51 protein-coding genes, 1 rRNA gene and 3 pseudogenes are annotated in these 57,117 nt (G+C 70.1%); 25 read left to right on the top strand and 30 right to left on the bottom strand.

Going from position 1 to position 57,117, the window contains the following annotated elements; all coding sequences use genetic code 11:
- The first annotated feature begins 33 nt into the window (after positions 1-33).
- Positions 34-618 carry a hypothetical protein gene (locus ACIRJT_RS11795; RefSeq protein ID WP_371624161.1) on the top strand — a complete coding sequence of 195 codons (585 nt, stop codon included), beginning with the start codon at positions 34-36 and terminating at the stop codon, positions 616-618.
- Positions 619-726: 108 nt separating this feature from the next.
- Here the strand turns inward: ACIRJT_RS11795 and ACIRJT_RS11790 are convergent, their stop codons facing one another.
- Positions 727-1,101 carry a hypothetical protein gene (locus tag ACIRJT_RS11790; protein WP_403907620.1) on the bottom strand — a complete coding sequence of 125 codons (375 nt, stop codon included), beginning with the start codon at positions 1,099-1,101 and terminating at the stop codon, positions 727-729.
- A 302-nt stretch (positions 1,102-1,403) separates the two neighbouring features.
- Positions 1,404-1,991, bottom strand: a complete 588-nt coding sequence (locus ACIRJT_RS11785) for a TIGR03086 family metal-binding protein (RefSeq protein WP_403907618.1) — start codon at positions 1,989-1,991, stop codon at positions 1,404-1,406.
- 83 nt (positions 1,992-2,074) lie between these two features.
- On the opposite strand from ACIRJT_RS11785, the gene ACIRJT_RS11780 reads away from it, so the two are divergent.
- The 3 genes from ACIRJT_RS11780 to ACIRJT_RS11770 all read left to right on the top strand — a co-directional run bounded on the left by ACIRJT_RS11780 (position 2,075) and on the right by ACIRJT_RS11770 (position 4,615).
- On the top strand, positions 2,075-2,896 hold the full coding sequence (locus ACIRJT_RS11780; RefSeq protein ID WP_403907616.1) for a DUF6597 domain-containing transcriptional factor: 822 nt from the start codon (positions 2,075-2,077) through the stop codon (positions 2,894-2,896).
- Positions 2,897-2,980: 84 nt separating this feature from the next.
- Positions 2,981-3,715, top strand: coding sequence for a Mut7-C RNAse domain-containing protein (locus ACIRJT_RS11775; RefSeq protein WP_403907614.1), 735 nt, complete (start codon positions 2,981-2,983; stop codon positions 3,713-3,715).
- Positions 3,716-3,856: 141 nt separating this feature from the next.
- On the top strand, positions 3,857-4,615 hold the full coding sequence (locus ACIRJT_RS11770; protein ID WP_403907612.1) for an SDR family NAD(P)-dependent oxidoreductase: 759 nt from the start codon (positions 3,857-3,859) through the stop codon (positions 4,613-4,615).
- A gap of 203 nt (positions 4,616-4,818) precedes the next feature.
- Here ACIRJT_RS11770 and ACIRJT_RS11765 read toward each other — a convergent pair whose 3' ends face one another.
- Complete coding sequence (locus ACIRJT_RS11765) at positions 4,819-6,012, bottom strand: RtcB family protein (protein ID WP_403907610.1); 1,194 nt, start codon at positions 6,010-6,012, stop codon at positions 4,819-4,821.
- 172 nt (positions 6,013-6,184) lie between these two features.
- Here ACIRJT_RS11765 and ACIRJT_RS11760 point away from each other — a divergent pair, with 172 nt between their 5' ends.
- The 6 genes and pseudogenes from ACIRJT_RS11760 to ACIRJT_RS11735 all read left to right on the top strand — a co-directional run bounded on the left by ACIRJT_RS11760 (position 6,185) and on the right by ACIRJT_RS11735 (position 12,759).
- The gene (locus ACIRJT_RS11760; protein WP_403907608.1) at positions 6,185-7,108 is read left to right on the top strand and encodes a DUF3558 domain-containing protein; all 924 of its coding nucleotides are present in this window, start codon (positions 6,185-6,187) and stop codon (positions 7,106-7,108) included.
- 192 nt (positions 7,109-7,300) lie between these two features.
- Positions 7,301-8,164 carry a DUF3558 domain-containing protein gene (locus ACIRJT_RS11755; protein WP_403907606.1) on the top strand — a complete coding sequence of 288 codons (864 nt, stop codon included), beginning with the start codon at positions 7,301-7,303 and terminating at the stop codon, positions 8,162-8,164.
- 234 nt (positions 8,165-8,398) lie between these two features.
- Positions 8,399-8,755, top strand: a pseudogene (locus tag ACIRJT_RS11750) (DUF2637 domain-containing protein); the annotation flags it as partial.
- A gap of 181 nt (positions 8,756-8,936) precedes the next feature.
- Complete coding sequence (locus ACIRJT_RS11745; RefSeq protein WP_403907604.1) at positions 8,937-10,049, top strand: tyrosine-type recombinase/integrase; 1,113 nt, start codon at positions 8,937-8,939, stop codon at positions 10,047-10,049.
- Positions 10,046-10,378: a helix-turn-helix transcriptional regulator gene (locus ACIRJT_RS11740; protein WP_256105515.1), complete on the top strand. Its 333-nt coding sequence runs from the start codon at positions 10,046-10,048 to the stop codon at positions 10,376-10,378. The genes ACIRJT_RS11745 and ACIRJT_RS11740 overlap by 4 nt, the downstream gene beginning before the upstream one ends.
- A 710-nt stretch (positions 10,379-11,088) precedes the next feature.
- Positions 11,089-12,759, top strand: coding sequence for a hypothetical protein (locus ACIRJT_RS11735; protein WP_403907602.1), 1,671 nt, complete (start codon positions 11,089-11,091; stop codon positions 12,757-12,759).
- Positions 12,760-12,876: 117 nt separating this feature from the next.
- On the opposite strand, the gene ACIRJT_RS11730 is transcribed toward ACIRJT_RS11735, so the two are convergent.
- Genes ACIRJT_RS11730 through ACIRJT_RS11720 form a run of 3 tightly spaced genes read right to left on the bottom strand, consistent with a single transcriptional unit; the run spans position 12,877 to position 17,065 of the window.
- On the bottom strand, positions 12,877-13,638 hold the full coding sequence (locus tag ACIRJT_RS11730) for a hypothetical protein (protein WP_403907600.1): 762 nt from the start codon (positions 13,636-13,638) through the stop codon (positions 12,877-12,879).
- Positions 13,619-16,591: a hypothetical protein gene (locus tag ACIRJT_RS11725; RefSeq protein ID WP_403907598.1), complete on the bottom strand. Its 2,973-nt coding sequence runs from the start codon at positions 16,589-16,591 to the stop codon at positions 13,619-13,621. The genes ACIRJT_RS11730 and ACIRJT_RS11725 overlap by 20 nt, the downstream gene beginning before the upstream one ends.
- Positions 16,592-16,642: 51 nt before the next feature.
- On the bottom strand, positions 16,643-17,065 hold the full coding sequence (locus ACIRJT_RS11720) for a hypothetical protein (RefSeq protein ID WP_403907596.1): 423 nt from the start codon (positions 17,063-17,065) through the stop codon (positions 16,643-16,645).
- A gap of 874 nt (positions 17,066-17,939) precedes the next feature.
- Between ACIRJT_RS11720 and ACIRJT_RS11715 the strand changes: the two genes are divergently transcribed.
- From ACIRJT_RS11715 to ACIRJT_RS11705, 3 genes are read left to right on the top strand one after another with little or no spacing between them, the layout of a single operon-like run.
- On the top strand, positions 17,940-19,103 hold the full coding sequence (locus ACIRJT_RS11715; RefSeq protein ID WP_403907594.1) for a DUF262 domain-containing protein: 1,164 nt from the start codon (positions 17,940-17,942) through the stop codon (positions 19,101-19,103).
- Complete coding sequence (locus ACIRJT_RS11710; protein ID WP_403907592.1) at positions 19,100-20,209, top strand: DUF3696 domain-containing protein; 1,110 nt, start codon at positions 19,100-19,102, stop codon at positions 20,207-20,209. The genes ACIRJT_RS11715 and ACIRJT_RS11710 overlap by 4 nt, the downstream gene beginning before the upstream one ends.
- A complete protein-coding gene (locus tag ACIRJT_RS11705; protein ID WP_403907590.1) occupies positions 20,190-21,185 on the top strand; it encodes a hypothetical protein in 996 nt (331 codons plus the stop codon). The genes ACIRJT_RS11710 and ACIRJT_RS11705 overlap by 20 nt, the downstream gene beginning before the upstream one ends.
- A gap of 42 nt (positions 21,186-21,227) precedes the next feature.
- Here the strand turns inward: ACIRJT_RS11705 and ACIRJT_RS11700 are convergent, their stop codons facing one another.
- Positions 21,228-21,359 (bottom strand): hypothetical protein, encoded by a 132-nt coding sequence (locus ACIRJT_RS11700; RefSeq protein ID WP_403907588.1) that lies wholly within the window; start codon positions 21,357-21,359, stop codon positions 21,228-21,230.
- A 56-nt stretch (positions 21,360-21,415) separates the two neighbouring features.
- Between ACIRJT_RS11700 and ACIRJT_RS11695 the strand changes: the two are divergent.
- Positions 21,416-22,528: pseudogene (locus ACIRJT_RS11695) on the top strand (DUF2637 domain-containing protein); the annotation flags it as partial.
- Here ACIRJT_RS11695 and ACIRJT_RS11690 read toward each other — a convergent pair.
- Positions 22,479-23,957, bottom strand: coding sequence for an MATE family efflux transporter (locus ACIRJT_RS11690; protein ID WP_403907586.1), 1,479 nt, complete (start codon positions 23,955-23,957; stop codon positions 22,479-22,481). The pseudogene ACIRJT_RS11695 and the gene ACIRJT_RS11690 sit on opposite strands and share 50 nt — an antisense overlap.
- 65 nt (positions 23,958-24,022) lie before the next feature.
- Positions 24,023-25,795 (bottom strand): lysine--tRNA ligase, encoded by a 1,773-nt coding sequence (gene lysS / locus ACIRJT_RS11685; RefSeq protein WP_403907584.1) that lies wholly within the window; start codon positions 25,793-25,795, stop codon positions 24,023-24,025.
- A gap of 157 nt (positions 25,796-25,952) precedes the next feature.
- On the opposite strand from lysS, the gene argS reads away from it, so the two are divergent.
- Positions 25,953-27,725 (top strand): arginine--tRNA ligase, encoded by a 1,773-nt coding sequence (gene argS, locus ACIRJT_RS11680; RefSeq protein WP_403908225.1) that lies wholly within the window; start codon positions 25,953-25,955, stop codon positions 27,723-27,725.
- Between the two features lie 70 nt (positions 27,726-27,795).
- Here argS and ACIRJT_RS11675 read toward each other — a convergent pair whose 3' ends face one another.
- From ACIRJT_RS11675 to ACIRJT_RS11660, 4 genes are all read right to left on the bottom strand, one after another.
- Positions 27,796-28,152 (bottom strand): antibiotic biosynthesis monooxygenase family protein, encoded by a 357-nt coding sequence (locus tag ACIRJT_RS11675; protein WP_403907582.1) that lies wholly within the window; start codon positions 28,150-28,152, stop codon positions 27,796-27,798.
- 83 nt (positions 28,153-28,235) lie between these two features.
- Entirely contained in the window at positions 28,236-28,673 is a 438-nt protein-coding gene (locus ACIRJT_RS11670; RefSeq protein WP_403907580.1) for a hypothetical protein, read from the bottom strand.
- 89 nt (positions 28,674-28,762) lie between these two features.
- Positions 28,763-29,980, bottom strand: coding sequence for a phosphatidylserine/phosphatidylglycerophosphate/cardiolipin synthase family protein (locus ACIRJT_RS11665; protein ID WP_403907578.1), 1,218 nt, complete (start codon positions 29,978-29,980; stop codon positions 28,763-28,765).
- Between the two features lie 170 nt (positions 29,981-30,150).
- A complete protein-coding gene (locus ACIRJT_RS11660) occupies positions 30,151-31,563 on the bottom strand; it encodes a helix-turn-helix domain-containing protein (protein ID WP_403907576.1) in 1,413 nt (470 codons plus the stop codon).
- 229 nt (positions 31,564-31,792) lie between these two features.
- Here ACIRJT_RS11660 and ACIRJT_RS11655 point away from each other — a divergent pair, with 229 nt between their 5' ends.
- The 3 genes from ACIRJT_RS11655 to ACIRJT_RS11645 all read left to right on the top strand — a co-directional run bounded on the left by ACIRJT_RS11655 (position 31,793) and on the right by ACIRJT_RS11645 (position 33,678).
- Positions 31,793-32,497, top strand: coding sequence for a DUF4232 domain-containing protein (locus ACIRJT_RS11655; RefSeq protein WP_403907574.1), 705 nt, complete (start codon positions 31,793-31,795; stop codon positions 32,495-32,497).
- 156 nt (positions 32,498-32,653) lie between these two features.
- Positions 32,654-33,439, top strand: a complete 786-nt coding sequence (locus tag ACIRJT_RS11650) for a helix-turn-helix domain-containing protein (protein WP_403907572.1) — start codon at positions 32,654-32,656, stop codon at positions 33,437-33,439.
- Positions 33,436-33,678, top strand: coding sequence for a DUF397 domain-containing protein (locus ACIRJT_RS11645; protein WP_403907570.1), 243 nt, complete (start codon positions 33,436-33,438; stop codon positions 33,676-33,678). The genes ACIRJT_RS11650 and ACIRJT_RS11645 overlap by 4 nt, the downstream gene beginning before the upstream one ends.
- A gap of 16 nt (positions 33,679-33,694) precedes the next feature.
- Here ACIRJT_RS11645 and ACIRJT_RS11640 read toward each other — a convergent pair whose 3' ends face one another.
- Together ACIRJT_RS11640 and ACIRJT_RS11635 are read right to left on the bottom strand one after the other, a co-directional pair.
- Positions 33,695-34,261 (bottom strand): dihydrofolate reductase family protein, encoded by a 567-nt coding sequence (locus ACIRJT_RS11640; protein ID WP_403907568.1) that lies wholly within the window; start codon positions 34,259-34,261, stop codon positions 33,695-33,697.
- Between the two features lie 157 nt (positions 34,262-34,418).
- Positions 34,419-35,387 carry an alpha/beta fold hydrolase gene (locus tag ACIRJT_RS11635; RefSeq protein ID WP_403907566.1) on the bottom strand — a complete coding sequence of 323 codons (969 nt, stop codon included), beginning with the start codon at positions 35,385-35,387 and terminating at the stop codon, positions 34,419-34,421.
- 201 nt (positions 35,388-35,588) lie between these two features.
- Here ACIRJT_RS11635 and ACIRJT_RS11630 point away from each other — a divergent pair, with 201 nt between their 5' ends.
- Genes ACIRJT_RS11630 through ACIRJT_RS11615 form a run of 4 tightly spaced genes read left to right on the top strand, consistent with a single transcriptional unit; the run spans position 35,589 to position 39,475 of the window.
- The gene (locus ACIRJT_RS11630) at positions 35,589-36,434 is read left to right on the top strand and encodes a DUF4253 domain-containing protein (protein ID WP_403907564.1); all 846 of its coding nucleotides are present in this window, start codon (positions 35,589-35,591) and stop codon (positions 36,432-36,434) included.
- Complete coding sequence (locus ACIRJT_RS11625) at positions 36,425-38,521, top strand: hypothetical protein (protein ID WP_403907562.1); 2,097 nt, start codon at positions 36,425-36,427, stop codon at positions 38,519-38,521. The genes ACIRJT_RS11630 and ACIRJT_RS11625 overlap by 10 nt, the downstream gene beginning before the upstream one ends.
- A gap of 48 nt (positions 38,522-38,569) precedes the next feature.
- Positions 38,570-38,953, top strand: coding sequence for a hypothetical protein (locus ACIRJT_RS11620; RefSeq protein ID WP_403907560.1), 384 nt, complete (start codon positions 38,570-38,572; stop codon positions 38,951-38,953).
- A gap of 18 nt (positions 38,954-38,971) precedes the next feature.
- A complete protein-coding gene (locus ACIRJT_RS11615; protein ID WP_403907558.1) occupies positions 38,972-39,475 on the top strand; it encodes a hypothetical protein in 504 nt (167 codons plus the stop codon).
- Positions 39,476-39,503: 28 nt separating this feature from the next.
- Here the strand turns inward: ACIRJT_RS11615 and hemB are convergent, their stop codons facing one another.
- The 6 genes from hemB to ACIRJT_RS11585 form a co-directional block, all read right to left on the bottom strand.
- Complete coding sequence (hemB, locus tag ACIRJT_RS11610) at positions 39,504-40,511, bottom strand: porphobilinogen synthase (protein WP_403907556.1); 1,008 nt, start codon at positions 40,509-40,511, stop codon at positions 39,504-39,506.
- Between the two features lie 130 nt (positions 40,512-40,641).
- The gene (locus ACIRJT_RS11605) at positions 40,642-42,312 is read right to left on the bottom strand and encodes a uroporphyrinogen-III synthase (protein ID WP_403907554.1); all 1,671 of its coding nucleotides are present in this window, start codon (positions 42,310-42,312) and stop codon (positions 40,642-40,644) included.
- Positions 42,309-43,295: a hydroxymethylbilane synthase gene (gene hemC, locus ACIRJT_RS11600; protein ID WP_403907552.1), complete on the bottom strand. Its 987-nt coding sequence runs from the start codon at positions 43,293-43,295 to the stop codon at positions 42,309-42,311. Before hemC ends, ACIRJT_RS11605 begins: the two co-directional genes overlap by 4 nt.
- Entirely contained in the window at positions 43,292-44,800 is a 1,509-nt protein-coding gene (locus ACIRJT_RS11595) for a glutamyl-tRNA reductase (protein WP_403907550.1), read from the bottom strand. The genes hemC and ACIRJT_RS11595 overlap by 4 nt, the downstream gene beginning before the upstream one ends.
- A complete protein-coding gene (locus ACIRJT_RS11590) occupies positions 44,797-45,558 on the bottom strand; it encodes a redox-sensing transcriptional repressor Rex (RefSeq protein ID WP_003968336.1) in 762 nt (253 codons plus the stop codon). The genes ACIRJT_RS11595 and ACIRJT_RS11590 overlap by 4 nt, the downstream gene beginning before the upstream one ends.
- 257 nt (positions 45,559-45,815) lie before the next feature.
- Positions 45,816-46,106 (bottom strand): glutaredoxin family protein, encoded by a 291-nt coding sequence (locus ACIRJT_RS11585; RefSeq protein ID WP_215109513.1) that lies wholly within the window; start codon positions 46,104-46,106, stop codon positions 45,816-45,818.
- Between the two features lie 179 nt (positions 46,107-46,285).
- Here ACIRJT_RS11585 and ACIRJT_RS11580 point away from each other — a divergent pair, with 179 nt between their 5' ends.
- The 3 genes from ACIRJT_RS11580 to ACIRJT_RS11570 all read left to right on the top strand — a co-directional run bounded on the left by ACIRJT_RS11580 (position 46,286) and on the right by ACIRJT_RS11570 (position 49,848).
- Complete coding sequence (locus ACIRJT_RS11580) at positions 46,286-47,245, top strand: HAD family hydrolase (RefSeq protein ID WP_403907548.1); 960 nt, start codon at positions 46,286-46,288, stop codon at positions 47,243-47,245.
- Positions 47,246-47,645: 400 nt separating this feature from the next.
- On the top strand, positions 47,646-48,422 hold the full coding sequence (locus tag ACIRJT_RS11575; protein WP_003968333.1) for an ECF subfamily RNA polymerase sigma factor, BldN family: 777 nt from the start codon (positions 47,646-47,648) through the stop codon (positions 48,420-48,422).
- A 211-nt stretch (positions 48,423-48,633) separates the two neighbouring features.
- A complete protein-coding gene (locus ACIRJT_RS11570) occupies positions 48,634-49,848 on the top strand; it encodes a DUF5667 domain-containing protein (RefSeq protein WP_403907546.1) in 1,215 nt (404 codons plus the stop codon).
- A gap of 84 nt (positions 49,849-49,932) precedes the next feature.
- Here ACIRJT_RS11570 and ACIRJT_RS11565 read toward each other — a convergent pair whose 3' ends face one another.
- The 9 genes and pseudogenes from ACIRJT_RS11565 to rrf form a co-directional block, all read right to left on the bottom strand.
- The gene (locus tag ACIRJT_RS11565; RefSeq protein WP_403907544.1) at positions 49,933-51,030 is read right to left on the bottom strand and encodes a lysophospholipid acyltransferase family protein; all 1,098 of its coding nucleotides are present in this window, start codon (positions 51,028-51,030) and stop codon (positions 49,933-49,935) included.
- Between the two features lie 15 nt (positions 51,031-51,045).
- The gene (locus ACIRJT_RS11560; RefSeq protein WP_403907542.1) at positions 51,046-52,134 is read right to left on the bottom strand and encodes an NAD-dependent epimerase/dehydratase family protein; all 1,089 of its coding nucleotides are present in this window, start codon (positions 52,132-52,134) and stop codon (positions 51,046-51,048) included.
- Between the two features lie 150 nt (positions 52,135-52,284).
- Positions 52,285-52,383, bottom strand: a complete 99-nt coding sequence (locus tag ACIRJT_RS11555) for a 30S ribosomal protein bS22 (RefSeq protein WP_003948845.1) — start codon at positions 52,381-52,383, stop codon at positions 52,285-52,287.
- 110 nt (positions 52,384-52,493) lie between these two features.
- Positions 52,494-52,706 carry a helix-turn-helix domain-containing protein gene (locus ACIRJT_RS11550; protein WP_158072177.1) on the bottom strand — a complete coding sequence of 71 codons (213 nt, stop codon included), beginning with the start codon at positions 52,704-52,706 and terminating at the stop codon, positions 52,494-52,496.
- Positions 52,707-52,834: 128 nt separating this feature from the next.
- Entirely contained in the window at positions 52,835-53,650 is an 816-nt protein-coding gene (locus tag ACIRJT_RS11545) for a phosphatase (protein ID WP_403907540.1), read from the bottom strand.
- Between the two features lie 99 nt (positions 53,651-53,749).
- A complete protein-coding gene (locus ACIRJT_RS11540; protein WP_403907538.1) occupies positions 53,750-54,922 on the bottom strand; it encodes an acetoin utilization protein AcuC in 1,173 nt (390 codons plus the stop codon).
- A pseudogene (locus ACIRJT_RS11535) lies at positions 54,891-56,092 on the bottom strand (MFS transporter). Before ACIRJT_RS11535 ends, ACIRJT_RS11540 begins: the two are co-directional and overlap by 32 nt.
- Positions 56,093-56,134: 42 nt before the next feature.
- Entirely contained in the window at positions 56,135-56,779 is a 645-nt protein-coding gene (locus tag ACIRJT_RS11530) for an HAD family hydrolase (protein ID WP_403907536.1), read from the bottom strand.
- Between the two features lie 71 nt (positions 56,780-56,850).
- A 5S ribosomal RNA gene (rrf, locus tag ACIRJT_RS11525) occupies positions 56,851-56,967 on the bottom strand.
- Positions 56,968-57,117: the final 150 nt, after the last annotated feature.

Raw genomic sequence — 57,117 nt, 5'->3', positions numbered from 1 at the left:
GTGTCTCCTAAGAAGTAGTCGGGTGGATGAGATATGCATCGCGGTGGCGGAGTGGGCGAAGGGACCGACGACCTGGGGCCCGAGCCTGCCCGGCGAGGGCGGCACCGGCGCAGGGCCGAGCGCGCCCAGAGCAGGGGCGCGGACAACACGCCGCCCCCCGGGACCAGGAGCGGGGGCGGGATGGGGGTGACGTACAAGTATTTCGGCGCCCCGGACGGGGCCACCGCCGCACGGGTGCCCATCTCGATGCGCCCGGAGGAGCTCGGCGGTGACGAGCTGGGCATGGGCGGCATGTTCACCAAGATCAAGCCGGAGACCGTGGCCGCCATGGTCCTGACCGGAATCCAGGGCATACCCCTGAACAAGGTCCCCCCGCTCGAACTGGTCGTCCTCCACCCCGACTACGCCGTGGTCAAGCTCCCGATGACCGTCGTCGACCCGCTGCGCGGCGTCGGCGAGGAATCGGTCGGCGCGGCGGCCTTCATCTGGTCGACGGTCCCCGACCGCGGCGGCCCGCGCGACGCCTACAACGTCTACCAGCTGCTCCACGAGTGGCAGGACTTCTCCCACCGGCTGCACGACGCGGGGCACCAGGCGTACTGCCTGGTCTGGCCCTGACCGGAGGCCGAGCGGAGATCCTGGTCCGGCCCTGATCCGGGATCGTGCGGAGATCCTGTGTCCGGCCGCGTGCTGCGGTGCCGCTCGCGCGCGGCGACGTGGTGCGGCTCAGTCGACGCCCTTGAGATGGACACGGCTGCGCCCACCGTCGATCGCCGCGACGGCGACGTGAAGAGCGTCGAGGTCGCCGTCGCAGGGAGCGCACACCTGCGCCGTCCGGACACCGGGCAGGCCTACCGGTTCGGGCAGGCCGAGCTGGGCGAAGGGCGCGGCAGGCACGCTCTCCCCCGCGAACGGCACGGACCGCGCCTCCACCGGCTCCTGCGGATCCAGCCCGGCGAGAAGACCGTCCACGTCTCCGGACGGCACGACGAAGGCCAGCAGCAGTCCGTCGTCCTGGCCCTTCCGGTGCCCGGCCCGCACATCCGTCGCCGTCCCGGGCACCCGCACACCCAGCCTGCGGGCGATGGCCGAGGCACTCACCCCCTCCTCCCAGGAGGACGCCCCGCGCCTGTCCCCCACACCGCCGTCCTGCCCACTCCCATCGGCGCACCCAGCACCGAACACCACGAGACAAGCCGCCCGTACGAGCACCCGGACTCCCGGCCGCACCCCGCTCACCGGGCGTCCCCATTGCGTCCGATGCCGGTCCGCGTGCCGTCCCGTCCCGGATCCGCAGGTTCAGGCCAGTCACCCCCCGAACCCAGGTCGTGCCGCTGCACCGAGCTACTGCCTCGCATGTCTGCCCCGCGTGTCGAACTTCCCGGTCACCCCGGTCACCCCGGTCACCCCGGCAGCCCCAGAGGTCCCGGACGCCACCCCGGATCGCGCCCGGTCACGGCCAGCAGCCGGTCGAGCGCGTCGGCCTCCTCCCCCACCGGGAACGGCTCACCGAACACCTTCATCTCCCGGGCCTGCGGAGCCATCGCCGCGAGCCCCGGGCCCAGTTCGTCGAGCACGCTCTCCTCCGGCACGAAGTCCGCGCCCGTCGCCCGCGCCAGGTCCCAGGCGTGCACCGTCAGATCGCCGAGCACCATGAGCCCCACCGTCCGGGCCGGCAACCCCATCCGCCCGGTCGTGCCCTCCTCGACGCCCGGCACGCTCCACGCGTCCACCAGCCGGGCCGTCTCCTCACCGAACCTGCCCCGCCAGTCGCCCGCCACGAACTCCGGCTCCTGGCCGAAATCCACCTCCTGGCGGGCCGCGAGCGCCTGGAAGTTCACGACCACCTGGAACAGATGGTTCACCAGCGCCCGTACGTCGTACGCGGCACAGGGCGTACCGCCGCCCAGCTGCCCGTCGTCGATCCCCCGCACCACGGGCAGGGCCCGGTCCGCGGCGGCTTCCAGCAGTTCACCGATCGTCTGTGTCATGCCCCCACCCTGCGCCCGCGCACCGCCCGACGTCTTGAAGAAACACGACAGACGGGCTGAGGACACGGGACTAAAATCAGGCCATGACCGCAGGACCCCGCCGCGACACCCGGGGCATCGTCGACGCCCCGGACCTGTTCGCGCACGTGCGCTTCCGCCGCCGGGAGCCCGCCGCGGAGCTGCGCCCGTATCTGGAGCACTACTGGCTGATCGACTGGGACCTCAGCGAGCCCTACGCCGCCCATGTGGTCCCGCACCCGTCGGTGAACCTGGTCTTCCAGCGGTACGAGGCCGGGGACGGCCCCCGGGAGCGCTCCGGGTACGCCGAGGTCGCGGGCGTCGCCCCCGGGCTCTTCGCCCGGAAGCTGGCCGGGCGCGGCCGGGTGTGCGGGGTGCAGTTCCGGCCCGGCGGGTTCCGCCCGTTCGCTCCCCGGCGCCCGGTGTCCGCGTGGACCGGGCTGCGGGCCGACGCCGCCGGGGCGCTGCGGCTGCCGCCGCCCGTGCGGGCCGTTCTGGACCCGGACGACGAGGACGCGCGGGTCGCGGCCCTGGACGCCTTCCTGCTCGCACTGGAGCCCCGCCCCGATCCGCAGGCGACCCTGGCGATGGCCGTCGCCGACCGGGTGCGCACCGACCGCACGGTGCTCCGGGTCGGCCGGCTCGCCCAGGAAGCGGGGCTCTCCGCCCGCTCCCTGCAACGGCTCTTCTCCGCGTACGTCGGTGTCGGCCCCAAGTGGGTCATCCTCCGCTACCGCATCCACGAGGCGCTGCGACGCGCCGGATCCGACCCGGCCGTCGACTGGGCGCGGCTCGCGGCGGACCTGGGCTACAGCGACCAGGCCCATCTGGTGCGGGACTTCACCGCGACGGTGGGCGTGCCCCCGACGGCGTTCGCCCCGCGTTGACGGCGGCCGGGCGCACCCCGTACGCCCGCCCGTTCCCCGCCAAACCCCTGGCAGCCCGTCCCGTCCCGGTGACATCCTGGCCGGGTGAACGGACCCGAGATCACCCTCGAAGTAGCCCCTGAGCTGCGACTCTTCGTCCCGCACGACCGCCGCGGCGGGCCCACGCCCCTCATAACCGACGGCTCCTCGACCCTCGGTCATGTCATCGAGTCCCTCGGCGTCCCGCTCACCGAGGCCGGAACGCTGCTGGTGAACGGCGTACCGGTGGCCCGCTCGCATGTGCCGGGCCCCGGCGAGCACGTCGACGTCCGCGCGGTGGAACGCCCCCAGCAACTCCCCGGCGCACCCCTGCGGTTCCTCCTCGACGTCCATCTCGGCACGCTGGCACGCCGGTTGCGGCTCCTGGGCGTCGACGCGGCGTACGAGAGCGAGGACATCGGCGACCCCGCCCTGGCCACCCTCTCCGCACGGGAGCGGCGCGTCCTGCTCTCCCGGGACCGCGGGCTGCTGCGCCGCCGCGAGATCTGGGCGGGGGCGTACGTCTACAGCGACCACCCGGCGGAGCAGCTCCGCGACGTCCTCGGCCGCTTCGCCCCGGCCCTGGCCCCGTGGACCCGCTGCACCGCGTGCAACGGCACGCTGGCCGGCGCCTCGAAGGACTCCGTGAGCGGGCTGCTCGAACACGGCACCCAGGAGGCGTACGACGTGTTCGCCCAGTGCACGGAGTGCTCCCGGGTGTACTGGCGCGGCGCCCATCACGGCCACCTGGAGACGATCGTGTCCGAGGCGGTGGCCGAGTTCGGGGGTGCGCCGGCCTAGGACCCTTCGTTCAGGTCATGCCCGGCTCGCGGGCCGCGGGTCCGGCACGGCCCGCCGGTCGTGGCCTCCCGCTCACGGGACGCCCCGCACCGCCTGCCTATCCTTCTCCCCGTACCCGATCAGCAGCCCGAGGAGATCGCCATGGCCGCCACCCCCATCGCCGTCATCACCGGCGCGAGCAGCGGCATCGGCGCCGCGACCGCCCGTACGCTGGCCGCCGCCGGCTTCCGGGTCGTGCTGACCGCCCGCCGCAAGGACCGCATCGAGGCGCTGGCCGCCGAGATCACCGAGGCCGGGCACCAGGCGACGGCCTACCCCCTGGACGTCACCGACCGTGCGGCGGTCGACGAGTTCGCCACCGCGTTCCGCTCCCTCGCCGTCCTCGTCAACAACGCGGGCGGGGCGCTCGGCGCCGACCCCGTCGCGACCGGCGACCCCGCCGACTGGCGCCGGATGTACGAGACCAATGTCATCGGCACCCTCAACGTCACCCAGGCCCTGCTGCCCGCCCTCACCGCGAGCGGCGACGGCACGATCGTGATCCTCTCCTCCACCGCGGCGCTGTCCGCGTACGAGGGCGGCGGCGGCTACGTGGCGGCCAAGCACGGCGAACACGTCCTGGCCGAGACCCTGCGGCTGGAGATCGTCGGCACCCCGGTCCGCGTCATCGAGGTGGCCCCCGGCATGGTCAGGACCGAGGAGTTCGCCACCACCCGCTTCCGCGGCGACACGGAGAAGGCCGCCAAGGTCTACGAGGGTGTCGACGCCCCGCTGACCGCCGAGGACGTGGCCGACACGATCGGCTGGGCCGTCACCCGCCCCAGCCACGTCAACATCGACCTCCTGGTGGTCCGCCCCCGCGCCCAGGCCTCCAACACGAAGGTCCACCGCACCGGGTGAGCCCGGCCCACCCTCTCGGGTACGGGACGACACGTGCGGCGCGCTCGGGGCGCCGGCGCGGTCGCTCCCAGCTGGGCAGGTCCGCCTTGCTCCCTCGCGGAGTCGGCCCGAGGGAGCCGGGCGCCCCCGGCCGCGTCGTGTCGGACGGCGTCTCGCGACGGGACCCCCGGACCACGCGACGTACGGGAGCGGGGCCGAGTGCCTCAGCCCTTCACGCACACCACCTGCTTGAGCTTCGCAACGACCTGGACCAGGTCCCGCTGCTGATCGATGACCTGCTCGATCGGCTTGTACGCGCCCGGGATCTCGTCCACGACACCGGAGTCCTTACGGCACTCCACGCCCTGCGTCTGCTCCTCCAGGTCCTTGGTCGAGAAGCGCTTCTTCGCCGCGTTCCGGCTCATCCGGCGGCCCGCGCCGTGCGAGGCCGAGTTGAACGACTTCTCGTTGCCGAGGCCCTTCACGATGTACGAGCCGGTACCCATGGACCCCGGGATGATCCCGTAGTCGCCGGACCCCGCCCGGATCGCGCCCTTGCGGGTGACCAGCAGGTCCATGCCCTCGTACCGCTCCTCCGCCACGTAGTTGTGGTGGCAGGAGATGACCGGATCGAAGGTCACCCGGGCCTTCTTGAACTCCTTGCGGACCACGTCCTGGAAGAGTCCCATCATGATCGCCCGGTTGAACTTCGCGTACTCCTGCGCCCAGAAGAGGTCGTTGCGGTAGGCGGCCATCTGCGGGGTGTCCGCGATGAACACCGCCAGGTCGCGGTCGACCAGGCCCTGGTTGTGCGGCAGCTTCTGCGCCTGGCCGATGTGGAAGTCGGCCAACTCCTTGCCGATGTTCCGCGAACCGGAATGCAGCATCAACCAGACAGAACCGGTCTCATCGAGACAGAACTCGATAAAATGATTACCCGATCCGAGCGTTCCCATCTGCTTCGTGGCACGTTCCTGGCGGAATTTGACCGCATCGGCGATCCCCCCGAACCGCCCCCAGAAGTCGTCCCATCCCGCCGTCGGGAACCCGTGCAGCTTCCCCGGGTCCACCGCGTCGCCGTGCATCCCCCGGCCGACCGGAATGGCCTGCTCGATCCTGGAGCGCAGCCGTGACAGGTCGCCGGGAAGATCGTTCGCGGTGAGGGACGTCTTGACGGCGGACATCCCGCAGCCGATGTCCACCCCGACCGCGGCCGGGCAGACCGCGCCCTGCATCGCGATCACCGATCCGACCGTCGCCCCCTTGCCGAAGTGGACGTCCGGCATGACGGCGAGACCCTTGATCCACGGCAGCGTGGAGACGTTGCGCAGCTGCTGCATCGCCACGTCCTCGACCGACGCGGGGTCCGCCCACATCCGGATGGGGACCTTCGCTCCCGGCACCTCTACGTACGACATAACTCCTCGATTCCCCCGAAAAGACTGAAAGCGCAAAACCGGTGCCAAGATCGGCAAACCTGTCGGCCGACCGGCATTCACAGCGGCGCGTGCGATACACATTGTGTCCATCGGCCGCCTTCGAGCGGCAACCCGTTTTCCGTACCGAAGGGAGCCTGGGACGGTGCGAGACATGGCGTACGTACCCGGCGTCGCGCTTCTGGCAGCGCTCGTCGTCGGCTGCAGCGCCGGCTCCGACAGCAACGCGAACGGCGCCGACAGCAAGGCGGGCAGCCCGACGGTCACCCCCGCGCCCCCGGGCAGGTACGAGACCTTGCCCGCCCCCTGCCGTGCCGTGCCGCGCGGCATGCTGAAGGACCTGCTGCCCGGCGCCGCGGAGCTGCCCGGGGACCAGCAGGAGAAGGTGTTCCGGGGGTCCGCGTCCGTCACCTACGACACCGACCGCAAGGTCGGCTGCGGTTGGAAGTCCGACGCGCCGAACGCCACCCGCAGCCTCTCCATCGACTTCGAGCGGGTCGTCTCCTACGACCCCGCGGTCAGCGACGACGACCGCGCCGACACGGTGTACGCGAAGAAGGAGAAGGCCGCCGGCCTGTCGTCGTCGTCGACCCCCGGGCCGGACACGGAGAAGAACACCGGGACCCCGGGCGAGAAGGACAAGGGCAAGGGCGCCGACAAGGACAAGGCGGAGGGCGCGGCGGGGAACGCCACGGCCTCGGCGGACGGATCGGCGGACCCCTCGTCCTCCTCCTCGCCCTCCGGAGAGGCTTCCGCAGACGCCGACGACGACACCGCCGAAGAGACCGGCGGAGGCGGCAACGAGGGCGAAGACGGCAGCACCGACCCGGAGGACGTCCTCCCCTCGCGCGTCCTCGACAACCTCGGAGATGCCGCATTTCTGCATGATCTGCCCACTCGGGCAGGTTCCACCGCACAGCACCGCACGGTGAGCGTGGTATTCCGCACATCGAACGTGGTCGTGACCGTCCGGTACGCCGAGCAGCCGGCCCTCATCACCCAGGTGCCCGACAGCGGGGAACTCCAGGAGAAGGCCCAGGCACTGGCCCGGAAGCTGGCCGAGACGCTCAGCGAATAGACCCCGCCCCACGGGCCCCCGACCGGCCGGATTCCGGCCTCCGGGGGCCCTCGGCGGCGGCACGGGACGGCCGCCGGCCGTCGTACCGTGGCTCTTCGGAAGACGTACCGACCCGCTACCGAGCCCACCCGTACACCGCACGAACCGAGACCTCCAGCACCGAGAGCTCCGTGCCATCCGAGTGAAGGAACCATGCACCGATCAGCCCCGCGCCTGTCCCGCATCCTCGCCTGCGCCGCCGTTCCGGTGATGCTCGTAGCCGTCGGCTGCTCGTCGGACTCCGGCTCCGGCTCCGACAGCAAGAAGAACGCGGGCTCCTCGTCGTCCGGCACCCCCAGCGCCAAGCCCACGGAGCCCACCGTCGAAGCGGCGAGGTTCGACGATCTGCCCGACCCGTGCACCTCGGTCACGAAGAAGACGATCAAGGACCTGGTGCCCGGGGCCAAGAAGGAGAACGGCACCGCCGGCCGGTCCAACGACCTTGCCGCGCGGAGCAGTTGCTCCTGGAACGGCCTGGACGACAAGGGCGTCGACGGCTCGCAGTACCGCTGGCTGGACGTCGGCTTCACCCGCTTCGACTCGGACCAGTCGCTGGGCAGCGGCGCCAAGCGCGCCACCGCCGAGTACACGAAGCAGGTCACCAAGGCCAAGGCCTCCGAGGGCGCCGAGAAGGTCGCCGCCGAGCCCACCGCGGGCATCGGCGAGGAGGCCACCACCGTCACCTACGGCCTCAGCAAGACGGACGAGGACTTCGCGTACGCCACGGTCGTGGCGCGCACGGGCAATGTCGTCGTCACCCTGACCTACAACGGCGCGGGTTACGCGGGCGCCAAGACGCCCTCGTCCGCGAGCATCGTCAAGGGCGCCGAGAAGGCGGCGAAGGAAGCGGTCGCCGCCGTCGCCGACACCGCCGACGCCAAGGTCACTCCTCCGGCGAAGGGCGGCTCGGAGGACAGCGAGAAGGGCAGCGCGAAGGACGGAGCGAAGGACACGGCCAAGGGCGGCGACAGCGACAGCCCCAAGTCGACGACGAAGCCGAAGGCGAAGTCGAGCTGACGGCCCGCCCGGGCGCCCACCCCCGCGACGGGACCTGACGCCCGCGACGGGACCTGACGGCCCCACGGCGCCGCCAATACGCGGGTCCAGCAAGCACGTTGGAAAGCCCGGCCCCCTTCGGAGGCCGGGCTTTCCCCCTCCCCGCGCAACACAACTCGCACACATGTGCCAGGCTGTGCCATCGCCAGGCGCTGAAGCCGGGTCCGGGTACAGAGGTCGGGGAGGGGATCGCGCGTGGCCGCGATGCAGCTGACACGCACGCACCGCATACTCATCGGGATCGTCGTCGCCGGTGCGGTGCTCATCGCCGCGATCGGTTTCGCGGGTTCCTACGCCGCCGTGCGCGAGCTCGCGGAGGACAAGGGATTCGGCGAGTTCGCGGTGGTCTTCCCCATCGGCATCGACGCGGGCATCTGCGTCCTGCTCGCCCTGGACCTCCTGCTCACCTGGATGCGGATCCCGTTCCCGCTGCTGCGCCAGACGGCGTGGCTGCTGACCGCCGCGACGATCGCGTTCAACGGCGCCGCCTCCTGGCCCGACCCGCTGGGCACCGCGATGCACGCGGTGATCCCGGTGCTGTTCGTCGTCTCCGGAATGGGCGGAGTTGCATCTGGTTCGGCATTCCGCACAGTGCGGGAGATGAGCGTAAGAGCAGGTCAGCTCGGCAGGGTCAACGAAGGTGGGCGGCACGTGGTGGCGGCCTGAGCTGGGCTTTCATGGGCTCGCGTAACCGATTCAACGATGTTGCGTTAGACGCAACATGAATCAGGCGGTGGATCTGACGGGTTCCGCACACCTCGTGCTGGCCGGCGTGGAGATGCGACTCAATCCGGAGTCGGCGGTCTTCGATGCGATGCTGGAGGGCTGGGCCCGGCAGCAGCGGTCGCGGTTCCTGAAGTGGGATTCGACGATCAAGCCTCGGCTACAGATGGTGCGCCGGTTCTGGCGGTACACGAACCAGTACCCCTGGCAGTGGGAGCCTGCCGAGGGCGAGGCCTTCATCAGCCAGCTGCAGACCCGGGAGAAGGGGCTGGCGAGCTCAACCGGGCGCGGGTACGAGAACCAGCTGAAGATGTTCCTCGAGTACGTCACCGATCCTCGCTACGGGTGGCTCGCGCTGTGCCACGAGCAGTTCGGGCAGGTGCCGATGCAGATCTGGCACGAGCTGAACACCGCCACGCACACCGCCGAGTACGAAGGTGACCCGCGACGCCGACCGCTGTCGTACGACGAAGTACAGAGGCTGTTCGACGCGCTCGACGGGCGGGTGGAGGAGATCCGGGCGCTGAAGCGCAAGGGAGTGCTGTGTGCACTGCGGGACTCCGCGATGATCAAGACCTACTACGCCTACGGGCTGCGGCGTCGTGAGGGCCTGGGACTCGATCTCGCGGACCTACGGCGCAACCCGAAGATCGCCCATTACGGGAAGCACGGGGCAGTGTTCGTACGGTGGGGCAAGTCGTCGAAGGGGAGCCCGCCCAAGCGGCGCACGGTGTTCACGATCTCGGAGATGGACTGGATCGTGGAGGTGCTGGAGCACTACCTGGCCGAGGTACGGCCCAGATTCAGCCCGGGGGCACATCCTGCCATCTGGATGACCGAGCGGCGGGGGCGAATCTCGAAGCGGTCGGTGAACGAGGCGTTCGCCGCTGCCCGGGACGCGGCGGGTCTGGAGAAGGAGCTGGACCTGCACTGCCTGCGGCACTCGTACATCACGCACGCGATCGAGTTCGGGTATCCGGAGAAGTTCGTGCAGGACCAGGCCGGCCACGCCTACGCCAGTACCACGGCTCTTTATTCGGGGGTCGGGGACGACTTCCGCAACCGGCTGGTGCGCAAGCAGTTGTCCCAGAGGTACCCCGGCCTGTGGGAGGACTCGAAGTGATCAAGAAGATGGGCTATCAGTGGCATCTGCGCCGCCTGATGGCCGAGCAGGAGATGTACCAGACGTCGGATCTGGTTCCGTTGCTCGCGGAGCGCGGGATCGTCCTCTCGCGCGAGCAGGTGTTCCGGCTGGTCACCCAACCACCGCAGCGGATGTCCATGGACACCCTGGCCGCGTTGTGCGACATCCTCGGCTGCACCCCGAACGACCTGGTGGAAGTGCAGGTCGTCAACCAGCAGGTCCGCAAGACCGCGGACGGTGGTGGGGAGCCATCAGCGCCCATCCCGATGGTGCGGCGTACGTCGATCCGGCGTCCGGAGGGGATGTGACGGTGATCGACCGGACCGCACGGAACACAGCGAAACGGGCGACGTCAGCGCAGAGGCGCGAGGATGCAGAATCATCGGTCGCGGCCCAACTCGCTGCCGCTGTTGCAGGGTTGACCCAACCTGCCGCGGTGAACCTGCTGGAGCGGTCCCGACCGTTCACCACGCGCACCCTGGAGGATCTAGCCGCCCACCTGGGCGCTCACGGCGATGCGCTGACGTCAGGCCGCTCGAGCGGGCCGAAGCTGCTGCTGAAGGTGATCTGGGTGCTGTACGCGGCCGGGTACCCAGTGACGCGCCCGGCGTGCGCGGGTTGCGGAAAGGTACGCGAGGACCTGCCCCTCGTGCGGGCGGAGGGCCGCCTGTGCAATGGCTGCATCAGCAAGGCACGCCACACGGTGGGCACGTGCGCCCGGTGTGGTCGCGAGAACATTCGTCTGCACTCCAAGCAGCCGGGCGGCGACTGGTGCCAGGCATGCTATTTAGCCCAGAAGCGGGAACCGTGCCGGGAGTGCGGCCGGAACCAACGTGTGTCCACCCGGCTGCCCGACGGCACGTCGCTGTGCCCGCGCTGTCACACCAAGCCTGAAGAACCCTGCGACAGTTGCGCGAGCTCGGCGCCCACCGAGGCACGCCCGGCGAAGGTATGCCCGAAGTGTTTCAGCGGATTTCGCCGCGCTCGCCTCCTCTGCGGCGGTTGCGGCGAGCCGCGTGTGATCGTCCAGCGTGCCCGGAACGGCGAGCCCGCCCTCTGCCAGGACTGCTACCGCACCCCCGAAGCCGTATGCCATCGCTGCGGACGCACCCGCCCCTGCTACCACGCCCGCACCGACAAACCGGTGTGCGGCACCTGCACGGAGCGCCCCGCCGCCACCTGCACCCGCTGCCGTCGCCAGCGGCCCATCTCCGCACACTGGCCCCTGGGCGCCGTATGCCAGACCTGCTACCTCAAGATCCTGCACACCCCGGCCGCGTGCGCCCTCTGCCACGGCACCCACCCGCTGACCGGCCGGGCCGCAAGCGGAGCCGGACTGTGCGGACCGTGCGCCGGATACCCCGTCGACTACGCCTGCGCCTCCTGCGGCCGCACCGGCTACCTCCACGCCGCCGGTCGCTGCGCCTACTGCGTCCTCGACGACCGCCTGCGCACACTACTCACCGGCCCCGACGGACAGATCACCGCGCAACTCCGCCCACTTCTAGAGGTGTTCTCCCAGGTCGACAACCCTGCCGATGCCATCGAGCGTTGCGCCGGCAGCCCCTCCCTTCGCCGGCTCGCCCAACTCGCCGCATCAGGAGAACCGTTGACCCACGAGAGCCTGGACGCATTCGGCTCCGGGATGAGCGTCAATTACCTCCGCGACCTGCTCGTCCACAGCCGCGTCCTGCCGCCCCAGGCGGATGACGTCGAGCGGATCCCCGCCTGGCTGGAGACCCAGCTCACCACCCGCCCCGCCCACCACGGCACCCTCTTGCGCCCCTTCCTGCACTGGTTCCTCCTCAAGCGCGCCCGCCGCCGCGCCACCAACCGCCCCTACAAGGCCAGCGACGAATACGGACTGCGCGCCCGTCTCGGCCAGGCCCTGCACCTGCTGAAGTGGCTAGACGACCAGCACCTCGCCCTCGACGCCTTGAACCAGCATGTCCTCGACATCTGGCTCTCCGAGGGCACCACCGCCCGCCGCGACATCAGCTACTTCCTGAGCTGGACCGCGGCACGCCGCCTCACCGGATCCCTCACGGTGCCGCCCCGCCCCGCGGACCAGCCCACCGCCTTCCTCGACGAAGACAACCAGTGGCCCCTCCTGCAACGCTGTCTCACCGACACCACCCTGCCCCTCGACACCCGCTGCATCGCGGCCCTCAGCCTGCTGTACGGCCTACCCCTTCAACGCCTGCGGCATCTGACGTGTGATCAACTGGAGCGGACAGCGAAGGGCGACACCGTCCTGAAGATCGGCTCCAGCCCGCTGCCCCTGCCGCCCCCACTCGCTGATCTCCTGATCCGCCTGGCCACCGCTCCCCCGCCCCGCCGCCGCTCGGCCTTCCAGTCCCCCGACGGCGAGACGCAGCCCGCCTACCTGTTCCCCGGCGTCTCCCCCGGGCGCCCAGTAAGCCCGCAAACCATCCGCTCCCGCCTCAAGAGCCTGGGCATCACCGCACGCCCCACCCGCAATTCAGCCCTCGTCGCCCTCGCCTCCGACTTCCCCGCCGTGATCGTCGCCGACTACCTCGGCATGCACATCAGCACCACCACCCGCTGGGTCAACTACATCCGCAAGGACTGGGCCACCTACGTCGCCGCGCGCACCGAAGACACCAAGAATCGCGCAGGCTCCAGCGATACAGGCACGCCAACGTTGGTCCGTACCCCCGGCGGCTAGTGGACGGTGGCCCACCGGGTCCCCACCGCCAGCGCGCAGCAGATCGCCAACGCTGCACATGCATGGCGCATATGCACCGCACCCGTGCAACGGCGGGTCCCGAATGCGCCGTGCTACCTACTCGTCGTCACGCCCCCACTCGTCCGGGATCTCCGCGGCCAGATCCGCTCCTCCGTAGCCGGCGAATACCTTCTTCAGGACGCCGAGCAGATCACGGCGATTCTCTACGCTGAGCCCGGAAAGGAAAATCTCCACCAGGTGCGCGACGTGGACCCACCGGCTGTCGTTGCTCCACATGCTCGCCTGTCCAACGAGCTCGAGCCAGGTCCCCTCATCCGCAATCTCCGACGTTGGGTTTCTGAGCAGCCAGTGCAGGCGGGCACTCACAGGATCGCGAAGTATCTCCTCCCGCATGAAGGCGACTTGGGCCGAGCTCTGCTGGCGGGTCAGATTATCGAGTTCCAGCTGGCGCCGCATGGCCAAGCGCCGTTCTGCCTGTTCCCGGACGCCTTCCTCGACGTCCAGGGTGACGCTAGCTCTCAACACCCTTACCGGGCCGTCTTCGTGAGGAAGTCGAATTGCCAATTCGTGATTGATCGCATTCTCCGTGGCCTCTCTCCGGAGAACTGTGGCCTCCCCGGCCATCTTCTCGGCGATCAATTGAGCCCACATCGACACGGCAACTCGAGAGTCGGTCCCTGCGAATTCTCCCAGAACCTCCCACTCAATACGGACGTATGCCCGAAAGTGCAGCTCACTGTCCCGACTTGGCCAGATATCCTGGAACTGGTACCTCCATTTCCTGGGGGTGAGGGCAGGCTCCTTAATGACATCACCCTGGGCGCTCCGGCGTTGTCTCCTACCGATCATCCCGCTCAACTTCCACTCCCTCGCGGGAGTTCACGCCTTGCGCCTGCGGGAGAAGGTCAAGCGCGCGAGCCTTGTCCGAGTGCACTGCATCTTCTATCTCACGCCGGAGATCTTCCCTCCGTCGCTGCTCTTCCGTCTTGGGGAACGGAGGCTGCCAGACGTTCATGCGGTCGATCAGCCTGTGCCTCGGGCGAGCCTGCCCCGTATCTCCAGGTTCGTCTTGGACTGCCCTGCGCAGCACTCTGACCGTGGTCTCGCGTGTCTCCACATCTTCCAGTGCTGCGTTCAACCAGAGGTCCAGCGCGCCACGGCATTGCTCCTCATCGACGCTCGGGTCAAGAGCAGCCCGCCAGCCCGTGGAGAGGTCGTCTCTTGCCGGTGTCCAGCCCATGGAATCTTGTCCAGCCAGAAGAGCCGGGAGCGGAGCTCCTTGCTCGCCCACTGCAAGTTCGGCCAGCGCAACGAAACCTCGACGGCCAGCGGCCTGGCGGCTTTGATCAGTCGAAGCGCACCATTTGATCACTTCGCTGAAGAGTGTGCTGCGTACCGAGTCTTCTTCCCAGAGCTTCTGGACAGCTGTGTTCACCGCCTTGATGACGCCCGGATCCGAAGAGGTAGCGACGTGACGCAAACGCACCAGAGCCTTGCCTGGATAGGTAATTCCGAATTCTCCGGCACAGACGTCGGCCACGGCCGCTTTCAACGAAGCATCCTCGTTAGGCTTCTTCGCCCAATCGTAGAGAACTTGGTGGGTGTCACGACCGATCACAGGATGGAGCGCGGCTGCTGTGACCAAGCGCACGACGGCCTGCTCTAGCGTGTTTTCCTTGCGCCAGGCAGTAACGATCGTTGACAGATTCTCCGGTGTGCCGTGACGCGCAGCCCACCGAAGGGTGAAGAACGCCATGCGCTCTGCCAGAAGAGCGCGCTCATCAGAGTTGAATTCCTTTACACCTTGAGTGGTGGACCGCAAAGGTGCCTTCGCCATCCATTTCAGAAAGCCTTCCCGCCCGAGGGGCCGATCTCTCCAGAAATAGTCCAGGACAGCCTCATCCCATCCAGGCTTGGAGAACTCGACGTAATCACCATTCAGGCGGGCATCGACGGAATCGACGAGCTGGATAACGCCGATGTCGTCCTGCCCCTGCAGCTCGGGCTGATGCCCTCCGATCATTTCTGCCAGCGCACCGGTCTGACTGTAGATATGACCGATCGGCGCCCCACGCAAGGCCGCTGCAACCACAAGGAAGTTGCGCTCAAATCCTGTGCGCTGAGCCTTCTTGTGCCATTTGAGAAGTTGCGAGAACCAGTTCTTGCGGGCTGACACAACACTGAGGACTCTTCTATTGAATACCTCATCATCCGTCACACCCAAAGCTCCGTCAGTCGATTCAATCTCCGAATCGACATCGGAGAGATCCTCAAATGATGCGCTGCACGCCTGGAGAATGAGATCGACCATTTCCATGGCCGCGCTCGGACTCTGGCCGACCAGGAACGGCTGGATCCGATGATCATCAGTCCACCGGCGAGCAGTGTCATCGGAGAGATCTAGGCGAAGCCACGCCCTGGCGATATTGACTGCATCCGGCCGTTCCAGCTCCCTGGCAATGACGGATGCGCCGCCTCCCACGCGTTCCCACTGATCCGTGTCAGTAAGGACGACGAGCCGGGACGACGTACTCCGAAGGATCCCAGCGATCTCATCCAGCGTTCGTCCGAACTTAGTCGAAACCGAGAACTCGTCCTCGTCCGGAGGTAGTTCGAGTAGGAACGCACAGTTGTCTATACGCGGCATTCGGCGCGCTTGAAAGTTGATGTCGATGCCGTAGCTGAGGGTACGAACAGACATTCCGGCGCGGCGGAGCTCGGCGAGCAGGTGGACTGCAGTCGTCTTTCGCCCAGATCCCGCGCCCCCTGAAATGACCGAGATGGAACCGGGGGCCGCTAGGTCTGCACGGACCTTTTCATACCCTCGAGGACGAACAAACACCGCCCGAATCAGATCCAGGTGATCATCATCCAGTTGCTGATGATCAGCCATCTGATCGATTACCGCAGTGAGCTCCACACCAGTCACGCGGCCGAAGTTGAAGCCAACAGCCTGCCGTACCAGGGCAGCGAGTTCCGCCAGGCGAGGGATCTCTGTCAGCAGTTCAGCCGGAACACCTGACAGCGACTCGCGAAGGGAGTTCTCACCTGCCGGCATATTGCTACCACCGACTGGAATCGATGAATCACCGGGTTCCGGAGTCGAGAGCCACACGCCGCTTTCCGAAGCGGGTTCGTCATTATCTGCCGACCCAACTGTTCCAGCCGTCTCCGCCGCCCGGTCGGAGTAGGCCGCCGCCACGTCGGTGGCAGATTCGTTAGCACCCACTCCTGAAGCTGGAGGGGTTAGATAACTCCTCGGCTCTTCCGAAACCCCTTGCAGGATCCCAGAGTCATCGGGCTGGGTTTCTTCTCCAGCATCGATTCCCGTTACAGCGGTCTGGCTAACCTTGGGATAAGCTCGATCAGCTCCGTCCACGCTCTCACCAAGCCACCCTCTTCCGGATCGACCAAATGGGCTTGGATTCGTACTTTCATCCGGCTCCTCAACCTCCGAAGCCCCTTCGCGACTTAGACCTGCGCCGACCCCATTATCCCCCGACACCTGCCCAATGGGATACCCTTCTTGATCTGGCGTCTGATCACTGTATGCCTGGCCGGGAAAAGATGCCGCCCCTGACACAGGGTAATTCGGCGGCGCGGAGTAAAGGTTCTCAGCATTTCGCTTGCCGTCTACCGGGAGGGGGTGGCCATCACCAGTGTCATTTTCTTGCGAGTCCTGCTCTTCCGTAACGTCTTGATCGGCTGCACGATCCGAGGCGTCTCGACTGAAGAAGCCAGGCCTCCAGCGTCCGGCCGACCTGCCAACTACGGGGATTTCACCGTCGTGGTCTTCGTTTTCCGTATTCATTCAATCCCCCCGAATTTCAAGCGACTATCCATAGTTCAGCGAGGCGCTCTGCTATTCAAGACGCTTGACGCGAGCCCCAACAATCTTCGATCCCTTGTGCGCCGTATCAATGTCTTGGTTCACTTCGGCCCGAGCCGATGCCCCAGCAGACTCCACGTCGATGCCGGTCACCTCGTCGTGGGCGTTGGTAACTTTCTGCCGGATCCTGATTCCAGACTCGGATGAGTTATCGTCAGAAATCGCGAACTCAAGGCCATAGATCTCTTCTAGGGCGCGACGCACGCGCCCTAGATTGCGTCGAAGCCGTACATCCTGGCCGTCAAGCTCAGTCGCCCCTACGTACTCTTCCAAGGCCTCCGCCAAGAGCTCGAGCTCTTGGCCCCGCCGTTCAAGGATCGTGTCATCGGGCCGGAACCGGTCAACCGACGAAGCCACGATCCCTGTTGCCGCTACCGGGACTTCCTCCGCCGGCACGGCTACTCCAGCTCGCCGGTCTCGCCGACGCTGCAGGAGAGCCCCCAGCTGACCATAGAGGAACCCGAAGGCCTGAGTGGCGGCAGACGCCGCCAAGACCGGAAAGCCCAATTCGCTCACTTTGTCCACCCCTGTGAAGCCACGGCGTTCCCCACGCCTGAGTGCCCCTATGACTATCAGGAGGACAAGTTCGCGTCCTCAAACACCCCGAAGTTGGCTGAGAACGGTACGCCAGTCCAAGGCAAGGTGGTGAGCAGCCCCCTGAGCACCGACTGCATGCGAGAGTTCGGCAGTGAAGACATCAACTACCCGCTGGCTGCTTGCACCTTTCAGCAGCTGGCGAGCCCGACGCCTGGTAAGCGGGCACGGCGGAACCTACTCCTACGAGACCGCCTGGCAGACAGTTCGGCTACGCCAACACCCAGATGAAGTGCCGTACGTCCTCCATGCCGCTCGACGGTCCACGGAGGACCAAGGTCCATCTGCACCGCCGCACGCCGGGCATTGATCAGAGCGCTCCTTATAGGTGCTCGCTGTCCAGCTGTGGACCACTCACTGATAGCTCACTCCGCAAGTGCCGAGGCAGCCCGGCTGCGATCGGCGCGAGCGCGGACATCACCGCCGACAACTTCATCGAGGACACGCGCATCACGCGCTGGTTGCTCTCTCCCCTGCCCACGGGCGCGGATCGAACCTGGCCAACCAGCGATGCCGACCCGAGCAAAACGCCCTTGATCGCAAGGCTGCAGGCAGCCCGCAGCGCGGCAGCGGCTCAGGAAGAGGGGCATGCCGTGGACTGCGGACCAGGGCACCGCGCAGGACCTGCGCCACTGTGTTTTATCGGCATCCAAACGTCCGCCCATAAGATGGCGGAATGAGCATGGAGGATGCACAGAAGGTTCCGGACGTGGTGGAGGACGTGTACGAGGGCCGGGCAACCGGCGTCGAGGTCGAGGATCCGGGGCAAGAGGAGAACCTGATCCAGCGGCCGTGGAATCCCGAGCAGATCCGGGTGTCGACGAGGTCCTTTTCGCTGCGCAACATCCTTGACCTGATCGACGAGAAGTCACTGGAGCTCGCGCCCGACTTCCAGCGCGGCCTGGTCTGGCGGCCGGACCAGAAGTCGTTGCTCGTCGAGTCCCTGCTGTTGCAGATTCCACTCCCGGCGTTCTACTTCGCCGAGGACAGCGACAGCGCCTTCCGCGTCGTGGACGGCCTCCAGCGGCTGTCCACACTGCATGCCTTCGTCCGCGGGGCGAGCCATGGGTTCACGCTGACCGGCCTTGATCACCTGCATGACCTACAAGGAGCTCGGTTCACTGACCTCCCTGTTCCGTTCCAGCGCCGGATCAACAACACGCAGCTGATCGTGAACGTGATCGATCCGTCCACGCCCCGTGAGGTGACATACGAAATCTTCAAGCGGATCAACACCGGAGGTACGCCGCTCAACGCGCAGGAGATCAGGCACTGCATGAGTCGGCCGCGCAGCCGCGACATCCTCAAGCGCATGACCCATACGGATGCTTTCGACACGGCCACCGGTGGCCGTCTAAAGGGGCACATCAGGATGAACGACCGTGAGATGGCGTTGCGCTTCTCGGCGTTCTGGCTGCGGGGTCTGGACGCCTATCACGCCCATCCGGTGATGGAGACCTTCCTGATGGAGACCACCGAGCTGCTGGACGATCCTAAGGAGGTGTCCGACGAGCGCGTCGCGGAGTTGGAGGCTGCCTTCGAGCAGGCGATGGTCAATGCGCGCCTTGTCTTCGGGGAACATGCCTTCCGTAAGTGGCCGCGGGGAGCCGAGTGGCGCAGTCCGATCAACCGCGCGCTCTTCGAGACCTGGTCCATCGCGTTGGCTGGACATGATGCTGACGACTTGTCCCGTCGGCGTACAGACATCGTGCGCAGCGCCCGGGACCGAATGACCGAGGACATGGCTTACCTGGAATCGATCACCTCGTCCACCGCGGACCGGCGCAGGGTCGACTATCGGTTCACCGCTGCGGCCAAGGACACGGAGGCAGGACGTTGATCGACTCCCTGGAGATCAAGAACTTCAAGTGCTTCCGCTCCGCCTCGTTCGTCATGCGCCCGCTCACCGTCCTGACCGGCGTCAACGGCGGAGGCAAGAGCACGCTGATTCAGTCCCTGCTGCTGGCCAGGACCACCGCCTCCTCCCCCGGAAAGGCCGTTCCGCTGAACACACCGAGCGGGCTCACCCTGGGGGAGGCCCGCGACGTACTGCATTGGGATGCCTCGGAGCTCACGCTCGAGGTAGGACTGCGTGGCCGAGATGGCGCAGATGCGTGGTCGTGCGAGTTCAACCTGCCGCAGGACGAGCACGCCCTGTATCTGCAGGCAGAGCGCACCGAGCTGCCTGCCTCCCTGGGCCTGGATCGGCAGGGGCCCGGCTTCACATATCTGTGCGCCGAGCGCCTTGGCCCCCGTGACACGCTGTCCGTCTCCGCGGATGAACCCGACCGTATCGGTGTAGGCATTCAGGGCGAGTTCACCGCCCAGGTTCTGGCGCTGCGTGAGACACGGGCGGTCAAGACCCGAAGCGAGGTACGACCCGAACTCCGTCACCCAGACGTCGACAGTCCACAGCCCCGCCTCCAGTCCGAGGCGTGGGCATCGGACATCATTCGTCCGATCCGCATCACGGCGCAGCTGGCCGTGGGAATCATGGCGAGCACAGTCCGCTTCATGGAGCTGGCGCAGGGGGCCGAACAAGTACGCCCGGCGAACACAGGGTTCGGTGTCTCTTATGCTCTGCCGATCGTTGTCGCGGGGTTGCTGACCGAGCCAGGGGATCTGCTGCTCGTCGAGAATCCCGAGGCTCATCTGCACCCCGCAGGTCAGTCCAAGCTCGGCCGATTCCTGGCCCGCGTGGCCGGAAGCGGTGTACAGGTCATCGTGGAAACCCACAGTGACCACGTTCTCAACGGAGCACGACTGGCGGTTGCGCAGGATCACTCACTCGCGGCGGCGGACATGATCGTGCACTACTTCGACCACGACCGGACGGTGCCGATCCAGACCGACCCGCGGGGAGAACTCAGCCACTGGCCTGCCGGCTTCTTCGATCAGATCGAGAGCGACCTGGGGAGGCTGGCCCGTGCCAGGCGCGCCCGATGACGACTACCGCATGCTCCTGGGCGAGGAGGCCCTTGACTGGCGTGGGCTGACGGATGCGGAACTGCGCCGAGCACTCGATACGCTCGCGGACTTGCTGGAACCGCTGGCCGACGGCCGGAAGGTCGCGTTGATGACCTCCGCCTACGACACCGAGTGCCTGCCGTCGATCAGCCTGGTCGACGCCCTGTACTCGCCCGACGGCGGGCTGCCGCACAGTGAGCGGCGCCGTCTGCAAGTACTACTGGACAAGTGCCGGAGCGTGGAACCGGAGGATGACGACGTTCCTCAGCCGGTGAGACAAGACAACGGGGCGTGGAGCGAGCCGTCCTGGGGCATGGCCCATGCGCTGGCCCGGGCCGCTGGGGGCAGAGCGATGTCCTGTCTGGTCGGGTCGATCGCCAATCCCCGGAGGACGACAGGCCTCGACTGGCCGTCGGGATGGCTCACCGTCGAGCGTGACGCGGACGCGGGTCGTGACCACGTGGCTCTGCACCTGCTGCGAGTGTCCGAAGACGAGGCCGGTTTCTGGCGTGGAGTCCTCACCCGCGAACTCGTTCCGGAAGATAACTTTTTTGCGCTGTCCGATCGCGCTTTCCCCCGGCTGCTCCTCTCGGACTCCCTTCGCTTCCACCATTTCGACGGCTCTTACGCGGACGTCCTGCCCTGGTTGGTGAAGTTGCTTGGTCTGCTGAGCGATCATTTCGCCCATGCACTGCTCATCTGCGGTGGCGACCAGAAGAAGGTTCAGGCTCGGTTCAGCGCCCTGGGCGTCGACATCTCCCCTGAGAGCCCCAACACGAAGAAGAACGCGAAGGCATGGGAACAGCACCTGGTCTCCTACGCGGGCGAGACATATCGCTGCGAGTGGCATGGAAAGCGACTGTGGGACCGGGATCGAGTGCACTTCTCACTCCCGATCAAGAGGCATGAAGACCGGATTCTGATCGGGATCTTCGCCGAGCATCTGCCCGTCTGATCCCGGTCCCACCGGCTTGATGTTGGTGGAACCGCGATCAGTTCAGGCCCGCTCGTCGTCAGCGTGGAGGAGGTCGCTCGGCCTGGGGGCGACGTCGTTGAAGCTGACGGGTTCGCCGATGCTGCTGGTGACCTCGTATGCCTCGATCGATGGGTACGAGGCCTTCGCCCTCAAAACATCAGCCTGGGCACCGCCGGAATAGTGCACCCCAGGAATAACGCCACTCCGCCAGCGTCGAGGCCGCCCGGCACGCGGTGGGCCGGATCGCGGACATCACGGCCGACAAGCACATGGAGGGCGTGCGCCTCACCCGCTGGCTGCTCTCCCCCGTCCCCACGTTCAAGCTGTGGCGGCGGATGAAGCTGTGGGAGCTGCGCAGTTACGAGCAGGTCATCAAGCTCGAACAGGACCGGCTGATCTACCAGGCCCGGCTCCAGGCCCGCTTCGGCCGCAACTGGCGGCGCAAGGCCCCGATCGAGTCGATGATGCCGCTGCGCCTCGCGAAGTACGGCGTGCCGCTCGCCGACACCGCCCCGGCCGGGCTCGCCGCCGCAGGCATCGAGCCGGCCCTGCTGCCGCCGGTCGAGGGGTCCCGCCCGAAGGCGGAGCTGCCGTACGAGCCCCAGCGGGATCGGACGGGCGAACAGGAGCACGGCCGTGAGCAGGGGTACGCGGGCGGCCCCGGGCACGACGAGCAGCACCCCCAGCAGCACCCCCAGCCGCAGGACCAGCAGGACCCGCAGAGCCGGCAGAACCCGCAGGACCGGCAGAACCAGCAGGACCAGCAGGCCCGGCAGAACCAGCAGGACCAGCAGGCCCCGGTGCCTCAGCAGCAGGAGCCCGCCGCCCCGGCCACGCACGACAGCCCCTGGTTCGCGGCGCAGAAGCTGCCCGACGGCGCCCCGCACCACAGCGCGTACGACCCGCAACAGAGCGAGGGCCTGGAGCACGCCCCGGTCCAGATCCCCTCGGGCCCCGGCCGGACCCGGCCGCTGGGAGACGTGGGCACCATCGGCGCGGTCCCGCACCCCCGCCACGAGGAAGCCCCCGACGAGGCACCCGAGGAGGCCCCCGAGGACGCTTCCGCGGACGCGCCCGAGGACGCGCCGCAGTTGGAGGAGTGGTCCCAGGAGGACGCCGAGTTCGCGAACATGGCCTTCGAGGTGTTCAGCGCCTACACGGACGAGCAGGGCCATTACCCGAGCGCCGAGGCCCTGGAGATCCACCTCGCCGACACCCGCAACGTCCGCCATCCCCGCTCGCGTCAGCTGCTCCAGCGTCTGTGGCCGGAGTTCAAGCAGGCGTACGTCCCGGCGCGGTCGACGGTCGACCAGACCGCCTGAGCCTGCCGCTGCGCAGGTGGAAGAAGGCCGCCTGCCCCACGACCAGCAGGGTGTTGGCGCCGAGCAGGGCGAGCCACAGGGCGGTGAGCCCGCCCCGGGCCGACAGCGGGACGGCGACCACTGCCAGCAGGCCGTAGCAGACGGCGAAGGCGAGCAGGCTGGGCACGGTGTCCCTGATCGCGACGAGCCCGAAGCCGAAGACGGCCTGGAGCGCGTCGGTGACGACCACCAGGAGCACCAGGGGCAGCAGGGCCAGTACCTGTTCGCGGGCCCCGAGGTCGTGGGTGAAGAGGGACAGCACCGGGACGCGGAGCACCGCCAGCACACCGCCGATGAGGAGCACCGCGCCGAGGGCCGTGACGACTCCGGCGCGTACGCCGGCGCGCACGCCTCTGACGTCCTTGGCCTTCACGTGGGGCGCCAGCAGGGGAATCGTGGCCTGGCCGACGGCGACGGCCGCGGCGAACATGAGGCCGACCAGGGAGACGGAGATGCTGTGGGCGGCCGCGTTCACGGGGTCGATGCGTGCGGCGGCGACGGCCAGCACGCCGAGGACGGCGAACTTGATGAGGACGGTGCCGGCGAGCGGTACACCGACACCGGCCAGCCTGATCACCGCGCGGACCTGCGGCCGGCCGGGGCCGAGCGGCCGGCCTGCCAGGACGGCGCACCGGCGCAGCCCCCCGTGCGCCACGGTGGCGCTGATCGTGGCGGCCGCCAGCATGGCGATCCCCGCGCCGGGCAGCCCGAGCCCGTCGAGCGGGCCGACGCCGTTCACGAGGATCAGGGAGAGCGCCACGGCCGTGGCGGTTCCCGTCATCCCGGCGCGCATCACGAGCCGGGAGCGGCCGAGGCCGACCAGGGTGGAGGTGGCGGCGTTGCCGATGGCGGCCACCAGGACGCTCGCCGCCATCAGGTAGGGGAACGCGCCCAGTTGCGCCAAGGTCTGGCGCGGTACGCCGGAGGCGAGGCCGATGAGCGGTACCCCGGCGACGGCCAGGGCGCCCAGCAGCCCGGTGGCGATGCCGAGCCAGAGGCTGTCGCGCACCACCGGCAGCAGGGCGTCCGGGTCGTCGTCGTGGGCGGACACGAAGGGCATCACCCCGCGCAGGGCGCCGGCGACGGTCGCGGTGGCCGGGGTGTACACGGCCATCGTGAGGGCGAACGCGGCCAGCGAGGCGGTGGCGTGCCGGCCGAGCAGGGCGGTGTCGACCAGGCCGCCCGCGGTGGAGACGAGCATGGTCAGGTACAGCGGCAGGGCGGTGGCGACGGTGCGCCCGATCAGTTTCCGCCCGGAGGGGCCCGGGGGCGGACCTGTCTCCCGGCCGCCGTGGGGCGGCGGACCCGCCTCCCGGTTGCCGGGGCCGGGTGCCGCTCCGGCCCGCCGCCGGAGGCAGGCGGCCCCCACGGCACGCCGGAGCGCCGCCACCCCGGAATCCTCGGGGTGACGGCGCTCCGGCGCACAGGACGCTAAGCGCCCGGGTATGCGCACCGCTACGCGCCCAGCAGCCTGCGCACCCGGTCCGTCCCCACCGCGAGCAGCAGCGTGGGCAGGCGGGGCCCCGTGTCACGGCTGACGAGCAGCCGGTAGAGCAGCGCGAAGAAGGACCGCTGGGCGGCCTTCAGCTCGGGCGTCGGCTTGGCGTCCGGCTCCAGGCCCGCCAGCGTCTTCGGCACGCCGTAGACGAGCGTGGTGAGCCCGTCCAGCGACCAGTGCGCGTCCAGCCCCTCCAGGAGGAGGCGCAGCGACTCGCGGCCCTGGTCGTCGAGCGAGCCCAGCAGTTCCTTGTCGGGCTCGTCCCGGACGATGGTGCGGGCCTCGGCCGGGACCTGGGTGGTGATCCAGCTCTCGGCGCGGTCGAGGCGCGGGCGGGCCTCGTCCAGCGAGGTCAGCGGGTTGGCCGGGTCCAGCTCGCTGAGGATGCGCAGCGTCTGGTCCTCGGCGCCGGCGGTGATGTCGGCGACCGAGGCGAGCGTCCGGTACGGCAGCGGGTGCGGGGTGCTCGGGAGCTCCCCGGCCGCCGTGCGGACGGCACGGGAGTACGCGGCGGCGTCGGCGGGCAGCACCGTGCCGTCGGCGACCTTGCGGCCCAGCGAGTCCCACTCGTCGTACAGCCGCTGGATCTCCTGGTCGAAGGCGATCTTGAACGACTGGTTGGGCTTGCGGCGGGCGTAGAGCCAGCGCAGCAGCGGCGCCTCCATGATCTCCAGCGCGTCGGCCGGGGTGGGCACCCCGCCCTTGCTGGAGGACATCTTGGCCATGCCGGAGATGCCGACGAAGGCGTACATGGGCCCGATGGGCTGGACGCCGTCGAAGACCTCGCGGACGATCTGGCCGCCGACGACGAAGGAGGAGCCGGGCGAGGAGTGGTCGACGCCGCTGGGCTCGAAGATCACACCCTCGTAGGCCCAGCGCATCGGCCAGTCGACCTTCCAGACGAGCTTGCCGCGGTTGAACTCGCCGAGGCGGACGGTCTCGGCGAAGCCGCAGGCCGAGCAGGTGTAGTTCAGCTCGGTGGTGTCGTCGTCGTAGGAGGTGACGACGGTGAGGTCCTTCTCGCAGTTGCCGCAGTAGGGCTTGTACGGGAAGTAGCCGGCGGTGTTGCCGCTGCCGTCGTCCTCGTCGGCGGCGCCGGAGCCCTCGGCGGCCTCCAGCTCGGCCTCGTCGACCTTCTTCTGCTGCTGCGGCTTCTTGCCGCCCTTGCCCTGAGGGCCGCCGGCCGGGTCCTTCTTCGTCCGGTAGCGGTCCAGGACGGCGTCGATGTCGGCGCGGTGCTTCATCGCGTGCAGGATCTGTTCGCGATAGGTCCCGGCGGTGTACTGCTCCGTCTGGCTGATGCCGTCGTACTCGACGCCCAGCTCGTCCAGGGCCGCCGTCATGGCGGCCTTGAAGTGCTCGGCCCAGTTCGGGTGGGCGGAGCCGGGCGGGGCGGGCACCGAGGTCAGCGGCTTGCCGATGTGCTCGCCCCAGGTCGCGCTGTCGACGCCCGGAATGCCCTCCGGGATCTTGCGGTAGCGGTCGTAGTCGTCCCAGGAGATCAGGTGGCGCACGGTGTGCCCGCGGCGGCGGACCTCGTCGGCGACCAGGTGCGGGGTCATGACCTCGCGGAGGTTGCCGAGGTGGATCGGGCCCGACGGGGACAGACCGGAGGCGACGACGACCGGTTTGCCAGGCGCACGACGCTCCGATTCGGCGATGACATCGTCCGCGAAGCGGGAGACCCAGTCGGTCTCGGTGCTGGTCTGACTCTCGGCCACGGTCGGCACGTCCTTCTCTCGTCTGTCGTTTCCCGATGGGGGCCCGACCATTCTCCCAGCTACCCCCCGCAGCGCGAAAACGGCTTTACGCCCCGTGGGATACTGGGGAGATCCCTTGGACACCCAAGAGAACCCCTCGCACCCCCTACGGAAACGGCAGCCGGACATGGCCTCGGTCCCTTCCCTCGCTTCCACGCTCCAGCAGCAGCTGGCGGACGCCCTGACGGCAGCTCTGCCGGATGCCGGCGCCGCGGACCCGCTGCTGCGACGTAGCGACCGGGCCGACTTCCAGGCCAACGGCATCCTGGCGCTCGCCAAGAAGCTCAAGGGCAATCCGCGGGAGCTGGCCGCCCAGGTCACCGCCGCCCTCCCGGCGGGCGGGCCGATCAAGGACATCGAGGTGTCCGGGCCGGGCTTCCTCAACATCACGCTCACCGACCGGGCGATCGTCGAGACGCTGGCCGCCCGGTCGGCGGACGGCGAGGGCCGGCTCGGCGTGCCGCTGAAGGACGACGCCGGAACGACGGTCGTCGACTACGCCCAGCCGAACGTGGCCAAGGAGATGCACGTCGGCCACCTGCGGTCGGCGGTCATCGGCGACGCCGTGGTCAGGATCCTGGAGTTCACCGGCGAGAACGTGGTCCGGCGGCACCACATCGGCGACTGGGGCACCCAGTTCGGCATGCTCATCCAGTATCTGATCGAGCACCCGGGCGCGCTGAAGCACGAGGACGGCGCGAGCGACGGCGAAGCGGCGATGTCGACGCTGAACCGGGTCTACAAGGAGTCGCGGGTCCTGTTCGACTCCGACGAGGAGTTCAAGGCGCGGTCCCGGGACCGGGTGGTGGCCCTCCAGGCCGGGGATCCCGAGACGCTGGAGCTGTGGCACCGCTTCGTCGACGAGTCGAAGATCTACTTCCACTCGGTGTTCGACAAGCTCGACATGGTGATCGACGACCCGGACATCGTCGGTGAGTCCGGCTACAACGACATGCTGGAGGAGACCTGCCGGATCCTGGAGGAGACGGGCGTCGCCGTCCGCTCCGAGGGTGCGCTGTGCGTGTTCTTCGACGACGTGAAGGGCCCGGACGGCAACAGGGTCCCGCTCATCGTGAAGAAGACGAACGGCGGCTACGGCTACGCGGCGACCGACCTCTCCGCGATCCGGAACCGGGTGCGGGACCTCAAGGCGGACACCCTGCTGTACGTGGTGGACGCACGGCAGTCGCTGCACTTCAAGATGGTCTTCGAGACGGCCCGCCGGGCGGGCTGGCTGAACGAGGACGTCCAGGCCGTGCAGCTCGCGTTCGGCACGGTCCTCGGCAAGGACGGCAAGCCGTTCAAGACCCGTGAGGGCGAGACGGTGCGGCTGGAGGACCTCCTCGACGAGGCGGTCGCGCGGGCCACGGCGGTCGTCCGGGACAAGGCCGACAAGGTGGGCCTGTCCGAGGAGGAGATCGTCGAGAACGGCCGGTACGTCGGCATCGGCGCGGTGAAGTACGCGGACCTGTCGACCTCCGCCGTGCGGGACTACAAGTTCGACCTGGACCAGATGGTGGCGCTGCACGGCGACACGTCGGTGTACCTCCAGTACGCGTACGCCCGGATCCAGTCGATCCTGCGCAAGGCGGGCGACGCGGTCCCGGCCGCCCACCCGGAGGTGGAGCTGGCCCCGGCGGAGCGGGCGCTCGGTCTGCACCTGGACCAGTTCGGCGAGGTCCTCGCCGAGGTCGGGGCGGGCTACGAGCCGCACAAGCTGGCCGCGTATCTCTACCAGCTGGCGTCCCACCTGACCACCTTCTACGACCAGTGCCAGGTGCTCAGCCCGGACAACGCCCCGGAGGTCGTCGAGAACCGGCTCTTCCTGGTCGAGCTGACCGCCCGGACCCTGCACCGGGGGATGGCGCTGCTGGGCATCAGGACGCCCGAGCGGCTCTGACCCGAAGCGTCCGTACGTACGTGGGCCCCGGCACGGGTGATGTGCCGGGGCCCACGCGCGTAGGGCGGGGTCAGGGCGCGGTGAGTTCCACGACGACGTCGTAGACGGCCGGGTTCGGGGTGACCGGTTGCCTCGTCCCCTCGCGCGCGGCCCGGGTGCGGGAGGCGAAGTCGGGGTCGGCGGTGGCGGCCTCCCACGCCTCCTGGCTCTGCCAGTGGGAGACGTTGACGAGCTGGAAGCGGGAGTCCGAGGAGCGGGCCCGGTGCATCCGCGAGTCGATGAAGCCCGGCTTCTCCCGCATGAGGCGGGCCCTCTCCTCCCACTTCGCGACGAACGCGTCGAGTTCGTCGGCGGAGATCTCGAAGACGTTGATGAAGGTGACGGGCGATTCCGGCGTGCCGTCGGCCGGGAGGTTCTCTGTGGTCATGCCGAAAGCCTAGGCAACGGACGGACAACAGACAGGCACCGGACAGGAGTTGAGAGCTCCCGCCGTGTCCGGCCGGGGGCCGACTACTGCGGGCGGCCCAGCGCCCACCCCGACACATCGGCGAGGCGTCCGCGCCACAGCGGCAGGGAGACCGGGTTCATGGACCCGACGACGAGCGTGACGTCCCGTAGATGGATCCAGCGGGGCAGCCGGGATGTCTCCGCGTCCTCGTCGGCGCGCAGTTCCCGTACGCCCTGGTCGACCGTCTCGGGAAACTCGGCGAGCAGGTTGGCTCCCTCGCCCTCGACCTGGCGCAGACTCCTGGCCCACTCCGCCTTCCACTGCTCGTGCCCGATGACGTCCCCGTGCAGCAGGCCTCCGGGGTGGGTCAGGGTGAGGGGCAGGCTGGAGCGGGGGTCCTCGTCGAGGAGCTGGATGAGCAGCTGGAGCTGAAGGTCGGGCAGGGGTTCGGTGATCACCGCGGCGGACGGTGCCGGTGAGGTGTCGGCGGTGGCGCTCATGGGCCCTTCCCTTCACATGGAGGACGACGGTCGTGTTCCCCGTCTGCCCCGGCGAGCACGCGAGCACGCCTCCGGGAAGCGAACCGGCCTCAGAGGAAACGGCGGATGGGCAGCACGGCGGCTTCCCGGGCCCGCTGGAGGAGGTCGCGGCGCTTCCACCGCCCGCGCTCGATCAGCACGCTCTTCTCCCGGTCCTCGTCGAAGTGGCCGTCGAGGGTGGCGGTGAAGTCCCGGTCGAGGACGGCGAGCATGACTTCCTCGTCGTGGTCGAGCGAGCGCCGGTTGAAGTTGGTGGAGCCGATGAGGCTCGCGATCCGGTCGACGGTGAGGGTCTTGGCGTGCAGCATCGTCGGCTGGTACTGGTAGATCTTCACGCCACAGGCGGTCAGGTCCTCGTAGAAGCGCTGGCCGGCGAGCTGGCAGACCCGCTTGTCGGTGTGCGGGCCGGGCAGCAGGATCTCGACCTCCACCCCGCGCCGGGCGGCGTCGCAGAGGAGTCCGGTGAAGTAGGCGTCGGGGGCGAAGTAGGCGGTGGTGAGGCGGACGCGTTCCTCGGCGGACTCCAGGACGACCCGGATCAGGGTCTGCATGTCCTGCCAGCCGAAGGAGGCGGAGCCGCGTACGACCTGGACGACGGCGTCCCCGTGGTGCTCCTCCGTGAGGAACCGGTCGCGCTCGTCGAAGAGCTCCTCGTGGCACTCGGCCCAGTTCTGGGCGAACGCGGCGGCCAGCCCGTCGACGGCGGGGCCGGTGACCTGGACGTGGGTGTCACGCCACTCGTGCTCGTCGCGGGCGTCGCCGCACCATTCCTCGGCTATCCCGACGCCGCCGGTGAACGCGGTGCGCTCGTCGACGACGAGGACCTTGCGGTGGCAGCGGTGGTTCTGCTTGAGCGGCGAGAGGTAGAGGGGCTTGCGGAACCAGGTGACGGTGACCCCGGCCTCGTCCATCAGGGCCAGCTGGTCCTTCTCGATCAGCCGGCAGCCGAACCCGTCGAGCATGAGCCGCACCCGGATCCCGGCGCGGGCCCGGTCGGCCAGCGCCTCGGCGAACTCGTGGGCGATGTCACCGCGCCAGTAGACGAAGGTCATCAGGTCGATGGTGTGCTCGGCGCCCCGGATGGCGTCCAGCATCGCGCCGAAGATCTCGTCGCCGTTACGGAGCGGGAGGAGGGCGTTCCCCTCGGTGGCGGCGATCCCGATCAGCCGCTCCAGCCTGCGTCTGAGCCGCAGGGACCGCTCCTCGCAGGTGCGGGTGTCCAGGGCCATGGGGTCGGAGGCTTCGGGGGCTTCGGCGGTCGCGGACATGGGTCACCTGGTGGGGAGGCGGGCGGGGCGGCCGGCCGGTCGGAACCGGACGGACCGCGAGGACCCGGCGACTGTACTCCTGTACGAATCCGGAAGGAATCGGCCTTCCACCTCCGAGGGGCACATATGTTCCTCTCCGCCGGCGGGCGAGAACCGAGCCGGAACGCGCGTCAGGTCGCGGGCTCCCACCCGCTCTCCTCGTTGCCGTACACGTACTCCGGCCGCCCCTTCATCCCGCTGGTGCGGAACAGCTTCCCGTGATCGTCGATCCGCAGCACCCCGTCCTTCCCGCCGCTGCTCCACTCCAGCTCCAGGTACCAGGTGACGTCGAAACCGACGGCCTTCATGTCGAGGTTGAAGACCTCCACGTCCTCGGACGTCACCTTGTACGGGAAGTCCACGGCCGGGACCTCGATGTCCCCCTGCTTCCCCGGCACCGGCCGGAGGGTGGGATGCCCGGCGTCGAGGTGGGAGGCGAACGTCTGGGGCGCGATCCCGCTGCCGCAGCCGTTGCCCATCAGGTACGCCGACCAGGGCAGCGGAGCCTTGCGAGAGACGACGCGCACGTGCATGCCCTTGAGGACCACCGCCTCGCGCGAGGTCCCCTGCACGGTGAGCTGGAGCAGCATGCTCCCGGCGTCGACCCCGCCGTACGCCTCCGCCCAGCCGCGCCGGTCCTGCGGCGCGGGCGGCGGGTCGAGCTCGTCGGGCCCCCGGTCCACCAGGTAGTGCTGGCCGCAGGGTTCCTCCCAGTTGTACGAGGAGATGCTGACGGCCGGCGGGGCACCGAGGCCCGTACCGCCACCGCTGTCGCCGCCACCGCCCTGCGACTGCCCCGCCCCGGGGCCCGCCGGGGGCTTCCCGGACGGCGGCCCCGAGGGGGACGCGGAGGCGCTCGACGAAGAACCGGCCGAGCTCGGGCTCGCGGAGGGCCGGGGCGAGGCCGAGGCGGCGGCTTCGGGCGTCGGCCCGAGGTCTGCGCCCGCGTCCTCCACCCGGTCCGCGGCGCTCCCGCCGTCCTTCTTCCCCGCCCCGACGAGATCGGCGGCGACGACGGTGGTGGGCACGAGGAGCGCGGCGACGCCGGCGGCGGCGATGAGCACCCGCGTACGCCGGGAGAGCCTGGCCCACCGCGAGCCCGCCCCGGGCCGAGCGCCACCTGACACGACGGACGGCTCGACGACTTCAGCGACTTCGACGGCTTCGACGGCTTCGACGGAGTCGGGAACAACACCAGGCACAGGAGCACCGGCGGAAGCAGGGACGGGGGCAGGAGCAGGAGCAGCAACAGGAGTAGACGCAGGTGTCCCCGGCCCCGCCCCCACCGGAGGCCGCCGCCGTGCCGCGTCCGCCACGATCCACCGCCGGTGCACCTCCACCAGCTCGTCACCGGACGCCCCGCACACCCGCGCGAACCGCTCCACCGGGGCGAACTCGTTCGGCACGGCGTCCCCGTTGCAGTACCGGTGGAGGGTCGACGTGCTGACGTGCAGCTTCCCCGCCAGCACACCGTAGCTGCGCCCCGAACGGTCCTTCAGATCTTTCAGCAGAGCCGCGAACTCCACGGCCTCCGGCGTCGCCACGACGGCGTTCCCCTTCCTCGTGCGTCCCGGAACGGCGTTCCAGGGACGCGGAATTCCCGCAGGTCACCGTACGCGTAGACGTTCCAGCGTCCCCAATGGTTCGCCAGGCGTTGCGGCCGGAATCCGCCGTCCCACAAGCTCGGACCAGACCACAGCAGCAACAGCACCACTGCGGGCCGGCCGCTCAACCGGACCAACACGCCAACCGATCACGGGGAGTACCACCGCCATGCGCACCAACCGCATCCGCACCACCGCCCTCGCCGCCACCGCCCTCGTGGCCGCCCTCTCGCTCACCGCCTGCGGCGGCGGCGAGGACAAGGCCATGGGGACCAAGCCGGCGGGCACCGCCGAGACGGCGGCCCCCGCGGCGACGAACACCGACGACAAGGCGCAGCCGGACGCACCGGAGGCCGGGACGCCCGAGACGCAGACCGTCCCGGCCGGAGGGAAGCACGCGGGCGGCAACGGCAACGGCAAGAAGCCGGAGACCGTGCCCGACACGGAGGCCGCGGCCTCGATCCCGGCCTGCACGCCCAAGAACTCCAAGGTGAAGGTCTCCTCGGTGAGCCGCCCGATCAACCACCTGCTGCTCACGGTGACGAACACCGGCTCCACCAACTGCGCCGCCTACTACGCGCCGTCCCTCCGCTTCGACGGGGCACAGGCCGTGTACCCGGTCCTCGACGACAGCAAGCCGCAGGCGGTCGTCACGCTCGCCCCCGGCGAGGAGGCGTACGCGGGCATCGCACTCCTCGGAGAGCCCGGCGAGAACGAGCCGGTCGAGAGCGACAACCTCGGCGTGATCATGGTCGACAGGAACAACCAGTCGAAGGGCGAGTCCACGCTGAAGCTCCCGGCGGGGACCGCCACGGACGGCCTGGGCTTCGTCACCTACTGGCAGTCGGACGTCCAGAGCGCCCTGATGTACTGATCGGACGAGGCAGCCCAGGCCAGCGCCTGACGTGCGGTAACTGTGCGCGACCCGTACACATTTCTTGTACGGGTCGCGCATGCGTGAAGCGGGTCCCGGGGTGGGAGTGGGAACCGTATGCACCCCAGAAAGCGACAGCGTAAGAACGCGTCGACCATGAAGCTCGTGGGCAAGCTGCTGGCCCGCTTCCGCAAGGAGGCGGGCCTCACGCAGACCGAACTGGCCCAAGCGGCGGGCGTGCAGGAGGACACGATCGCCTCCGTCGAGCAGGGCAGACGGTCACTCGTGCCGGATCTGGCGGAGACGATCGACGATCTGCTGGACACCAAGGGCGCGCTGGCGACGGCGGTCGACAACATGCCGGAGGTCGACCTGATCCCGCTGTGGGCCGAGGACTACATCGACATGGAGCAGGACGCGCTGGCGCTGTCCTGGTACGACAACCAGGTCATCCCGGGCCTGCTCCAGACGAAGGCGTACGCGCAGGCGGTGTTCGGCAACAAGGTCCCGGTCTACAGCCCGGAGGAGATCGAGACGCAGACGGCGACACGGCTGCAACGCCAGCAGATCCTGGACCGGAAGAAGCCGCCGACCACCAGCATCGTCATCCGGGAACCGGTTCTGATGATGAAACTGACCTCGGACGAGGACCACCGGGAGCAGCTCCGTCACCTCTACGCGATGGCCCAACTCCCGGGCGTCTGCCTTCAGGTGCTCCCGCTCGACAGCAGGGTCCACGCGGGCATCGATGGCCCCTTCATCCTCCTGGAGACACCGGACCACCAGCACGTCGCGTACACCGAGACCCAGCGCGGCAGCCAGCTGATCTCGGACCGGAACGAGGTCAGCATCCTCGCCCAGAAATATGCGATGCTGCGAGCCCAGGCGCTCAGCCCCGTGGAGACCCTGCGCCTGCTGGCCCGCTTACGGGGAGAGACATGAGCACCGCACTGAACTGGTTCAAGTCGAGCTACAGCGGCAGCGAAGGCGGCGCGTGCCTCGAAGTCGCCTACGACTGGCGGAAGTCGAGCTACAGCGGCGACGAAGGCGGGGCCTGCGTCGAGATCGCCTCCCACCCCGCCGCCGTCCACGTCCGCGACTCCAAGGACATCGAGGGCCCGACGTTCACCGTCGCGCCCAGCGCCTGGTCGGCGTTCGCCGCCTACGCGGCCACCGCCTGACCTGTCACCGTCATTCTCATGCCCGGACCGTCTCGTAACGGAGCATCGCGACCCCGTTCCCGAAGGTCCGGGTCTCCACCAGCCGGAGCATCTGCCGCTCCTCCGCGTCCTGGAAGAAGCGGCGGCCCCGGCCGAGGATGACCGGGTGGACGTAGATCCGGTACTCGTCGATCAGATCGGCCTGCCGGAACGACTCCAGCAGATCCGCGCCGCCCACCGCCAGGCCCCCCGACGCGGCGTCCCGCAGACCGCGCACCTGCTCGGGGTCGACCTCGTGCAGCAGGGTCGCGTTCGGCCCCACGCTCTCCAGCGTCCGCGAGAAGACGAACTTCGGCATGTCCCGCCAGATCCCCGCGAACTCGGCCATCGGGCCCTCGTTGGCCGGGTCCTGATCGGCGGTCGGCCAGAACTCCTCCATCAGCTCGTAGGTGACACGCCCCTCGACGAAGCCGCCCATCGTCCGGAAGTAGTCGTTGAAGTGCTGGTGCAGCTCCTCGTCGACGGTGTGCCAGTCGATGTCCTGGTCGGGACCTTCGAAAAATCCGTCGAGGGAGAGGGAGATGGACGTGATGATCCTGTTCACGGCGGCTCCTGCCGGATCGGCCCGGCCGACGGCAACGACGTCCGGGCGGCGGGCAACGGGCTTCGACGATAAGCCTGGGCACTGACAGCCGGGCCCAGCCGCGCCCGCTCCCCCGTGCGGTCACCGGCCGTCTCCCCCGTACGGTCCCCCGCGGTGCTCAGCCGCGCCCGCCCCGCCGCACGGCCCCCGGCCGTCTCCCCCGTACAGCCCTCCGGTCCAGCTCCTCCCGCCAGTCCCGCTCGGGCGGCTCGTCCGGACGCACGGTCTCGGCCAGCGACGCGAGGATCGGCTCGGCGGTGGCCCAGAGCAGGGCGCCGCCGACCCCCGGCACGACCGTGCGCCGCGCCCCGGGGATACGGGAGACGAGCCGGAGGCCGAGGTCGGGCGAGTGCGAGACGTCCTCCTCGCCGTACCAGACCTCGACCGGGACGGTGATCGCACCGAGGTCGATGGGCCAACGCCCCATGGCGAGCACGGTGTCCCGGGCATACCCGGCCGCCGCACCCTGGGAGAACGCCTCGTCGAGCGCCCGACCGTAGGCGGCGGCGAAACCGGGGTCCTCGTAGACGACCAGGTCGCACGCCGGGCTTCCGGCCAGAACCATCCGCCGCATCGCGTCCGCGTCGAACCCGGCGAACATCTTCTCCGCCCCGACCGGGTCCTCCGCCACCCGCGCGACCAGGCCCCGCAGATCGTCCGGCAGCGCGGCGGAGACCTCGGGGTCCGCGACCTCGTCGGCGGGCGAGACGAGCGCGAGCGCGGAGACGACGCCCGCCGCCGCGCAGGCGAGGGCGAAGGGCGCGCCCTGGGAGTTCCCGAGCATGGCCGGAAGCGGGCCCAGTCCGAGCAGCCCGGTCAACTCCGACACGTCGTCGACGAAGTCGGCGAAGGTCCGGTCGGGCGCGGGCGTGGAGACCCCGAGCCCGGGGCGGTCCACCGAGACCAGCCGCACGCCCTCCGTCTCGACGGCCCCCGCCCCGATCCCGAGCCAGCGGCTGGTCGCGGCGCCGGGCGAGAGCAGGACGGGCAGCCCGTCCCGCGGCCCCCACTCGGCCCAGCCGAGCACCCTCCCGTCGGCGAGGCGGGTGGTTCCGAGACGGGTGGGATCATCGACGAACAAACTCATGACCGACATCATTATCCAGCCACCCCCGCCCTGCACCGGCTTTCGGCCCCCGGGCCGGTCGCGTCGCTCAAGAGGCGTGCCGCGTAGGGCCGTTCGAGGTCGATGTCGTTTCCGCACCGGCATACCCGCACCGGCATGCCCGCACCGGCAGGAGGGGCGCTGCCGGGGACGTTGTCAGTGCCGCCGCCTAGGCTCCCCACCATGGCGACGCTCCCCAATCCACTCCCCTCCCTGGCCACTTCCGGCCTGGACCTCCCGCCCGGCTCCCTGGTGGACGCCACGCTGGACGGCACCTGGCACGAGCCGCTGCTCTGGTACGCGGACGGCCCGCCGGCCGACCTGCGCGACTGGTCGAGGCTGCGAGCGGCCGGGCGGCGGCTCGGGCTGCTGCCCGTGCTGGTCACGGGTGGCCGGCGCGGCCAGTGGCCCGAGGAGTGGGACCTCCACCCGGAGGGCACGTCGTATCCCGGCGACCACGACGCCGACGAGGTCCTCGCGGGCTACTGGACGGAGTACGCGGACGACGAGGTGGGCGACGGCACAGCGGCCGGGGAGAACGCCGGACCGGGTACGGACGGCTCCGAGGGCCCCGGCTCCTGGCCCGGTCTCGCACCCGCCCCCGCCCGGGAGGCGGCCGAGGACGCGGACACGGTGGCCGCGGGGCTCGCGGGCGTGATCGCCGCCGACGCGGACGCGTGGCACGGCGGGGCCCGCGTGGCCCTCGTCCCGGCCCGCCGCAGCGCCGACATACCGGCGGCGATCGGCTGGTCGGGCCCGATGAACCACGAGAACGACGTGGCCCGGCTCTGCGCGGTGCTCCGCTCCTGGGAGGACCGGTACGACGCCCGGGTCGTGGTGCTCGGCTTCGACACGATGGTCGTCTCGGTGGGCCGCCCGCCCGCCACGATCGAGGAGGCCCGCGCCCTGGCCACCGAGCACTACGCGTTCTGCCCGGACAACATCGACCAGTCCCCGCCGTACGCCCTCGACGCCTACGCCGAGAAGGCCGTGCTCAACCAGGAAGCGTGGTCCTTCTGGTGGGACTAGACACGACGGAACGGAAAACGGAAGAGGGGCCGGGAACGGGCGCGAGCCGCCCGGCCGGACAGCGGTCGGACCTCAGCAGCATCAAGAAGTGGTGGCGCACGCTCGGCGGCGACCGCTTCGCCGTCCTCCCGCCGCCGACCCGGAGCCGCTACACCCAGTCCGACGGCCACGAGGACGCGGCCGAGCTGTTCGCGACCCGGTCCCTCTCCACCGACACCTCCTTCGCCTACTGGCACTGGCAGTCGCACTCCGCCTTCGACCGCTCCGGCGGTCTGAAGCGCGAGCTGTACGTGCACTGGGGCGGCGACCACGCCACCGTCGCCGCGGGCCTCGGCGACGGTCCGCCCGGCTACCGGATCGTCAGCGGCGGCCCCCAGGGCGCGTTCCAGCTCGACAAGGTCACGGAGAGGGACGACGACGGACTACCCGACCCCGAGGACCCCGCCGGAGTACGCCAGTTCCTGGACAGGCTCCGCAGCCACCGCGCGAGACGGCCCGGCGAACCCCGCCACCAGGACGCCCCGCTGACCGCCGCCGAGGAACGCTGGCTGCACGACCGGCTGCGCGATCCGGTGGAGCTGCCCGGGGCCGCGGGATACGTCACGGCACTGGAGTCCCGGCAGGCGCTGACCTCCGAGGAGACGGCACGGCTGCTGGCGGCCTGGCGGCAGGAGTACGCCGGACGGCTCACCGAGTGGCCCGCCTGGGCGGACCTGCTGGACGCGCTGCTGCGCCACGGCCACGAGGAGGCCTGGGCCACGGCGGCGAGCCTCGGCCCCCGGGCGTCCGACACCCTCGGCACCGCCCCCTCGCCCCGGGCCCTGGACGTCCTGCGCGCGTGGTCGCTCACCGGTCACCCCAACGCGATCCACGCCTGGCTCGACGTGCACCGGGCGGTCCACGGAACCGACCCGGTACGGACCGCCGGCGTGCTCGCCGCCGAACTGACCGCACACCACGCCCCCGAGACGTCCCTGAGCAACCTGTTCGCCGCGCTCAACGCCACCCTGACGAACGACTGGCGCGCCGCCCGGCCGACGGCGGACCACACGGCCGCCCAGGCGTTCGCGGCCCTCACCGCCGTCCGCCTCGCCACCGACGAGGACGTGCCGCGCCCCCTGCGCGTGGCCGCCGCGCACAGGGCGTACGACCAGGTCGCCCACGTACGGGAGCAGGCGGCCCGGCACCCCGGCGTCACCGAGGCCGACGTGCTCGCCGCCGCCGACCGCTACGACGCCGCCCGCGACGACCTCCTCGCCGGCACCGGCCCCGACCTCACCGGTTACGAGGGCGGGCTCGGCGACCTCTACCACCGCTACCGCACCCCGAGCTCCGCCGACGTCCGGTGGCTGCGCGACCGGGTGGCCGACCCGTCCACCGGCGTCCAGGGCATCGCGTTCTGCCTCGAACTGCTCCACGCCCACGGCGAGGCGGGCGAAGCCGAGCTGGAAGCACTCCTGCCGCGCTGGAAGAAGGAGCTGACCAAGCAGTACCGCACCACGTACACCGAGTGGCGCCACCCCCTGGTCACCCTGACCTGCCTCGCCCTCGACCTGGACCACCCGGCCGCCGCCGCCCTCACCGCCTGGTGGGCGAAGCCCAAGCCGCTCTGGAAGACCCCGGTCCGGCTGCTGACCCATCTCGGCGCACCGGACGAGACGAAGGCCGCCGAGCTGTGGGAGTTCGTCGTCTCCGGCGGACACGACACCGGGCACCTGATGACCTGGGTGCTGCTCCGCGCCCGGCTCGACGGCACCCACCCCCTGCTCGTCGCCGATCGGCTGATCGGACAGCGAGGCGTCCGCGCGCACGTCCTGCACCGGGTCCTGATCGCGGTGGCCGACCCCGCCCAGCCGCTCTGGCACTACGCCGTCGACCCGCGCAGCCACAGCTGGCTGCGGCGCGCCCAGGAGGTCGCCGACGACCCCCGCCTCACCGACGCGGCCCGCGCGATCGGGCTGAGGACCGCCCGCGAGCACTACGCGTTCCGCTACCCGGACCAGGTCCGCCCGGCCCTCACGGACGGGCAGTCGGCGGCGGCCCACGCCTGGGCGGAGGCCCGCGCCGACCGGACCGCCGCGGACTGAGCCCTCGTACTCATGCGGACGGCGGACGGCGGGGGTTGACTCGGACGCATGAGCGAGAACAGCCACATCGACGACAGCACGGCAGCGACGGACCCCGCGCGCACCCGCGATCCGCGCGCGTGGGTCGCCCCGCTGATCTCCACGCTCGCGACGCTGCCGACGGGCCTCGTCGCGCTGTTCATCGGCGGCCTCAGCCCGATGGCGTGCGGCTCCTGCAACGGGGCTGCGGCCGACGGCTTCCACGACAGCTTCATGACCGCGTGGACCGTCCTGTGCATCGGCCTGGTCGTCGCCCTGATCGTGCTCATCGCCACCTGGGCCGTCCCCCACCAACTCCGCTACGCAGCCCGGCGCGTGGGCCTGGCCCTCGCCGCACCCACCACCGTGATGGTCGCTTTCGTAGCATTCATGGCACTGGTCGACTGGCCCTGACAGAAAGTGTCCACCCCCATGAACGACACGAACCTCACGACCACAGAGGCGACGGCAGAGGCGACGGCAGAGGCGACGGCAGAGGCGACGGCAGCCGCGGAACACCTGATAGCCGAGTTCCGCGCCCTGCCCGCCGACAGTGACCGCAAGCGCGAGATCATCACCGAGCTGGACGCCAACGCCCAGGCGCTGCCGTTCCTCGTCTCGGTCGTCGCCGACCACGGCGAATACGACCTCGCCCGCGTCGAGAGCGCCACCGTCCTGCGCCTGTGGCCCCCGGCCGACCCCGCTCTCCGCCACGAAGCGGGCCGCGCCCTGCTCACGGCCCTGCGGGACCCGGAGGAGGACCTGGTCCGCCAGTACGCGGCGATGTCCCTGGCGCCCTACACGGCCGACCCGGTCGTCGCCACGGTCCTGAACACCACCGCACGCGCCGACGAGGACCCGCTCGTACGGGACAGCGCCCGCTTCTCCATCGAGGAGGCCCGCCGGCTCCAGGAGACCGGAGCGGGTGGGCCGTGAAACACGACGGGCCGTGAGCGGGACCGGCTCAGCGCCGCGCGTCCCGCCCGAGCCACTGGGCGGCCTCGGTCGCCCAGTACGTCAGGATCATCTGCGCCCCGGCCCGCCGGATCCCGGTCAGGCTCTCCAGGATCGCCTTGTCCCGGTCGATCCAGCCCCGCTCGGCGGCGGCCTCGATCATCGCGTACTCGCCGCTGATCTGGTATGCCGCGACCGGCACGTCCACCGACTCCGCGACCTTGGCGAGGATGTCCAGATACGGTCCGGCGGGCTTCACCATGACCATGTCCGCGCCCTCCTCCAGGTCCAGCGCCAGCTCGCGCAGCGACTCGCGGGCGTTGGCCGGGTCCTGCTGGTAGGTCTTGCGGTCGCCGGTCAGCGAGGAGCCGACGGCCTCGCGGAAGGGGCCGTAGAAGGCCGAGCTGTACTTCGCGGTGTAGGCGAGGATCGACACGTCCTCGTACCCGGTCTGGTCCAGGGCGTCACGGACCACGCCGACCTGGCCGTCCATCATCCCGCTGGGGCCCACCACATGGGCCCCGGCGTCCGCCTGGACCTGGGCCATCTCCGCGTACCGCTCCAGGGTCGCGTCGTTGTCCACCCGGCCGTCGCCGTCGAGGACCCCGCAGTGGCCGTGGTCGGTGTACTCGTCCAGGCACAGGTCCGACATCACGACCAGGTCGTCGCCGACCTCCTCGCGGACCGCGCGCAGGCCGGCCTGGAGGATGCCGTCCGGGTCCGTGCCCGCCGTGCCCCGGCCGTCCTTCTTCGCGTCCTCCGGCACCCCGAAGAGCATGATCCCCGAGACCCCGGCCGAGACCGCCTCGACGGCCGCCTTCCGCAGGGTGTCCAGGGTGTGCTGGTGCACGCCGGGCATCGACGAGATGGCGACCGGGGCGTCGATGCCCTCCCGCACGAACGCGGGCAGGATCAGGTTCGCGGGGTCGAGCCGTGTCTCGGCGACCATCCGCCGCATCGCCGGGGTCGTCCGCAGCCGCCGGGGGCGGGAGCCGGGGAAGTTTCCGTACGCAGTCATCCTTCGACGATAGACCCGTACGCAGTCAGGTCTTACCGACACCCGCGCCGGGAAAGGCGCCGCCGGCCGGCCCCGGAAACGGCGGCGGGCCCGGCCGCCGAAGCGACCGGGCCCGCTCACCCTCGTACCACTACGTCGTCGTCCGACGCCTGCGCGCGCCCGGGCGCCGCTCGCTCGGCCGGGTCACCGGGTCACCGGCCTCCTTCGCCGCGTCCCGGCGCTGCGCGCCGAAGGCGGCGAGCGCCTCGGCTAGCTTGTGCACCGACGGCTCCGGGGACAGCACGTCGACCCGCAGGCCGTGCTCCTCGGCGGTCTTCGCGGTGGCCGGGCCGATACACGCGATCACCGTCACGTTGTGCGGCTTGCCCGCGATGCCGACCAGGTTGCGCACCGTCGAGGACGAGGTGAACAGGACCGCGTCGAAGCCGCCGCCCTTGATCGCCTCACGGGTGTCGGCCGGCGGCGGCGAGGCACGGACCGTGCGGTACGCGGTGACGTCGTCGACCTCCCAGCCCAGCTCGATGAGCCCGGCCACCAGGGTCTCGGTGGCGATGTCCGCACGCGGCAGGAACACCCGGTCGATCGGGTCGAAGACCGGGTCGTAGGGCGGCCAGTCCTCCAGCAGCCCGGCGGCGGACTGCTCGCCGGACGGCACCAGGTCCGGCTTCACACCGAAGTCGATCAGCGCCGCGGCGGTCTGCTCGCCGACGGCGGCGACCTTGATGCCGGCGAAGGCACGGGCGTCGAGCCCGTACTCCTCGAACTTCTCCCGGACCGCCTTGACGGCGTTCACACTGGTGAAGGCGATCCACTCGTAGCGCCCGGTGACCAGCCCCTTGACCGCGCGCTCCATCTGCTGGGGCGTACGCGGCGGCTCGACGGCGATCGTCGGCACCTCGTGCGGCACCGCACCGTAGGAACGCAGCTGGTCGGAGAGCGACGCGGCCTGCTCCTTCGTACGCGGGACGAGCACCTTCCAGCCGAACATCGGCTTGGACTCGAACCACGCGAGCTGGTCGCGCTGGGCGGCGGAGCTGCGCTCTCCGACCACGGCTATGACCGGCCGGTGGCCCTCGGGCGAGGGCAGCACCTTGGCCTGCTTGAGGACCTGGGCGATCGTCCCGAGGGTCGCCGTCCAGGTGCGCTGGCGGGTGGTGGTGCCCGCGATCGTCACGGTGAGCGGGGTGTCGGGCTTGCGGCCCGCGGAGACCAGCTCGCCGGCGGCGGCGGCCACCGAGTCCAGCGTGGTGGAGACGACGGCGGTCGCGTCGCTCGCGCCGACCTCGCTCCAGCACCGGTCGGAGGCGGTACGGGCGTCGACGAAACGGACGTCCGCACCCTGCGCGTCGCGCAGCGGCACCCCGGCGTACGCGGAGACGCCGACGGCGTTCGCGACGCCCGGGACGACCTCGAAGGGCACCCCGGCGGCGGCGCAGGCGAGCATTTCCGCCCCCGCGTTCCCGTCCAGGCCCGGGTCGCCCGCGACGGCACGGACCACCCGCCTGCCGCCCTTCGCGGCCTCCATGACAAGATTGGCCGCATCCCTGAGAACGGGTACACCGACGGTTGTTGACGAGGTGTCAACGACGGTCAGCTCAGGCGTGCTCACGCCTGCCCGCGCATGGCTGCGAACGACGTCGAGCACCTCGGGCTCGGCGACAAGGACGTCCGCGCTCGCGAGCGCCTCGACGGCGCGCAGGGTCAGCAGTCCCGGGTCGCCGGGACCGGCGCCGAGGAAGGTGACCTGGCCCTGTGCGGACAGGACCGGAAAGTCGGATGCGGCGGGGCCGGTGGGGCTCAAAGTGCTCGCTCCCCCATAAGACCGGCCGCACCCTTGGCAAGCATCTCGGCCGCGAGTTCGCGACCGAGGGCCGCCGCGTCGTCGTGCGACGTGGGGACGGGACCGGTGGTGGACAGCTGTACGAGCGAGGAACCGTCGGTGGTACCGACGACTCCGCGCAGGCGCAGTTCGTTGACAACCTGTCCGTCGACCAGGAGGTCGGCCAGCGCACCCACAGGTGCGGAGCAGCCGGCCTCCAGGGCGGCGAGCAGGGCACGCTCGGCGGTCACGGCGGCCCGGGTGTACGGGTCGTCGAGCTCGGCGAGCGCGGCGGCGAGGTCGGCGCCGGACGCGGCGCACTCGATCGCCAGTGCTCCCTGGCCGGGAGCGGGCAGGACGGTGTCGACCGGCAGGAACTCGGTCACCTCACCGCTCCGGCCGAGGCGGCTGAGCCCGGCGGCGGCGAGAACCACCGCGTCGAGCTCCCCGTCGCGCACGAACCCGATCCGCGTGTCGACGTTGCCCCGGATGGGGACGGTCTCGATCCGCAGTCCGTGGGAACGGGCGTACGCGTTGAGCTGCGCCATGCGGCGCGGCGAACCGGTGCCGATGCGGGCGCCGTCGGGCAGCTGCGCGAAGGTCAGCCCGTCCCGGGCGACCATCGCGTCACGCGGGTCCTCGCGCTGCGGCACCGCCGCCAGCACGAGGTCGTCGGGCTGGCCGGTCGGCAGGTCCTTGAGCGAGTGGACGGCGAAGTCCACCTCGCCCCGCAGCAGCGCCTCGCGCAGGGCCGCGACGAACACGCCGGTGCCGCCGATCTGCGCCAGGTGCTCGCGGGAGGTGTCCCCGTACGTGGTGATCTCGACGAGCTCGACGGCGCGCCCGGTCACCTCGCGAACCGCCTCGGCGACGAGTCCGGACTGGGCCATGGCGAGCTTGCTGCGCCGGGTTCCCAGCCGGAGCGGCGCGGGGTTCCGCGCGCCCGGGGATGAGTTGTCGGTCATGACCGCCCTCTATTCGGGTCGTTCAGGTCTGCCCGGGAGACGGCGGCCACCGTCTGCGGGTCGAGGTCGAAGAGTTCTCGCAGCGCGTCCGCGTACCCGGCGCCGCCGGGCTCGCTGGCGAGCTGCTTGACCCGCACGGTGGGCGCGTGCAGGAGTTTGTCGACGACGCGGCGCACGGTCTGGGTGATCTCGGCGCGCTGCTTCTCGTCCAGGTCGGGAAGGCGGCCGTCCAGCCGGGCGATCTCGCCGGCGACCACACCGGCGGCCATGGTGCGCAGGGCGACCACGGTCGGGGCGACGTGCGCGGCGCGCTGGGCGGCGCCGAAGGCGGCCACCTCGTCGGAGACGATGGTGCGGACCCGGTCCACATCGGCGGCCATCGGGGCGTCGGCGGACGCCTCGGCGAGCGACTCGATGTCGACGAGGCGCACACCGTCGACGCGGTGGGCGGCGCCGTCGATGTCCCGCGGCATGGCGAGGTCGAGCAGGGCGAGCCGGACCGGGCCGGTCGACTGCGCGGGCACGGTGACCCGGCGCAGCGCGGTCGCCGGGCCGGCCACCGAAGCGGAGGCGGCGGAGCCGTTCTCCACCCAGGCGGCGTGCTGGTCGACGTCGGCCGGGGCCGGGGTGACGGTGACCGTCGGCCGTTCGGGCGCGGCGCCCAGGCTCACGCCCAGGGCGTCGGCGAGGGCGTCGGCGGTGAGGACGAGGCCGGTGGAACCGGTGCAGGAGACGACGATGTCGGCACGTGTCAGTTCGTCACCGACCGCGGACATCTCGACGGCCCGGGCGCGCACCGCCGTGTCGTCGCCCTGCTGGAGGATCTCCACCAGGCGGTCCGCGCGGGAGCGGGTCCGGTTGGCGACGACGATGTCGGCGACGCCCGTGCGGGCGAGGGTCGCGGCGGCCAGCGAGGACATGGATCCGGCGCCGATGACCAGGGCGCGCTTGCCCGCGGCCCAGCTCTCGGGGTCGGCCCCGGCGGCGAGCTGCTGGAGCCCGAAGGTGACGAGCGACTGCCCGGCCCGGTCGATCCCGGTCTCGCTGTGGGCGCGCTTGCCGACCCGCAGCGCCTGCTGGAAGAGGTCGTTCAGCAGCCGTCCGGCGGTGTGCAGCTCCTGGCCGCGCGCGAGCGCGTCCTTGATCTGGCCGAGGATCTGCCCCTCGCCGACGACCATCGAGTCGAGACCGCAGGCCACCGAGAAGAGGTGGTGGACGGCCCGGTCCTCGTAGTGCACATAGAGATACGGAGTGAGCTCTTCGAGACCGACGCCGCTGTGCTGGGCGAGCAGGGTGGACAGCTCGGCGACGCCCGCGTGGAACTTGTCCACGTCGGCGTACAGCTCGATGCGGTTGCAGGTGGCCAGCACGGCGGCCTCGGTCGCGGGTTCCGCGGCGAGGGTGTCCTGGAGCAGCTTGGCCTGGGTCTCGACAGCGAGGGAGGCCCGTTCCAGTACGGAGACGGGGGCGCTGCGGTGGCTCAGTCCGACGACGAGGAGGCTCATGCCGGCATCACGGCGGGCATGTCCCCGTCAGGTCCCTTCCGGCTCGCGGGCGTGGCGCGCATCGGGGGCGCGCCCTCGTCCTCGGCGGCGGAGTCCTCGCCGGCCTTGCGCTGCTCGTGGAACGCGAGGATCTGGAGCTCGATGGAGAGGTCGACCTTGCGCACGTCGACGCCCTCGGGCACCGACAGCACGGTCGGCGCGAAGTTCAGGATGGAGGTCACACCGGCCGCGACGAGCCGGTCGCAGACCTGCTGGGCCGCGCCGGGCGGGGTGGTGATCACGCCGATGGACACACCGTTGTCGCTGATGATCCGGTCCAGGTCGTCCGTGTGCTGGACGGCGATCCCGGCCACCGGCGTACCGGCCATGGCGGGGTCCGCGTCGATCAGCGCCGCGACCCGGAAGCCGCGCGAGGCGAAGCCGCCGTAGTTGGCGAGGGCCGCGCCGAGGTTACCGATGCCGACGATGGCGACCGGCCAGTCCTGGGTGAGCCCGAGCTCGCGCGAGATCTGGTAGACGAGATACTCGACGTCGTACCCGACACCGCGGGTGCCGTAGGACCCCAGGTAGCTGAAGTCCTTGCGCAGCTTCGCCGAGTTGACCCCGGCGGCCGTGGCCAGCTCCTCGGAGGAGACCGTGGGCACCGATCGCTCGGAGAGCGCGGTCAGGGCGCGCAGATACAACGGAAGTCGGGCGACGGTGGCCTCGGGAATTCCTCGGCTACGGGTCGCCGGTCGGTGAGTTCGGCCAGTTGCCACGGTGCTCCTGCGGGATGAGCGGGGCTGCAGGCGGCCGTATGTCCCAGGACCGCCCCGTCGAATGCAGGCTATGTCTTTGTGAACGCGTGCACAAAGATGGTGTCCGTTTTGTCTGGTCAAAGTGACCGGGGTCACGCACATTCCCCGCGCGATCCCGGAACCGGGCACCGCATCGGTCCGTTGCAGCCTCGAAGGGGGCAAAGCAGTACACACTCCTCACAACTAAGCCCCCGAGGCCACTCAAAACGCCCGCAATGTTAACCGGGTTTCGCGTCCGCACCCAGCGCCTTGCGCAGTCTCGCCGGGTCCACGCGCCAGAACGTGTGCTGTTCGCCATCGATCAGCACCACCGGAATCTGCTCCCAGTACTCCTTGTACAGCTCCTCGTCCTCGGTGATGTCCTTCTCCACCCACGACGCACCGGTCTCCTCGCAGACCGCGCCCACCACCGCCCGCGCGTCCTCGCACAGATGGCACCCGGGCTTCCCCACCAGCGTGACCACCCGCTCGGCGGGCTTCTTCCTCTTACGTCGCAGCAGAGCACTCATGCCTTCATTCTGCGCCCGTCACGCTCACTTCCCGAGCCCGCGACGTCCACTTTCCGCACCCGCCGGCCGCCACTCCGGCCCGCCCGGAATCGACCGATTCACCAGGACGACCCGCAGCGTTCACGCCCACGCATCGCGGCAGGTCGGGCAGGTCCGGACGGACTGGCTATGCTCACCGCATGGCCGCTCTTGGATGGCTCACACCCCGTAGGCGTTCCGCTACCGCACGGAGCGTCCTGGCAGGCGAGGCCGCCGCCGAGGCCGCGCGCAAGACCTCGGCCGCCGACGACGAATCCGCCCTCCTGACCAAGACCCCGGAGGACGCGGCCGCGACGCCCCCCGGGGAGCCCGCGTTCCCCGTCGCCGGGGACGACCGCGCCGCCGCCTTCTTCGACCTCGACAACACCGTGATGCAGGGCGCCGCGATCTTCCACTTCGGCCGCGGCCTCTACAAGCGCAAGTTCTTCGAGCGCCGCGAACTCACCCGTTTCGCCTGGCAGCAGGCGTGGTTCCGGCTGGCCGGCGTCGAGGACCCCGAACACATGCAGGACGCCCGCGACAGCGCCCTGTCCATCGTCAAGGGCCACCGCGTCTCCGAGCTGATGTCCATCGGCGAGGAGATCTACGACGAGTACATGGCCGACCGCATCTGGCCCGGCACCCGGGCCCTGGCCCAGGCCCACCTGGACGCCGGGCAGAAGGTCTGGCTGGTCACCGCCGCCCCCGTGGAGACCGCCACCATCATCGCCCGCCGCCTCGGCCTGACCGGCGCGCTCGGCACCGTCGCCGAATCGGTCGACGGCGTCTACACCGGCCGCCTGGTCGGCGAGCCCCTGCACGGCCCCGCCAAGGCCGAGGCCGTCCGCGCGCTGGCCGCCGCGGAGGGCCTGGACCTGGAGCGCTGCGCCGCCTACAGCGACTCGCACAACGACATCCCGATGCTCTCGCTGGTCGGCCACCCCTACGCGATCAACCCGGACACCAAGCTCCGCAAGTACGCCCGCGCCCGCGACTGGCGGCTGCGCGACTACCGCACCGGCCGCAAGGCCGCCAAGGTCGGCATCCCGGCCGCCGCCGGGGTCGGCGCACTCGCGGGCGGCACCGTCGCCGCCGTCGCCCTGCACCGCCGCCGCCGCTGACCCGCGCCCGCACCCCTCCGCACCCTCCGCGCCCCGTGCCCGCCCACCGCGAACGGTCACGGGGCGCAGCCACGCCCGGAGCCGGACACCCGATCGCGAGCCCGTCCGCCCACCCGGGCAACGCCCCCTCCGGCCTGCCGGATCGTCGACGCCCGGCCACAACCCGTCGCCCCCGCAGACAGATCACGAAGTAATCCGATCAATAAACGGTCACCATGTGCTACTTGATACGTCACTTAGCGATAACAGAAGCGACGGAACCGATGATTTAGACAACTGGGTGTAGCGCTGCCTGCACGAAGCGTTATTCTCCTCAGACGCATCACGGAGACCGCCACTCGCTACCACGGGTGACGTTTTTCGAACTGCTCGTGATGGAAGCTCTGCCTCTGGGAGTCCCGTGTACCCACACGTCGGGGTTGACGCCTCGGGCCTGGCTACGCTGCGTGCATCGGTCATTGACCGCTTGCGCGGCTTCGTCCCCACCGCGTACGCCGTCCCCGCATTTGCCACCCCTGCACCTGCCGGCCCTTGCTACGCCCTGGCCGAACGCAGTGCGGCGGTCGGAAGACGCGGCACCCGCGCCGCCTCGACCACGTCGACCGTCCGCCGTCCCACCGCCGACAGCGACAGCGCGCGCATGATGGATCTCGTCGAGCGCGCACAGGCCGGTGAGGCGGATGCCTTCGGCCGCCTGTACGACCAGTACAGCGACACCGTGTACCGGTACATCTACTACCGCGTGGGCGGCAAGGCGACCGCGGAGGACCTCACCAGCGAGACCTTCCTCCGCGCGCTGCGCCGCATCTCCACGTTCACCTGGCAGGGCCGGGACTTCGGCGCCTGGCTGGTCACGATCGCTCGCAACCTGGTCGCCGACCACTTCAAGTCCAGTCGCTTCCGACTGGAAGTGACCACCGGCGAAATGCTCGACGCCAACGAGGTGGCGCGCAGCCCCGAGGACTCCGTCCTGGAGTCCCTCTCCAACGCCGCACTGCTCCAGGCCGTGCGACGACTCAACCCCCAGCAGCAGGAGTGCGTGACCCTGCGGTTCCTCCAAGGCCTCTCGGTCGCGGAGACCGCCCGGGTGATGGGCAAGAACGAGGGCGCGATCAAGACCCTCCAGTACCGAGCCGTACGGACGCTCGCCCGACTCCTGCCGGACGACGCCCGCTGATCCGACCTCTGCGTGACCGTCCCGTCACGCACTGGTCCGATCATCCTTCGCGCGTAACCCAAGTGCCGAACGCCTCGTTGTGCCGGTTGCAGGCCCCCTGCCGTCACCCCCTGTCCGTAGCCACTCACTCCATCGAGTGGAAGCGCTCAAGGTGTGCAACCTTCCGGACCGTCAGGGGAGTCGACCGTCATGACGAGAGGAGGTGCCGCCAGTGATCGCAAACGTTTCGGCACACCGGCGGGCGAACGCCTTCGCCCAGGCCCTGGAAGAGCAGACCCCCCAGGGTGCGGCGGCCGTACAGCCCGCGGAGCCGGCCGACCAGGCCGACCGCGGACCGCTGTTGGCCCTGGCGAACGGCCTCGGTGAGCTACCGAAGCCGCAGTTGGACCCCGAGGTCAAAATGGTGCAGCGAGCCCAGCTCGTCGCGGCCATGGAGGCCATGTTCGCCGAGGGCGGCGCGTCCACGGGCCCTACGGTGCCCGTGCAACGGGGCAAGGGGGCCCACCGGGCCTCACCACTGCGGAAACTGCGACCCCGCTCACGCTGGGCGAAGGGCCTCACTGCCGGCGGGCTCACCGTCGGCGTGGCCGCGGGAGCGTTCGGCGGCGTGGCCGCCGCCAGCTCCGACGCCCTCCCCGGTGATTCGCTCTACGGACTGAAGCGCGGGATGGAGGACATCAGCCTCGGCATGGCCAAGGGCGACGCCGACCGCGGCGAGGCCTATCTCGACCAGGCGTCCACCCGGCTCAGCGAGGCCCGCAGACTCATGGAGCGCGGCCGGTCCGGCGCACTCGACCACGAATCCCTCGGCGCCGTCAGACGCGCGCTCAACGGCATGTCCCACGACGCCTCCGAGGGCCACCGACTGCTCCACTCCGCCTACCAGCGCGACGGAGCGATCGGCCCCATCCAGACCCTGGACACCTTCTCCCGCTCGCACCGCGACACCTGGAGCAGCCTCCGCGACCGGCTGCCCGTCCAGCTCACCGACGTCCGCGACGAGGTCAGCTCCGTCTTCGACGCCATAGAGGACGAAGTCGCACCGCTCCAGTCCCTCCTCCCCCGCCCCCCGGGCGAGGGCAGGGGTTCCGGACGCTCCGACACCCCCACCGCCCCGGACACCGGCTCGTCCCCGACCAATGCCCCCGCACCTCCGGCCTCCCCCGAGAAGCCCGGAGACCGCACCGACGACGGCACCGCCCCCGAGCCCTCCGGCTCGTCGGGCTCCGCCGACGCCACCCCGGAGGACGGCCTGCTGGGCGGCGGCACGGACGGCCTGCTCGACGAACTCCCGACGGACGGCCTCGCCCCGCCCACCCCCGAAGGCCGGCCCAACGCACCCGCCGCCCCGGACGTCACCCTGCCCCCGCTCCTCCCGGGGCTCCTCCCCGGCCTCGGCATCGACGGCGAGAACCTCAAGCCGTAGATCGAAGGGCCCAGCTCCCACGAGTAGGGGGCCGGTACGCGATCCGCGTACCGGCCCCCTTCTCGTCCTGGACCGCTCAGCAGGTCAGAAGAACACCGACCGCCGCTGCACCAGCAGCTTGTACAGCGTGTGCTGGATCTGCTCACGCACCTGGTCCGTCAGGTTGAACATCAGCATCGGGTCCTCCGCCGCCTCCGGCGGATACCCGTCCGTCGGAATCGGCTCACCGAACTGGATCGTCCACTTCGTCGGCAGCGGCAGCGCGCCCAGCGGCCCCAGCCACGGGAACGTCGGCGTGATCGGGAAGTACGGGAAGCCCAGCAGCCTGGCCAGCGTCTTCGCGTTCCCGATCATCGGGTAAATCTCCTCCGCGCCCACGATCGAGCACGGCACGATCGGCGCACCCGCCCGCAGCGCCGTCGACACGAACCCGCCCCGACCGAAGCGCTGAAGCTTGTAGCGCTCGCCGAACGGCTTGCCGATGCCCTTGAAACCCTCCGGCATCACCCCGACGATCTCGCCCATCTCCAGCAGCCGCTGCGCGTCCTCCGCACAGGCCAGCGTGTGCCCCGCCTTGCGCGCCAGCTCGTTGACGACCGGCAGATGGAAGACCAGATCGGCCGCGAGCAGCCGCAGATGACGGTCCGCCGGATGGTTGTCGTGCACCGCGACCTGGAGCATCAGCCCGTCCAGCGGCAGCGTTCCGGAGTGGTTGGCCACGATGAGCGCCCCGCCGTCCGACGGAATGTTCTCGATGCCCTTCACCTCGACCCGGAAGTACGTGTCGGCCAGCGGACGCAGCACCGACATCAGGACCTGGTCGGTGAGCTCCTCGTCGTAACCGAACTCGTCGACGTCGTAGTCACCGGTGACCCGCCGCCGCAGGAAAGCGAGCCCGCCCGCGATCCGCCGCTCCCAGCCACCGGAGGAACCGCCCGCGTCCACCGCGTCCCGACGGGCCTCCCGGCCCTCCTCCTCCGCCTCCGCTTCCGCTTCCGCTTCCGGGGACAGCCCGGAGGGCTCGGGGACCTGCGCCCCCGGCAGCGCGCTCACCGGAGCCGCGGAGCCGTCGCCCCGACCGCCGCCGGGGCCGCCCGCCCCGGTCCGGCGCCGCGCCGGACGCGACGCGCCACCGGACCGCGAACGGTCCTCGTCGAACGGAATGACCTTGGCGTCCGCCATCGTCGGTGCGCTCCTCTACCTGGCGCCGTGAGTCGTCTGTACCGCACCGGACCCGCGCTCCCGCGGTCCGGCGCCGCCCGGCAGCGGCAACGCCGCCAGCCGGTCCACCGCCCTGCCCACCGTCTCCGGCGGCAGCAGCCCCGGGCCCCGGCTCCGCGCGAACTCCGCGAACGTCTCCGCCGTGGTGAACTTCGGCCGGAAACCGAGGGTCTCGCGCATCTGCACCGTCGAGACCACCCTGCCATGGGTCAGCAGCCGGATCTGCTCCGGCGAGAAGTCGGTCATGCCGATCGTACGGAGCGCCGAGCCGACCCAGGTGACGGCGGGCAGCAGCACCGGCACGGTCGGCTTCCCCAGCCGCCGCGAGCACTGCGACAGCAGCAGCACACCGTCACCGGCGATGTTGAACGTGCCGCTGTTCAGCGTCCCGCGCCGCGGCTCGCCCGCCGCGATCCCCAGGACGTCGATCACATCGTCCTCGTGCACGAACTGGAGGCGGGGGTCGTAGCCGAAGACGGTCGGCAGGACGGGCAGCGACAGATAGTCCGCGAGCGGCGAGTCCGGCCGGGGCCCCAGGATGTTGGCGAACCGCAGCACGCACACCGCCACGTCCGGCCGCCGACGGGCGAAGCCCCGTACGTACCCCTCGACCTCCACCGCGTCCTTCGCGAAGCCGCCGCTGGGCAGCGACTTGGGCGGAGTGGTCTCGGTGAACACGGCGGGATCGCGGGGCGCCGACCCGTACACGCTCGTACTGGACTTCACCACGAGCCGGCGCACCGTAGGGGACTTCTGGCAGGCGCCGAGCAGCTGCATGGTGCCGATGACATTGGTCTCCTTGATCGCCGTCCGGCCGCCGGCGCCGAGCGCCTTGCCGGAGACGTCCAGGTGCACGACCGTGTCGACGGCGTGCTCGGCCAGGATCCGCGCCAGGGCGGACTGCCGGATGTCCGCGCGCACGAACTCCGCGTCGCCCAGCTCGTGCGCGGGCGCGACCGCGTCGACGGCGACCACCCGGTCCACCCCGGGCTCTCGCTGGACGCGCCGGACGAAGCGGCCCCCCAGCTGCCGGGCCGCTCCTGTGACGAGCACGACCTTTCCCAAGACCCGGCTCCCCTGCTTCCCGCGGTAACTTCCCTGGCCGTCACCGTAGCGGGTGGACACCGCCCTGTGACGACCCCGTGCTCCGAAACGCACCGCAGCCCCTCCACCGGGAACGGTGGAGGGGCTGCGGATCTCACGAACTGCGTTCGCCTACTTCTTGTTGCGACGCTGAACGCGCGTGCGCTTGAGCAGCTTGCGGTGCTTCTTCTTGGCCATCCGCTTGCGCCGCTTCTTGATAACAGAGCCCACGACTACCCTCGCTCACTTCATTTTCACTGGTGCGGGGCGTCTGGGCCCACACGACCTACGTCGGCCTAGCCTACCCGCCACCGTCCGAGGGACGTAATCCGCAGGCAACCTCAGGCTGATTCCACCCCCACGAAGGAGTCGCGGAGATACGCGTGAACCGCTTGCTCCGGCACCCGGAAGGACCTGCCCACCCGGATCGCCGGCAGATGACCGCTGTGCACCAAGCGGTACACGGTCATCTTCGACACTCGCATGACCGAGGCGACTTCCGCCACGGTCAGAAACTTGACCTCATTGAGAGGCCTCTCGCTGCCAGCAGCCATGACCCACCTGTACCTTCCGCACCGGACGGGCACCGGCTTCCCCTCCGGTGACTCTTCGTCGCTGTGCGCTCACTCCACAGATTAGGGGCGCGTGGTGCGAGTGGGGAAGAGGAGGGGCGGCGAGAGGCCTACGGTGACAGACGGGCCCGATTGAGCACATAGCGCGTCAACGGCCGGTAAAACGGCGCCCGTACGCCGTCGTCGAGCGGAACGACGACGGACACCCGCCCCTCGGCCTCGCCCACGAACAGCGCCGGATCATCCGTGTCCGCCGGGCCGATCGCCTCGATCCCCAGCTGACCTGCACCGCAGACCCAGCCGTGATCGCCGATCACCAACTCCGGCAGCACCCCGAGCCGCTCCGCCGCGTCCTGGAGCGCGACCCGCACCGGAAGCGGCGAATGCGTGTGCGCGCCGGTCTCGCCCCCCGTGGGACGGCCCCCCGGTTCGCGCACCAGGGCGACCCCTCGTACGTAGTCGAGGTGGTACGTACGTACGCCAAACCGGGTCGTTATGTCGACACATCTCCCCTGCGCGGGAGTGAGAACAGGACAGCCCGCCGCCGACAGAGCGTCTGCCAGCCCGGCGTAGAAACCGAGCAGCCGGTGCGGATGACCGGTCCCCAGCAGCACCGGAGCCCGACGCTCCGCCACCAGCGCCAACCGCTCGGCGAACGCGTCCAGCGCGGCCACCGTCCGCTCCGGATCGATCGCGTCCGGCCCGGAGACGTGCAGGGGATCGGCCGAGACCCCGCACCGGTCCGCCATCAGCCGCAACAGCTCGCCCTCGCCCCAGGCCCGCTCGGGCGCGAGCCCCAGCATCACCCGCGGATCCCGCGCGGCGAACAGCCGGTAGCTGCGCAGACTGGTCTCGCGCGACGTGGCCACGGGCCCGGCCAGCCGGGCCGCCAGCAGATGGGCGCGCAGCGCCCCGGTGCTCAACACCCCTGGGATGCTGCCGTACCGCGGAGCCCGGCGGGCGGGAATCCCGTTACGCCCCACCGTTGGCGTAACGCACGGCACAATGCCCCGCGCCGCCCGACCTCAGGTCAGCAGCCCCCGCAGTGGGAACGCCGCCTTCCGGGACGCCAGCACCGCCTGGTCCAGCCGGTCCGCCGGGTCGTACCCGTCCTCCCAGGCCTTCCAGGAAGGCGTACGCCCGTCCGTCATCCGGCCCGGCCCCAACTGCCGCGTACGGGCGTAGACGAGATCCCGCCAGGACGGCGGCACCACCGACTCCGGATCGACGGGAGCGTGCGCCGCGATCCCGACGAGGTGCGTCCACGACCGGGGCACCACGTCCACCACCGCGTACCCGCCGCCGCCCAGCGCCACCCAGCGCCCGCCGTCCACGTAGCGGTGGGCCAGCTCGTGGCAGGACTCCATGACCGACCGCTGCGCGTCCAGGGACACCGCGAGGTGGGCGAGCGGGTCCTCGAAGTGCGTGTCGGCCCCGTGCTGGGTGACGAGCACCTGGGGCCGGAAGTCGGCCAGCAGTTCGGGCACCACCGCGTGGAACGCCCGCAGCCACCCCGCGTCCCCGGTCCCGGCCGGCAGCGCCACGTTGACCGCGGAGCCGTCCCCCGCCCCGGCCCCGGTCTCCTCCGGCCACCCGGTCTGCGGAAAGAGCGTCCTCGGGTGCTCGTGCAGCGAGATCGTCAGCACGCGCGGGTCCTCCCAGAACGCGGCCTGCACCCCGTCCCCGTGGTGGACGTCCACATCGACGTACGCGACCCGCTCCGCGCCCAGCTCCAGCAGCCGGGCGATGGCGAGCGCGGGGTCGTTGTAGACGCAGAATCCGGCGGCCGACCCGGGCATGGCGTGATGCAGCCCTCCGGTGAAGTTCACCGCGTGCTCGCACTCACCCCGCCACACGGCCTCGGCCGCGCCCACCGAAAGCCCCGCGATCAGCGCGGACGCCTCGTGCATCCCGGAGAACGCCGGATCGTCCACGGTCCCGAGCCCGTAGTCCTGGTCGGCCTCCCGCGGATCCGCGGAGGCGGCCCGGACCGCCGCCACGTAGTCCTGCCGGTGCACGAGCCGCAGGGTGGAGTCCCCCACGGGCTTCGCGGACCGCAGATCCACCGCCCCGTCGAGCCCGAACGCCCGCACCAGCCCCATCGTCAGGGCCAGCCGGACCGGGTCCATGGGGTGCGTCTCCCCGAAGTCGTATCCCGTAACTGCGTCATCCCACATCAGCTGTGTGCGGCCGCTCATGCCCGCCACCGTATCGGGCGGGCTCCGGCCCGAACGCGCGGGCATACGCGAGCGTCGCCAGCACCAGGACCATCGGTACGAGCATGGCGCCGCGATAACTCCACGCATCCCCCAGAGCGCCCACGAGCGGCGAACCGACCAGAAACCCCACATAGTTGAAGATGTTCAACCGGGCCACGGCCGCGTCGCTGTTCCCGGGAACATCCGCCCGGCCGCCGCGAAAGTCTGCGGCACGATCACACAGAGCCCGAATCCGAGCATCGTGAACCCGAGCATCCCCACCCAGGCCCCGGACGCCACCGCCACGACCGCGAAGCCGCCGGCCGCCAGCAGACTCCCGCCCCGCACCACGGCGACCGCCCCGAACCGCCGCACCCCGAGGTCCCCCACGGCCCGGCCCAGCAGGGTCGTCACCATGTAGACGTTGTACGGAACGGTCGCGAGCTGCTCCGAACCGCCCAGCACGTCCTGGAGGTACTTGGCACTCCAGTTGGAGACCGTCGAGTCCCCGATGTACGCGAAGCTCATGACGAGGCACAGCGGCAGCAACAGCCGGAACGGCACGGCCCCGCCGGTACCGGCGGGGCCGGACTCCTTCTCCTTCGGCCCCGTGCCCTCCGTGTACCACCGGCTACCGACCAGCGCGGCGGGCAACAGCACCACCACGGCGGGCAGGTAGGAGACGAGCAACGACAGATCCCACCGCGCCCCGGCCCACGCCAGGGACGCCCCCGCGATCCCGCCGAGGCTGTAGGCGGCGTGGAAACCGAGCATGATGCTGCGCCCGTACGCCCGTTGGAGGCTGACGCCCAGCATGTTCATCGAGGCGTCCAGCGCCCCGACGGCCAGCCCGAAGACGCCGAGCGCGACGGCGACGTGCCACACCTCCCGCCCCGCGCCCACCCCAAGGAGGGCGAGCAGGACCAGGGGCTGGGACCACCGCAGGACGACACCGGGCCGCACCCGCGCGACCACCTTCTCGGTGACCACACTGCCGGCCCCCGCCAGGATCGGAACAGCGGCGAGGAAGGCGGGCAGCAGCCCGTCGGATATCCCGTACTGGTCCTGGATGGCGGGGATGCGCGTCACCAGAAGGGCGAAGGCCACCCCTTGAACGCCGAAGCTCAACCCCAGGGAGGCCCTGCCGTGCCGCAAGCCCGCATCAGTCATGGCCGCGAGCGTAGAGCCAGGTTCTACCCAGGGGTAGATGGATCAGGCGAGCAGTTCGGGAAGCTGGGCCATGTCGGAGAAGTGCCCGGTCACTCCGGTGAGCCGGTCGGCGGGCATCATCGACGTGAACCCGTACACGTCCATCCCCGCGGCGCGGGCCGCCTCGACCCCGAGCGGGCTGTCCTCGACGACGACGCACCTCTCCGGAGCGACGCCCATCCGCTCGGCGGCGTACAGGAACAGGTCCGGCGCCGGCTTGCCCCGCCCGACATCCTCCGAGCTGAAGATCCACTCCTCCTCGAACCACTGGTCGATCCCCGTCCTGCGGTGTCCGACCCTGATCCGCTCGTGGCTCCCGGAGGAGGCGACGCAGTAGTCCACCCCGTCCGCGACGAGCTTGCCGAGCAGTTCCTCGGCCCCGTCGACCGCCACGAGCTCCCGCTGGAAGGCGGCGAACGTACGGGCGTTGAGCGTGGAGTCGAAGTCCTCGGGCAGCTTCTGCCCGGTCCTCTCCTCGACGAGATCGTGGACCCGGTGCACGGCGGACCCCATGTAGTCACGGAGCGACTCGTCGTACGAGGTGGGGTGACCGAGTTCGGTCAGGTAGCCGGAGAGGACGGTGTTGGCGAGCGGCTCACTGTCGACGAGCACACCATCGTTGTCGAAGATGACCAGTTCGTAGCGCATGGTTCGACCCTAGACGTTCAGAACGCAGAAAAGCCCCGTGCCACAAGGCACGGGGCTTTCCCGGAAAAATTGTTCGGCGGCGTCCTACTCTCCCACAGGGTCCCCCCTGCAGTACCATCGGCGCTGAAAGGCTTAGCTTCCGGGTTCGGAATGTAACCGGGCGTTTCCCTAACGCAATGACCACCGAAACACTATGAAATTGAACAGACCGGTATAATCACAGCTGTTCGTTATTTCAGAACTAACACAGTGGACGCGAGCAACTGAGGACAAGCCCTCGGCCTATTAGTACCAGTCAGCTCCACCCCTTACAGGGCTTCCACATCTGGCCTATCAAC

It is taken from the genome of Streptomyces sp. NPDC102283, assembly GCF_044766265.1.
Classification (GTDB): Bacteria; Actinomycetota; Actinomycetes; order Streptomycetales; family Streptomycetaceae; genus Streptomyces.
Note: the sequence above shows the minus strand (reverse complement) of the source record. Positions and strands in the feature narration are given on the sequence as shown.

Coding starts and splice junctions, on each gene's coding strand:
- ACIRJT_RS11795 (WP_371624161.1), top strand. CDS start 34: ATGCATCGCGGTGGCGGAGTGGGCGAAGGGACCGACGACCTGGGGCCC.
- ACIRJT_RS11785 (WP_403907618.1), bottom strand. CDS start 1,991: ATGACACAGACGATCGGTGAACTGCTGGAAGCCGCCGCGGACCGGGCC.
- ACIRJT_RS11780 (WP_403907616.1), top strand. CDS start 2,075: ATGACCGCAGGACCCCGCCGCGACACCCGGGGCATCGTCGACGCCCCG.
- ACIRJT_RS11770 (WP_403907612.1), top strand. CDS start 3,857: ATGGCCGCCACCCCCATCGCCGTCATCACCGGCGCGAGCAGCGGCATC.
- ACIRJT_RS11765 (WP_403907610.1), bottom strand. CDS start 6,012: ATGTCGTACGTAGAGGTGCCGGGAGCGAAGGTCCCCATCCGGATGTGG.
- ACIRJT_RS11760 (WP_403907608.1), top strand. CDS start 6,185: ATGGCGTACGTACCCGGCGTCGCGCTTCTGGCAGCGCTCGTCGTCGGC.
- ACIRJT_RS11755 (WP_403907606.1), top strand. CDS start 7,301: ATGCACCGATCAGCCCCGCGCCTGTCCCGCATCCTCGCCTGCGCCGCC.
- ACIRJT_RS11725 (WP_403907598.1), bottom strand. CDS start 16,591: ATGAATACGGAAAACGAAGACCACGACGGTGAAATCCCCGTAGTTGGC.
- ACIRJT_RS11715 (WP_403907594.1), top strand. CDS start 17,940: ATGAGCATGGAGGATGCACAGAAGGTTCCGGACGTGGTGGAGGACGTG.
- argS (WP_403908225.1), top strand. CDS start 25,953: ATGGCCTCGGTCCCTTCCCTCGCTTCCACGCTCCAGCAGCAGCTGGCG.
- ACIRJT_RS11675 (WP_403907582.1), bottom strand. CDS start 28,152: ATGACCACAGAGAACCTCCCGGCCGACGGCACGCCGGAATCGCCCGTC.
- ACIRJT_RS11670 (WP_403907580.1), bottom strand. CDS start 28,673: ATGAGCGCCACCGCCGACACCTCACCGGCACCGTCCGCCGCGGTGATC.
- ACIRJT_RS11665 (WP_403907578.1), bottom strand. CDS start 29,980: ATGTCCGCGACCGCCGAAGCCCCCGAAGCCTCCGACCCCATGGCCCTG.
- ACIRJT_RS11655 (WP_403907574.1), top strand. CDS start 31,793: ATGCGCACCAACCGCATCCGCACCACCGCCCTCGCCGCCACCGCCCTC.
- ACIRJT_RS11650 (WP_403907572.1), top strand. CDS start 32,654: ATGAAGCTCGTGGGCAAGCTGCTGGCCCGCTTCCGCAAGGAGGCGGGC.
- ACIRJT_RS11645 (WP_403907570.1), top strand. CDS start 33,436: ATGAGCACCGCACTGAACTGGTTCAAGTCGAGCTACAGCGGCAGCGAA.
- ACIRJT_RS11635 (WP_403907566.1), bottom strand. CDS start 35,387: ATGAGTTTGTTCGTCGATGATCCCACCCGTCTCGGAACCACCCGCCTC.
- ACIRJT_RS11630 (WP_403907564.1), top strand. CDS start 35,589: ATGGCGACGCTCCCCAATCCACTCCCCTCCCTGGCCACTTCCGGCCTG.
- ACIRJT_RS11620 (WP_403907560.1), top strand. CDS start 38,570: ATGAGCGAGAACAGCCACATCGACGACAGCACGGCAGCGACGGACCCC.
- ACIRJT_RS11615 (WP_403907558.1), top strand. CDS start 38,972: ATGAACGACACGAACCTCACGACCACAGAGGCGACGGCAGAGGCGACG.
- hemB (WP_403907556.1), bottom strand. CDS start 40,511: ATGACTGCGTACGGAAACTTCCCCGGCTCCCGCCCCCGGCGGCTGCGG.
- hemC (WP_403907552.1), bottom strand. CDS start 43,295: ATGACCGACAACTCATCCCCGGGCGCGCGGAACCCCGCGCCGCTCCGG.
- ACIRJT_RS11595 (WP_403907550.1), bottom strand. CDS start 44,800: ATGAGCCTCCTCGTCGTCGGACTGAGCCACCGCAGCGCCCCCGTCTCC.
- ACIRJT_RS11585 (WP_215109513.1), bottom strand. CDS start 46,106: ATGAGTGCTCTGCTGCGACGTAAGAGGAAGAAGCCCGCCGAGCGGGTG.
- ACIRJT_RS11580 (WP_403907548.1), top strand. CDS start 46,286: ATGGCCGCTCTTGGATGGCTCACACCCCGTAGGCGTTCCGCTACCGCA.
- ACIRJT_RS11565 (WP_403907544.1), bottom strand. CDS start 51,030: ATGGCGGACGCCAAGGTCATTCCGTTCGACGAGGACCGTTCGCGGTCC.
- ACIRJT_RS11550 (WP_158072177.1), bottom strand. CDS start 52,706: ATGGCTGCTGGCAGCGAGAGGCCTCTCAATGAGGTCAAGTTTCTGACC.
- ACIRJT_RS11540 (WP_403907538.1), bottom strand. CDS start 54,922: ATGAGCGGCCGCACACAGCTGATGTGGGATGACGCAGTTACGGGATAC.
- ACIRJT_RS11530 (WP_403907536.1), bottom strand. CDS start 56,779: ATGCGCTACGAACTGGTCATCTTCGACAACGATGGTGTGCTCGTCGAC.